This window comes from Streptomyces sp. NPDC005803 (genome assembly GCF_040630435.1).
Classification (GTDB): Bacteria; Actinomycetota; Actinomycetes; order Streptomycetales; family Streptomycetaceae; genus Streptomyces.
Genome location: NZ_JBEXXO010000014.1, coordinates 112,711 through 168,548, shown reverse-complemented (window position 1 = coordinate 168,548; position 55,838 = coordinate 112,711). Strand labels below are relative to the sequence as shown.

Here is a 55,838-nt window from a genome sequence, read left to right as displayed (position 1 = left end):
GAAGGTGAGGGTGTACGCGTTCACCGTCCATTCGAGCTCCTCCAGCTCACCGCCGAGGCTTTCGCGGATGGACGGCAGGGCGGTGGTGACGACGAGGTTGTCGAGGGCCGCCATGAAACCGGCGACGCTGGTGATGACGAGGGCCCAGAACGCTCTCGCGCGGCCTGTCGTGTGCTGGTTCACTTGCTCCCCCTGTGGGTTAGTAATCGATGACTAACTTTCTTGGGCAGAAAACCGGGCCGAGCCCGGCTGGCGTTCCTCACGCAGGCGGCCTGGCCGATTCGTAGAGCCCGTTCCAGAGCCGGTGACCGGCCGGGTAGCCGAGCGCGGTCAGGGTGTTGGCGAGCATGCCGTACGCGAGGAACGTGGTCGCCTCGACGGGGTCGGCCCCGAGCGTGAGGGTGATGTCGTCGAACAACCGCAACCAGGTTGCGCGCAGCGACTCACCGAACGCATGGTCTCCGGCCGCCTCCGCCGCCGCGACGGCCGCGTACGTCTGCATCTGCATCAGCAGCCGGTCGGGGTCGTGGAGGATCAGTCGCTGATAGGCCGCGGCCATGGCGTGCAACGCCTCATCGCCTTCGAGTCCCTCGGCGGCGTCCGCGAAGACCGCGCGCGTGTCACTCAGACACCGCTCCGCGGCGGCCAGGAACATGGCCTGCTTGTTCGAGAAGAGGCGGAAGAGGTACGGCTGGGAGACGCCCACCCGCCTGGCGATCGCCTCGGTGGACGTGGCGGCGTACCCACCGCGGGCGAATTCGGTGATCGCCGCACGGATGACGCTCTCGCGCCGCTCCTCTGCACTCATCCTTGGCATGCGAGCTAAGTTAGTACTCAATCACTAACTTAGTCAACGGGGAACGCTCCATGGAAACGCTCCGCCGTGGGGAGGCGCACGACCCAAGGACCGTGCCCTGCTCCATGCGTAAGGGGCACGGCCTCATAGGCCGTGCCCCTTACGCCACTCCTCGACGGCGTCAGCCGAGCTGCACCACGGCGCGGGACATGCCCAGCACCTTCTTGCCGGCGTTCATCGCCGTCAGGTCGACCCGCACGCGCTTGTCGTCCAGCAGGGCGGCCACCTTGCCGGTGACCTCGATCAGCGCGCCCTTGTCGTCGTTGGGCACGACGACCTGCCGGGTGAACCGGACCCCGTACTCGACGACCGAACCCGGATCGCCGGCCCAGTCGGTGACCACGCGGATCGCCTCGGCCATGGTGAACATGCCGTGGGCGATCACGTCGTCGAGCCCGACCTCGCGCGCGAACTTCTCGTTCCAGTGGATCGGGTTGAAGTCGCCCGAGGCGCCCGCGTACTGCACCAGCATCGCGCGGGTGACCGGGAAGGACTGCGGCGGCAGCTCCGTACCGACCTCGACCGAGTCGTAACTCACCTTCGCCGTCATCACGCCTCCTCGGCGGCGCGCGCCACCAGCTTCGTCCACGCGGTCACGACATGCTCACCGGACTCGTCGTGGACCTCGCCACGGACGTCCACGATGTCGTTGCCCGCCATGGACTTGACCGCCTCGATCGTCGAGGTGACCGTCAGCCGGTCCCCCGCGCGCACCGGACGCACATAGACGAACTTCTGGTCACCGTGCACCACCCGGCTGTAGTCCAGCCCCAGCTGGGGGTCCTGTACGACCTGCCCGGCGGCCTTGAAGGTGATCGAGAACACGAAGGTCGGCGGCGCGATCACGTCGCTGTGGCCGAGCGCCTTGGCCGCCTCGGGGTCGACGTACGCGGGATTGGCGTCGCCCACCGCCTCGGCGAACTCTCGGATCTTCTCCCGGCCGACCTCGTACGCCGGGGTGGGCGGATACGTCCGCCCCACGAAGGACTGGTCGAGCGCCATGAGCTCGCAACCTCCTGATGAAAGACGAAGGGGCCGAGATGCAGCCCAGTACAACGACACGAGGCCGCCCCCAGTGGGGACGGCCTCGTGTACGAGCCTGATTCAGCGCGTTTCGCGGTGCGCGGTGTGCGAGTTGCAGCGCGGGCAATGCTTCTTCATCTCAAGACGGTCCGGGTTGTTACGCCGGTTCTTCTTGGTGATGTAGTTCCGCTCCTTGCACTCCACGCAGGCCAGCGTGATCTTCGGGCGGACGTCGGTGGCAGCCACGTGAGTGCTCCTTGGACGGACGGTGGACGGATGAACGCAAAAAAAAGAGTAGCCGATCGGAGGACCGACCCGACAATCGGCTACTTTTAGTAGCGGTGACCGGACTTGAACCGGTGACACAGCGATTATGAGCCGCTTGCTCTACCGACTGAGCTACACCGCTTTGATGCCGAGTCCCCCCGCCGAAGCGGGGGTTCCCGATCACCAGAGCCCCAATGCGGAATCGAACCGCAGACCTTCTCCTTACCATGGAGACGCTCTACCGACTGAGCTATTGGGGCGAGCGATGAAGACATTACACGGTCGGTCGCCGATCGCCCAAATCCGTTTCGAAGCCCCATCCCGCGCCCTCGGTCAGGGCGGCCCCGCGCCCTTGACCGGCACCGCTCCAGGCCCTTGATCAGCACCGTTCCCCACCTCCGGCGAGCACCGGCCCGCGACCTTGGTCAGGCGTGCCCACGACCCTCGACCAGCACCGTTCCGTGCCCCTGACGGACACCGTTCCACGCGCTTGACGGGCAGCGCTCACGGCCCCTGAGCCGACCACTCGGCCACCTCTGGTCCCCCACGGAGCCAGGGCCCCCACGCACCACAGGACCGCGCCGGTACGACTATTGCGCTCCTCCTCGAACCGGACCGGGCACACCCCTAGGCTCGACTCACTCTGCGTGATCTTGCACCCTTCCAGGAGCCGCGATGCCCGACAGTCAGCCGCGGCAGCCGGACGACCACGCGGCCGACGTCACCGGCGGCCCGGAGCGCTCCGCGCTGACGCTCTGCGGCGCCCGTCTCACCGACGGCCGCATCGTGGACGTACGGCTGGGCGGCAGCCACATCGAGGCCGTCGGCACCGCCGGCAGCCTCGTCGCACCCGGCGCCCGGGTGGACCTGCGCGGCCACCTGCTGCTCCCCGCGCCCGCCGAACCGCACGCCCACAGCGATACCGCGCTCACCGCCGACGGCGCCGGGGCCGACACCCCCGGACCGGCTTCGCAGCACCCCGACGACGTCCAGCGGCGCGCCACCGAAGCCGCGTTGCTGCAACTCGGCCATGGCGCGACCGCCCTGCGCTCGCACGTGCGGATCGGTGACGTGCAGGGCCTCGGCGCCCTCGAAGCCGTCCTGCAGACCCGCCGCTCGCTGCGCGGGCTCACCGAACTGACCGCGGTCGCGGTCCCCCGGCTGCTCACCGGCATCGCGGGCGCCGGCAACCTGGCGATGCTCCGCGACGCGCTGAAGATGGGGGCCGGCGCGGTCGGCGGCTGCCCCGACCTCGATCCGGACCCGGCGGGGTACGCGGAGGCCGTCCTGGACGTCGCCGCCGAGCACGGCTGCCCCGTCGACCTGCACACGGACAGCGACGATCCGGGCCGGCTGGCCCGGTTCGCGGCGATGGCGGGCGGAATGCGGCACGGGGTCTCGATCGGTCCCTGCGCCGGCCTCTCCCGTCTCCCCCCGGACGCCGCCGCCCGCGCCGCCGACCAGCTCGCCGCAGCCGGCGTGACGGTGATCTGCCTGCCCCAGGGCGGCTGCTGCGGGGCCGAGCGCCGGGGCACCGCCCCGGTACGGCTGCTGCGCGCGGCCGGGGTGCGGGTCGCGGCGGGCAGCGGGGCGCTGCGTGACCTCGCCAACCCGGTCGGACGCGGCGACCCGCTGGAGGCCGCCTTCCTGCTGGCGTCACAGAGCGGCCTGCGGGCGGAGCACGCCTACGAGGCCGTCTCCGCGGAGGCCAGGCGCGCCATGGGGCTGCCCGAGGTACGCGTCGAGGCGGGCTTCCCCGCCGAACTGCTCGCCGTACGGGGGGAGCGGCTCGCGGGGGTGCTCTCGCTGGCCTACAGCCGCATCGTGGTGCACCGCGGCCGGGTGGTCGCCCGGACCAGCGCGGTGCGCGAGTACCGCGACTCCGAGGCGGGCGGGTCGCCCGGGCTGCCACGCCAGGGGAGACCGGATCCCGGGACGGGCGGCGGGCCTTGAGCGCGGCGGCGCTCCGCGGCGTACCGTCGACACCATGCGCATTGTCATCGCAGGTGGACATGGTCAGATCGCGCTGCGGCTGGAGCGGCTGCTCGCTGCGCGCGGGGACGAGGCGGCGGGCATCATCCGCAACCCGCAGCAGAGCGAGGACCTCCGGTCCGCGGGTGCCGAACCCGTGGTCCTGGACCTCGAGTCGGCCACCGTGGAGGAGGCGGCCGAGGTGCTGCGCGGCGCCGACGCGGCGGTCTTCGCGGCCGGTGCCGGCCCCAACAGCGGCACGGACCGCAAGGACACGGTGGACCGGGGCGCCGCGGTGCTCTTCGCGGACGCGGCGCAGCGGGCGGGGGTGCGGCGTTACCTCGTGGTCTCGTCCATGGGCGCCGACCCGGACCACCCGGGCGACGAGGTGTTCGACGTCTACCTGCGGGCCAAGGGGGCGGCGGACGCGTACGTGCGTTCCCGGACCGCTCTCGACTGGACGATCCTGCGCCCCGGGATGCTGACCAACGACGCGGGCACCGGACAGGTCCTGCTCGCCGCCTCGACCGGCCGCGGTCCGGTACCGCGCGACGACGTGGCGGCCACCCTCCTGGAGCTGCTGGACACCCCGGCGACGGCGGGGCTGACGCTGGAACTGATCTCGGGCAGCGTTCCGGTGTCGGTAGCGGTGAAGGACATCGCCGGCAACTGACGCCGACTCCGCGTCACCGTCCGCCCGGTCAGCCTCCGGTCGCGGGACGGACGGTGACGCCGAGCCGCTCCAGCAGCGCGCCGGTGCCCCCGTCGCCCTCGCACGGGCGCCGGTGAACGTACCGACATGAACCGCTCCGGGCCCACACGCAGGGCTGCGGGCTGCCGGCAGCGCCTCGGTGAAGCCCCCCGCGGCGTCGCGGCACAGAAGGCGAGGGCCCGTCGCCCGCCGAGGGCCGCGGCCATCTCCGCGGAGGCCTTGCCCCGTCCGTCGAAGCGGCACGGCACGCCTCAGGGCGGAACGAGGCCGCGAGTCGGTCGACGGCTGCGTTCACGAGCAGCGCCGGAGCCCTGACGGCGGCTGGAAGACGCGGGGACGTAACTCCGGGATCACCCGCTGCGCAGAACATCGACATGTGTCCCATTCTGTTTTACAGGCCTGAGTCGCCCCCACCCGGCACGCTGCCGGTTTGCGCCGGCCGACCGCGCGGGAGATAAAGGCGCACCCACTACCCGGACGAAGAAACGAGGTTTATCGTGTATTGCGCCGTGAATCTACAGTCATGGCCGTCGACGGCGGCTATGTTGTGCAGGCAATCGATTTCCTGAAAGCCCTCGATCTCATCGAAGCGCACCTTACGTTTGAAGCAGCCGAAATAAGGAACGGTCTCTACCGTTCCGAGGTCCACTATGTTTTGCGTCAGATCAGGATCGAATATCATCATTTGATTGAGGTGCCCTGTGCTCTCATCTCCGAAGTCGGAAACGGTGAGTCGCTTCGTGACGTTGTATGTGAGACTCTGGTCCGGCGCGATGCTTTGCACCCCACTTGGATGGATCGGCTGGCCACTGTCCCTCCGGTACAGGTTCTCGGACTGAAACACCTGCTCATCGTCCACGGCACGGACGGTACGAATATTTATGACGCCCGTCGGTGATACGTGAGAAGCGCCTGTGTTGGTTATGGCGGCCAACGTAACGTCAATTGTCTTCGTAGCCATGACGCTTCCTCCTCATGATCTCCGCATCGTGCGGGGAGAACTCAGCCGAGTGACTCGCGGGACCCTCGCCAGCAGCGACCACTCTTCCCACCCGTCAGCCGCTGGTGCCACCAGTCGACAGAGCGCTGCTTTCACCCAGGCTTTGCCAGGAAGCCGGCCAGGTGGCGGGGACGGACAGCGAGTTCCCATCCGCTTTCCTCTCCATGCTCTGCCTGGAGTTCTGCGCCTGCAACAGGGGATGCGCGTACAGGCTTGGGGGCCGACCGCTCCCGCCGTGCGCGCCGCTGGTTTTGGGCCGGAAAAGCGCGCCGGAGAAAAGGGCACACCCGTGGTAAGTAGAGACTTCGCTGTTTTTACCAACACGTCGCCACCCCCGGAGATTTGGGCACGCTGGAGTTCGCGCCGGAAGGAAAGCCTTCGGGGACGAGTACTACAGCCTCAGATCAGGTGACCGGTGATCGGTGGTGCCCGTTGTCCGGTCACGCTGATGAACGCGAGTACGGAGGACGTTGAGGGTGAGCGCAGTTACTGGTTGTCCTGACGGGCCGGTTGGGGCATACGTTTGCCCGGCCGGAGCCGCGGGAGGTGTTCGCCGAATTCGTCGAGGGGCCGTTGTCGGACCTGGGCCGAAAGAACGGCTGGACGCTGGCCACGAGGGCCGGGCACGCCACCCGCACCGGGGCCACGCGTTCCTGGGTGAGGGGTCCTGGGGTGCGGACGGGCTGCCGGCCGAGGTGCAGGCGTACGCGGCACGGGAGTTGGCCGGGCGCGGCGCTGGTGCTGGTGCTGGTGCTGGTGCTGGTGCTGGTGCTGGACGGCAACGCAGGTGATCAAGAAGGGTGACGAGTGCGTAGGGGTAGCCCACCAGCACTGCGTGACGACCGGTGAGGTCCGCGGCGTGGCTCCTCGCCCGCCGCCCGTATGACCTACGTCACGCGGGAGTCTCCTTCTGGCTCAGTTCCGGAGTGGACCCCATGGAGTGCGCGCGGCGGGCCGGCCACGCCATCGCCGTCCTCTTCCGCGTCTACGCGAAGGTGCTCGCCCAGACGCAGCAGCGGGCCAACGACCGGATCGATGCGGCCCTGCGGGAGTGGAACGAACCGGAGTGAGCCCCGTCCCCCGGGGGACGTCTGGGGGACACGCCCTGATCAGGGGTGGGATTCAGGTGAGACAACGTGGGATGCGGGGGCCGATCGGCGCTCTCCGCTGTCACACGTACACACATGCAGAAACCCCGCCTGACCTGTGGTTTAGCAGGTCAGGCGGGGTTTCCCGTCCAGTGGCGGCGCCAGGGTTCGAACCTGGGTAGGCGAAGCCGGCAGATTTACAGTCTGCGCGAAAACATCGCACCACCTGGTTCTTTGAGGGCCCGGGCAGCCTGAAGCCCCACGGATGCCCCACAGGCAGACACCCCCGGGATCAGTGGCTGTCGGCAGTCGGCTCCGGTGTGTTGTGGCTGCCGCTGTACTCCACGTGCAGCCACCTCCACGAAGCTGTGCCGTGACGAACCCCTGACACCGCGTCATCCCTCATTTAGTGTGAGACAGCTAGGCTTGGAGGGGGTCAGCTTGCTTCACACTCGTATGACACGCGCCCGACTGTACGTGCTCGTAGACTCATTTGAATCTGACGTACGCCAGATGATTTTGCGCTATGTCCTGGACCACATGAGCGAATCAGACGCTCTGGGGGACAGCTATGACAAGGCTGCCGAGCGCCGCCACGCTGATGCCAGCGATGATGAACTATCCATCGTCGAGTATCTCGATATGCGTGACGCCTACGACATTTTGAATCGCCATCGCGACGCTCTTCCGGTGGAGCTAGCCCGAGAATTGCGCAATGGCACCCCGAGGATGGACACCCTCGTCCCCGTCCGCAATCGAGTAATGCACGGGCGCCCCCTACAGTCGGGAGACGCCGAAAAGGCAGTAAGCGCCTGCCGTGAATTCAAAAGTCGTTTCTGGCCAACCCTCCGTGACACCTTGGACAGGTTGGGAGCCGATCCAGATTGGGAGCCCGCGTTCAACGGGGTGGACCGAAGATTTTCGGACCGAATCCTCCACAATCTACCGCCCTTCGATTACGACGACACAGGGCTTATTGGGAGGGCGCAGGCATGCAGCGCCATCGTTAAGCATCTCCTTCGACGCCGCGAGCCGATGATTACGATCACTGGCGAAGGAGGAATCGGCAAGACCGCCCTAGCTTCGGATATCGCGTACTCCCTGCTGGACAATCCGGACTCGCCGTATGAATGCATCCTGTGGACCTCGCTGAAAACTGAACGACTTACAGCAAACGGCGTCGTCGAAATCGCTGGAGCGGTCCGAGATATTACAGGCGCCACACAAGGGCTAGGGAAGGTCCTCACCGATGATTTCAAAGGGGGCGTAGCGGAGCTTTCTGAAGCACTAGAAGGAATCGAAACGCTACTCATCATCGACAACCTAGAGACGGTAAGCGGTAGCGAGATTGTAACGCTGTACGAATCCCTCCCTGACACCGTCACCTATCTCATGACCAGCCGAATCGGAGTCGGCCAGATCGAGCGTCGCATTCCCCTGCCGCCGCTCGAAAAGAAAGACGCTCAGACCCTATTCAGGTCCTTTGCCAGAGTGCGCGGAGGGAGAGCCGAGTTTCTGGCACGCCTTAAGCCTGAAACAGTTGACCAGATCGTCACGCGCCTACGCTTCAGCCCTCTCGCTATTCGCTGGTATGTGCTCTCCGTCGAATCCGGGAGGGAACCACATCCCACACTCACCAATCAGGATGAGTTGATCGACTTCTGCGTCAGGTCCGTATTTGATGCACTAAGCGAGACTCCAAAGTCGATACTGTCAGTCCTCTACGCCCTCGATCGCAGTTCAACGTTCGATGAGCTGGCAGTACTTACGGACTCACCGATTGATGACCTAAACCTGGCAGTAAAGGAGCTCAGTGCGGGCTCACTGGTAAGTCAGAAGCCTGATCCAGCGGATGAACTAATCTCGCGGGTGCAGATCACTGAAGCTGCGCAGCACTTCCTGCGCAGGGTAGCCCCACCTCAGCAGGCAGATATCAGCAGCACTCTGCTTCGAGAACAAGAATTTAGACGGTCAGAGGAAAGGCGTCGAGCAGACGAAAGTAAACGCCAACTCGCTCCGAATGTGGTGCGAGTGCGTTCGTCACACGACGAGCCCACCTCACACTTGCTTAGGCTAGCTCTAGCCCAGGCACACGCTGGGTCGATAGAGCGGGCCAGGAGCTACGTAACTCGGGCCCGATCTCTCAATGCGGAGTACTGGGAAGTGGATCGGGTCGAGGCATTCATTCTTTCCCGTAACGACCAGATTGACCAAGCCACGACTCTGTACAGATCCGCATTGCGTAAAACCACCGATGAAGCAAGCAATGCAGTGGTCTCCTACTACTTCGCAGGGCATCTAGCGGGTCGCGGGCATGATGTTGAGGCCGCGTTGCCGCTCGCGGTCGCGGCGCATGAACATTTCCAAACCGCCGACACTGCCCAATTGCTCGGCAAAATTCACCTGTGGGCCCGGAATTACGAGGAGTCCCAGATACTCCTGGAATGGGCTCTGGAAAATGTATCGGATCGAGGAAAGCTCCGCCTCATAGTCTTGACGACGCTCGTGGACTCCTGGCGGCGCTGGTCTGAGTCGCTAATTGAGGACGACAGACGCCCGGTAGAAGCGGCACACAAAGCGTCAGCTGGTTTCACGCAAGGCGTGAGGGAACTCGACTCTGGAGCTTGGGACAAGCGGCTCGCCGAGGTGCTGCTAGAAAGTGCGAGTGCTTTCCTGCGGGCGATTGGTGAGCTGGGCGTCTTCCCAGCGAATTTCGATAGAGATGCCGTCAGAATCCTCACGGGTGTCAAGCGTCACGCCGTTCTGTTCGAGCGTTGCGTCGCATGGCGCCATTTTCCGGGACGGATCGGTCGGTTGTACCGAATGCCGGAAGTCAGTGAAGAAGTTTCTTCCCTCTGCGAAGACCTGGTACAGGTGGCGCGACCAAAGCGCGACGACACGGCGGCTGAACCGCCCCGTGGAATCGTCAAGGCATGGTTGGGAACTTATGGGTTTATCTCACACCCTGACTACCCCAACGACATTTTCTTTCCTGGATCAGCAGTAGAAGAGAGCCCTGGCGCCGTGTGGAATACCCACGACCCTGTGGGCGCTCACGTGATTTTCGAAGTAGATGAGCATGGAAAGGGGGATCGGCCCCGAGCCAACTTCGTGTCTCCCGTCCCCGCTGATGCCTAGGCGACCCATGGCGTCAACGAATACATCAGTGCAAGATCTCAGGCTCGGCTCGGTGGCCGACCCGGTAAACTGGTGTGCACCACTTCAGAACGGAGAGTGCTCTGCGGATGGGACCGAAGACGACCAAGGTCTACGAGACGCTTCAGGGGCGGCTTGTCGCCGGCGCGTACTCCCCCGGTGAAAAGTTCCCTTCAGAACGCGCACTGGTCGAAGAACTCGGCATCGGACGAACGGCGCTGCGCCAGGTACTCGCCCGTCTCGTCACCGAGGGCGCCTTGGAGGTAAGGGGACGCAGTTCATACCGGGTGCCCGGCGCAGTGATCGTCCGGCGGCCCGAGGGTGTGGAGGCATGGCGCATCCACGGTGAGCGCGACCTGTACGACAACCGGTGGGTGAAGCTTCAGCTCTGGGAGGTGGAACCGCCCGGCATAGAGCCGTTCGAGCATCATGTGGTGAAGCTTCACCACGTGGCCGTCACCGCCGTCCTGGACGATCAGGACCGCGTCCTCATGATGTGGCGATACCGCTTCGTACCCCAGCAGTTCGGCTGGGAGCTCCCGGGCGGCATCGTCGATGCGGGCGAGGAAGCGGCGGACACGGCTCTACGCGAAGTGGTCGAAGAGACCGGGTGGCGCCCGAAGACTCTGGAACACGTCGTCAGCTATCAGCCCATGGTTGGCATGGTCGACTCGCCCCACGAGATCTTCGTCGGCCACGGGGCCGAGAGAGTCGGTGAACCGACGGACCTGGAGGAAGCCGGCCATATCGAGTGGGTTCCCCTCTCGGACATCCCGGGGCTCATGGCTCGTGGCGAGCTGATGGGGTCCGGCACCCTCGTTGCCCTGCTGCACATCCTGGCCACGCGACGGACTCAGGGCGTCACAGCCGTGAGCTGAGCATGTCGACGCGACGGCGCTGCCGGACCGAACCGGTCCGGCTCGCCAACAAGCGAGCCTGCCGTAGGTGTGCGCTGGCGTCGTCGTACTCGGCTCGGATGAGATGACCTTGTGCCAGGTCAGCATGCAAGCCGGCTTTGGCACGCACGAAACTCGGGTCCATCACCTCAAGCGCGCCGTAGAGGCTTGTGACCGCTGACTCCTCCCCGAGTAGTGCCAGCACGTTGCCCTGCCAACGGGCGAGGTGTGCGCCATTCAGGAAGATGCTCAGCATGTCCGGGTCTCGGTCCTCCGGGCCCGGGGGAATTGCGGCCATGGCCGCTTCCAGCGCCCGTCGGCAATCGTCCTGCATGCCGGCGTGCGCGCACATCTCCGCTTCAGCTGCGTACAGCCACGCCCTCAACCGAGCGGAGCCGGAACGGCCAACGGTGCGCTGCGCATCGCGCACCAGGTCGACCCCCAGCGCGGGCCTGCCGGCCTCGCAAAGCACGTACGCCTGTTCCGCCATGGCGTGAGCGAGGTACATCGGCTACGCCGTCGACGCCGGCCGCCTAACGGACAACCCCCTGCCGCAGATCCAGTGGAAGGCCCCGGAGCAGGTGGCCGAGGAACTGGACCCCGCATCGGTGCCCGATCCTCGCCAGGCACTTGCGCTGCTCAACGCAGTGCGTACGCAGAGCCCACGTGGACGGCGCCTGGTCGCTTTCTTCGGGTGCATGTACTACGCGGCGGCCCGGCCGGCGGAAGTCATCGGCCTACGCTTCCAGGACTGCGACCTGCCCCGCCGAGGGTGGGGAACCCTGCGGCTCCGGGAGACCCGTCCGCGATCGGGGTCGGCCTGGACCGACAGCGGGGAGGCGCACGACCGGCGAGGACTGAAGCACCGGCCCCGCAAGGCCGTCCGTACCGTCCCCATCCCGCCCGATCTCGTGAACCTGCTCCGGTGGCACGTCACCGCGTACGGCGTTGCCCCCGACGGGCGGCTCTTCCGGACGCAGCGCGGCGGACTCATCCAGGACACCGGATACGGCGAGGTATGGGCGGAGGCCCGGACGCGCGCTCTTACACCTGCTCAGTGCACGTCCCTCCTGGCAAAGCGACCATATGATCTACGTCACGCTGCGGTGTCTACGTGGCTCAGCTCCGGAGTGGAGCCGCAGGAGGTGGCCGCCCGCGCCGGCCACAGCGTGGCCGTGCTGTTCCGGGTGTACGCGAAGTGCCTGGACGGTGGCGCCGCCACGGCGAACGCCCGCATCGAGCAGGCGCTGAAGAACGGCAGCTAGGACGGCCGGACGCTGCCCCACGCCTGCCCCACACGGACTGATCAGCACCCGAATCAGGGTGAGACACACTGGGAAAAAGCGTCCAAAGCGATCAGGTCGGGCCTGTCAACGCCGAAAGGGTCTGCGATCAGCATTGATGCTGGTCACAGACCCTTACGATCTTGTGGCGGCGCCAGGGTTCGAACCTGGGTAGGCTGAGCCGGCAGATTTACAGTCTGCTCCCTTTGGCCACTCGGGCACACCGCCAAGGGATGCTGCCTTGATTCCCGCCTTGCGGCGGTGCTCTGTGGCAACGACGTAAACGATACCTGATGCCCAGGGGTGCTACGCCACTGGATTGACCAGCGGCCCCGACGGGCGCGGGTGGCTAGGCTTGGTCGGTGGTGCGGTGCCTGCGGGCGCCGCGACCGCCCTGTCAGTTCTTCCTTTCCAGCACCCCGATACAAGGAGCCACACGTCATGGCCGACTCCAGTTTCGACATCGTCTCGAAGGTCGAGCGGCAGGAGGTCGACAACGCCCTCAACCAGGCCGCCAAGGAGATCTCCCAGCGCTACGACTTCAAGGGCACCGGGGCGTCGATCTCTTGGTCCGGCGAGAAGATCCTGATGGAGGCGAACGGCGAGGAGCGGGTCAAGGCGATCCTCGACATCTTCCAGTCCAAGCTGATCAAGCGCGGCATCTCGCTGAAGTCGCTGGACGCGGGCGAGCCGCAGCTGTCCGGCAAGGAGTACAAGCTGTTCGCCACGATCGAGGAAGGCATCTCCCAGGAGAACGCCAAGAAGGTCGCGAAGATCATTCGTGACGAGGGCCCCAAGGGCGTCAAGGCGCAGGTCCAGGGCGACGAGCTGCGGGTCAGCTCGAAGAGCCGGGACGACCTGCAGGCCGTGCAGGCGCTGCTGAAGGGCCAGGACTTCGACTTCGACGTCCAGTTCGCGAACTACCGGTAGGACGCGGTGGTCCGGGCGCGGGGCGGAACTGTCGCGCCCCGCCCGGACTGCATGTCCGAATACCGCCGGTCGCGGTGGTCCGGGCGACGCAGACTGGTCCGTGGCAGCCGGTGGTCCGGCAGGCCGACGGACGAGAAGAGGGACGAGTCATGACCATGTACGCGACGGTCGACAGCCCGCTGGGCGAGCTGCTGCTGGTCGGCGAGGGAGCCGCGGGGGCCGTGGGCACCGCCGCGGCGGTCGCGCTGGTCTCGCTCTCCCTGCCGGGTCAGAAGGGCGCGGCGGTCGTCCAGGACGGCTGGGTGCGTGAGCCCTCGGCGTTCGAGGGGGTCGCCGCGCAGCTGCGGGAGTACTTCGAGGGACGGCGGACCCGGTTCGACCTCGTGTACGCCGGCGGCCGGGGCACGGAGTTCCAGCGCCGGGTCTGGGCCGCGCTGGACGGTGTTCCGTACGGGGAGACGGTGTCGTACGGGCAGATCGCCGAGCGGGTCGGTTCCCCGGGGGCGGGGGTACGGGCCGTGGGCACGGCGATCGGGCGCAATCCGCTGCTGGTCGTGCGGCCGTGTCACCGGGTGATCGGTGCGGACGGGGCGCTGCGGGGTTACGCGGGCGGCCTGGAGCGCAAGGAGCAGCTCCTGGGGCTTGAGGGCGCCCTGGCGGCGGGCTGATGACCGGGCTCTTCCCGCGGCCGCGGGTCGTGGTCGCGCCGGGCGCCGTGCACGTGCCCGAGTGGCTGTCGGCCGAACAGCAGCGGGAGTTGGTGGTGGCGTGCCGCGGGCGGGCGCGCGGGCCCGTTCCGCTGCGGCACACGGCGTTGCCCGGCGGCGGGGTGATGTCTGTGCGGACCGTGTGCCTGGGGTGGCACTGGCAGCCCTACCGGTACACGCGCACCGCGGACGACGTGAACGGTGCGCCGGTCGCCCCGTTCCCCAAGTGGCTCGCGGAGCTGGGGCGGGCGGCGGTGGCGGAGGCGTACGGGGACGGGGCGGAGGGCCCGGCAGGGACGTACGCGCCCGATGCCGCGCTGATCAACTTCTATGACGACGCGGCACGGATGGGCATGCACCAGGACAAGGAGGAACGGTCCGGCGCCCCCGTCGTGTCGCTCAGCATCGGTGACACCTGTGTCTTCCGCTTCGGCAACACGGAGAACCGTGGCCGCCCTTACACGGACGTGGAGTTGGCCTCCGGGGACCTGTTCGTGTTCGGCGGGCCGTCGCGTCACGCGTTCCACGGAGTGCCGAGGATCCGTCCCGGCACGGCGGTTCCCGGGACGGGGATGAGTGGTGGCCGGCTCAATCTGACGCTGCGCGAGACGGGGCTGGGAGCCTCGGAGGACGACGGGCGTCAGCGGCGTTCGCGGGAGTTCCCGAACAGCAGCCGGTAGGCGATCAGCAGGATCAGTGAGCCGCCGACGGCCGAGACCCAGGTCGCCGGGTCGAAGAAGTCCTCGTTGTCGATCGTGCGGTCCAGGAAGCGCGTCGCTATCCAGCCGCCCAGGAAGGCGCCGACGATCCCGATGAGGGTGGTGCCCACGAGGCCGCCGGGGTCCCGGCCGGGCAGAAGGATCTTGGCGATGACGCCTGCGACAAGTCCCAGAATGATCCAGCCAATGATGGTCATGCGCGCAAACCTACCCGTCACTCGGTCTTGGCATCCAAGACGTTCCTACGGGGCGGGCGGTTGCGGAGCACGGGGTGTGAACTGGCCGTACTCCGCGGACCGTCGGTTGCGCTACCAGCCGGCGAACTGCTCGTCGGTGCTGACGATCTCCTTGCCGAAGGGCATCAGCGAGACCGGGATCAGCTTGAAGTTCGCGATGCCCAGGGGGATGCCGATGATCGTGAGGCACAGGGCGATGCCCGTGGTGATGTGACCGAGCGCCAGCCACCAGCCGGCGAGGACCAGCCAGAGCACGTTGCCGACGCAGGAGGGGGCGCCCGCGTCCCGGCGGTCGACGACCCGGTGGCCGAAGGGCCACAGGGCGTAGAGGCCGATACGGAAGGCCGCCAGGCCGAACGGGATGCCGATGATCGTGATGCACAGCAGGAGTCCCGCGAGGAGGTATCCGAGGAACATCCAGAAGCCGCACAGGACCAGCCAAATGACGTTCAGAATTGTCTTCATGGGCGGTGACCTGCCATCTGCTCGAGTCGGGCGATGCGCTCCGCCATGGGCGGGTGGGTCGAGAACATCTTGGACATGCCCTGGCCGGGGCGGAACGGGTTCGCGATCATCATGTGGCTCGCGGTCTCGATCCGGGGCTCAGGGGGCAGCGGAAGCTGTTTGGTGCCGGCGTCCAGCTTGCGCAGGGCGCCGGCCAGGGCCAGGGGGTCGCCGGTCAGCTGGGCGCCCGAGGCGTCCGCCTCGTACTCCCGGGAGCGGCTGACGGCCAGTTGGATCACGGAGGCGGCGAGCGGGCCCAGGATCATGATCAGCAGCATGCCGAGGATGCCGGGGCCCTCGTCGTCGTCGGAGCGGCCGACCGGGATCAGCCAGGCGAAGTTGACCAGGAACATGACGACGGAGGCGAGCGCTCCGGCGACGGACGAGATCAGGATGTCGCGGTTGTAGACATGGCTGAGCTCGTGGCCGAGGACACCGCGCAGTTCCCGTTCGTCCAGGAGCTGGAGGATGCCGTCGGTGCAGCAGACCGCGGCGTTGCGCGGGTTGCGGCCGGTCGCGAAGGCGTTGGGCGCCTGGGTCGGGGAGATGTAGAGCCTCGGCATGGGCTGGCGGGCCGCGGTGGAGAGTTCCCGGACCATGCGGTAGAGCTGGGGCGCCTCGAACTCGCTCACCGGGCGGGCGCGCATGGCCCGCAGCGCCAGCTTGTCGCTGTTCCAGTAAGCGTAGGCGTTGGTGCCGACGGCGACGAGGAGCGCGACGATCAGGCCCGTACGGCCGAAGAAGCTGCCGATGACGATGATGAGTGCGGACAGGCCGCCGAGGAGTACGGCGGTTCTCAGCCCGTTGTGCCGGCGGTGCACGGTACGCCCTCCAAGTGGTGCAGCAGGGGAACCCTTGCTCGGTGGTGCTCCACTCCCCAGTGGAGCCTCCCGTACTGGTCAACGCCAGGCGAGGAGAGCTAGTTCCCTTGTGCTCGCGGCCACAGGGCCTGCCCGCCCCGGGTGTTCGCGCCGGAGCGGGCAGGTAGGCCGTACGGGTGGGGCGTGCGCGCCGGGTCAGCGCTGGGCGGGGAGCTTGGCGTGCGCCAGGGCCTCGGGGTCGGGCTCGACCTCGCTGGTGCAGTGGGCGCAGCGGGAGGCGATGGCCGGGATCTCGGAGTAGCAGCGGGGGCAGTCGCGCAGGGCGGCCTTGATGTCGGCCTTCTCCTCGTCCTTCTTCGCCGTGAAGCGCTTCTGGACGTTGGCCATGGGCACGACGACACAGAAGTAGAGGACCGCGGCGGTGATGAGGAAGGCGATGGCGGCGCTGACGAAGAGGCCGTACGGGAAGTCCACACCGTCGACGTTGAAGTGCGCCTTGCTGAAGTCGCCGGTCCCGCGGGTGATGATCCCGATCACCGGCACGATGAACGCGTTGCTGAACCCGGTGACGACCGCGGTGAACGCGGCTCCGACGGCGAGGCCGATCGCCATGGAGACCACGTTTCCGCGGAGGATGAAGTCCTTGAACCCGTTCAGCACTGCTTCCGGCTCCTCTGTCGTGATGGAAGGTTGTATGCGCCGTGCGCGGCCATGACCTTGCCCTGTGCGGGCCGCCGGGGGCAAACCGATCTTGGAGCCGTCAGAACAGATCGACGCCGGCGAACCTGAGCACGGTCTGCGGAGCGCCCGACAGGGCGACGCCGGCGACGGCGGTGAGGATGATCGCGACGGTGAGCGGTGCCGGCGTGCGGTGCCGGGTGGCGGGCTGCTCCGTGCCGTCCTCGGCGGGGGCGCGGAACAGGGCCGCGGTCCACTGGAGGTAGTAGTAGAGCGCGATCACGACGTTCACGGCCATGACGACGGCGAGCCAGCCGAGTCCGGCGTCGACGGCCGCGGAGAAGACCGTGACCTTGGCGAAGAGTCCGATGATGCCCGGCGGGAGTCCGGCCAGGCAGAGCAGGAAGAAGCCCATCGCGAGGGCGGCGAGCGGGCGGGTGGCGTACAGACCGCGGTAGTCCGCGAGGCGGTTGCCCGGGCGGGTACGGGCGACGAGGGCGGCGACCGCGAAGGCGCCCAGGTTCACGACGGCGTACATCAGCGCGTAGGCGACGGTGGAGCCGGTCTGCCGGCCTCCGGCGTACGCGGCCGCGGCGATCGGCACCAGGAGGTAGCCGGCCTGGGCGACGGACGACCAGGCGAGCAGTCGTACGGCGCTGCGGGCGCGGGTGGCGCTCTGGCGCAGGGCGGCGACGTTGCCGACGGTCATCGTCAGTGCGGCGAGGACGGCGAGGGCGGGGCCCCAGACCTCCGCGTACGACGGGAAGGCGACCACGGTGACGAGGATGAGGCCGGAGAAGCCGACCGCCTTGCCGACGACCGAGAGGTAGGCGGCGATCGGCAGGGGGGCGCCGACGTAGGTGTCGGGGACCCAGAAGTGGAAGGGTGCGGCGGCCGTCTTGAAGGCGAAGCCGACGAGGGTGAGGGCGACGCCCGCCTGGGCGAGGGTGGAGAGCTGCCCGGGGACGTCGTCGAGGCGGGTGGCGATCTCCGTGAGGTGGAGGGTGCCGGTCGTCGCGTACACGAAGCTGACGCCGAGGAGCATCACGGCGGTCGCGACGACGGAGGAGAGGAAGAACTTCAGTGCGGCCTCGGAGGAGCGCCGGTCGCCGCGCTTGATGCCGACGAGGGCGAAGGCGGGCAGCGAGGCGACTTCGAGGGCGACGACGAGGGTGGCGAGGTCGCGGGCCGCGGGCAGGAGGGCGGCTCCGGCGGCGGAGGACAGCAGCAGGAACCAGAACTCGCCGGCCGGCAGCTTGCGGGTGTCGCCGATGGAGAGCAGGGCGGTGAGCAGGGCGCCGCCGAGGACGAGGGCCTGGATGACCAGGGTGAAGTGGTCGGCGGTGTAGCTGCAGGCGCGGGTGCCGGTGGTGAGGCAGAAGGTGGAGCGGTCGCCCTCGTGCAGCGGGATGACGAGCGCGAGCGCGGCGACGAGTCCGGCGACGGCGCCGTAGCCGAGGAGCGGCTTGCGGGCCGCCGGGACGAAGAGGTCGGCGACCAGGACGGCGAGGGCGACGGCCGCGACGGCGACGGGCGGGGCGATCGCGAGCCAGTCGACGGACTGGACGAGGCCGGTGGTGCTCCCGGCCGCCGACCGGACGAGGTGCGTGGTGCTCCCGGGCGCTGACTGGGCGAGGCTGACGCTTACGGCCGCTGTGGTCACGACTTGCCTCCTGCGAGGAGCTTCTGCACGGCCGGGTCGGTCAGGCCGAGGAGGACGGCGGGCCACAGGCCGGCGAGGACGGTGAGGGCCGCGAGAGGGGTCCAGGCGGCGAATTCGTAGCTCTGGATGTCGGCGATCGGGTGCGGCTCCTCACGCTGGACGCCCATGCAGACGCGGCGGACCACGAGGAGCAGGTACGCGGCGGTGAGCAGGGTGCCGAACGCGGCGACCGACATGAAGGTGAGGAAGGCGGGGCGGCTGAGCCCCTCGGCGGGGTCGAAGGCACCGAACAGGGCGAGCATCTCGCCCCAGAACCCGGCGAGGCCGGGCAGGCCGAGGGAGGCGACCGCGGCGAACGCGAGAAGACCGCCGAGGCGGGGTGCGCGGCCGTAGAGCGCGGCGCCGGTGGCTCCGGCGAGGGTGTCGAGGTCGGCGGTTGCGTACCGGTCCTTGACCGCGCCGACCAGGAAGAAGAGCAGGCCGGTGATGAGGCCGTGGGCGATGTTGGCGAAGAGCGCCCCGTTGACGCCGGTGGGGGTCATGCTCGCGATGCCGAGCAGGACGAAGCCCATGTGGCCGACGGAGGAGTACGCGATCAGCCGCTTCAGGTCGCCCTTGGCGCCGGGCCGGGCGAGCGCGAGGCAGGCGAGCGATCCGTAGATGATGCCGGCGACCGCGAACGCCGCGAGGTAGGGCGCGAACGTGTGCATGCCCTCGGGGGCGACGGGGAGCAGGATCCGGACGAATCCGTACGTGCCCATCTTCAGCAGGACGCCCGCGAGGAGGACGGAGCCGACCGTCGGGGCGGCGGTGTGGGCGTCCGGGAGCCAGCTGTGCAGCGGCCACATCGGGGTCTTCACCGCCAGCCCGAGACCGATCGCGAGTACGGCGATGACCTGCACCGACGAGGTGAGGCCGCGGCCGTTGTCAGTGGCGAGTGCCACCATGTCGAAGGTGCCGCTCTTCAGTCCGATGAGGAGCAGGCCCAGCAGCATGACGACCGAGCCGAGCAGTGTGTAGAGGATGAACTTCCAGGCGGCCGCCTGCTTCCTCGCACCGCCCCAGCGGGCGATGAGGAAGTACATCGGGATGAGCACCATCTCGAACGCCAGGAAGAACAGCAGCAGGTCGAGGACGGCGAAGGTCGCGAGGGTGCCGGACTCCAGGACGAGGACCAGTGCGACGAAGGCCTTCGGGGAGGGGCCCTCAGGCATTTTGAAGTAGCTGTAGAGCGCGCAGAGGAAGGTCAGCAGCGCGGTCAGTACGAGGAGGGGGAGCGAGATGCCGTCGGTGCCGAGGTGGATGCGGACGTCGAGCGCCGGGATCCAGCTGATGTCGGTGGTGGCCTGCATCTTCGACGGGTGGTCGTGGTCGAAGCCCAGGGCCAGCACGATCGCCGCGAGGAGGATCACGCCGGTGACGGTCACGCCGTGGCGGAGCACGGCCTGGTCGGGGTTCCTGCCCTTCAGCCCGGGCGGGGCCGGGAGCAGAGCGGCCACCGCTCCGACGAGCGGGGCGACGACGATGAACGCCAGAAGGAACTGCATCACGGATGCGCTGATATCGATCACGGCTCACGACCCGGCGTTGACGTTGGCGAAGACGACGGCGGCGACCGCCAGGACCAGCGAACCGGCGAGCAGTGCGCTGAGGTAGGTCTGCACGTTGCCCGTCTGCGCGCGGCGGACGGCGGTGCCGAGCCAGCGTGCGCCGGTGGCGGAGCCGCGTACGTAGGTGTCGACGACCTCGCGGTCCAGGAAGCGGACGAGGCTCGCCGCGGCCTGGACGGGGCGGACGAACAGCGCCGCGTACAGGGCGTCCAGATGGAAGCCGGTGGCCGCGTGGTGGTGGAGCGGGCCGAGCAGCAGGCGTCCGGGGTCGGCGGGGTCGGGGGCGTCACCGGTGTCGCCGTAGGCGGCGGTGCGGGCCTCGATGGCCTCGATCTCGACGAGGGCGGGTTCCGCGTCGGGGTGGGCGACGACCGCGCCCATGGGGGTGCCTGCGGCGAGTGCCGTGGTGTGGCGCCAGGCCCCGTAGGTGACGAGGCCGCCGACGAGGCCGACACCGGTGGACAGGACGGCGGTGGTCAGCGACGGGGTGAGGCTGTGGCCGTCGAACCAGTCGGTGATCACGCCGACGGTCAGTCCGAAGGCCATGGTGGGGACGGCCAGTACCCACAGCACCGAGGTCATGGCGACGGGCTGCCTGCCGTGGTCGGGGGCCTCGGCGCCGCGGCCGCGGAAGGCGAGGAGCCAGAGGCGGGTGGCGTACGCGGCGGTGAGCACGGCTGCCAGGAGTCCGGCGACGAGGACGGTCCATCCGGCGGCGGCCGGGGCGACGTGCCGGTCGCCGAGGGCGGTGTGCTCGGCGGCGACGAGGACGGCTTCCTTGGAGAAGAAGCCGGCGAACGGCGGAATGGCGGCCAGCGCGAGGAGGGCGACCGTCATCGTCCAGTAGGCGTCGGGGATGCGCTTGGCCAGGCCTCCCATGCGGGACATGGCGGCCAGTGAGTTGGTGCCGGCGGCGTGGATGACGACGCCCGCGGCGAGGAAGAGGACGGCCTTGAACGCACCGTGCGAGATCAGGTGGAAGACGGCCGCGCCGCGGTCGCCGACGGCGAGGGCGCCGGACATGTAGCCGAGCTGGCCGATGGTCGAGTAGGCGAGGACGCGCTTGATGTCGTCCTGCGCGAGGGCGGCGAGTCCGGAGCCGATCATCGTGACGGCGGCCATCACGGCGAGGACGACGAGAGCGGCGCCGGATTCGGCGAAGACGGGAAGGAGCCGGGCCACGAAGTAGATGCCGGCGGCGACCATCGTCGCCGCGTGGATCAGCGCGGAGACGGGGGTGGGGCCGGCCATGGCGTCGGGCAGCCAGGTGTGCAGCGGGAACTGCGCGGATTTGCCCGCGACACCGGCGAGGAGGAGCAGGGCGATCAGGGTGGGGTGATCGAGGCCGCCGTGGGCGACGGAACCCAGGATGCCGGTGATGCGGAAGGTACCGGTGTCGGCGGCGAGGGCGAACAGGCCGATGAGGAAGGGGACATCGCCGAGCTTGGTGACCAGGAAGGCCTTGAGGGAGGCGGCGCGGGCTTCGGGCGTCTCCCAGTAGTGGCCGACCAGGAAGTACGAACAGATGCCCATGATCTCCCAGCCGACCAGGAGCACCATCAGGTCGCCGGAGTAGACGACGAGCAGCATCGCGGAGGTGAAGAGGGAGACCAGGGCCGCGTACGAGGGGTAGCGGGGGTCGTCGCGCAGGTAGGCGGTCGAGTAGATCTGCACACAGCTCGCGACGAGCGCGACCAGGACGGCGACGAGGACGGCGAAGCCGTCGAGGTGCAGCGCGAGGTCGATCGGGACCGAGCCGGTGGGGGTGAGCTGGGTCGATGCGTCGATGGCCCGGCCGCCACCCTGCCGTGCCGCGACGACGGCGGCGGCGACGAGGGAGACGAGGGCCGGCAGCACGGCGAGCGGCCGGACGAAGCCCGGTGCGGTGCGGCCGAGGAGCAGGCCGGCCGCCGCGCCCAGGAACGGGATGAGGGGGACGAGGACGGCGAGGGTCGTGGTGGTCACGCGGTGGCCTCTGCCTTCTTTGCCTTCCCTGCCGGAGCAGTGGCCTGGTCTTCGGTTCCGGGGGCGTCGCCGTCCGGGTCCTCGTCGCCGTCGCCGGCCGGGAGGTGCTCGGCGTCGTCGGTCTCGGCGGTGTCGCGGAGGCGGTCGACGTCGGAGCTGCCGCGGTTGCGGTACACGGCGAGGACGATCGCCAGGCCGATGCCGATCTCCGCCGCCGCGATGGCGATGGTGAACAGGGTGAGGGCCTGGCCGGAGTGCAGGGCGTCGCGGAGCCAGACGTCGAACGCGACGAGGTTGAGGTTGACGGCGTTGAGCATCAGCTCGACGGACATCAGGACGAGGATCGCGTTGCGCCGGGCGAGCACCCCGTACAGCCCGGTGCAGAAGAGGAGGGCGGCGAGCACGGCGGGATAGGCGAGGTGCATCAGCTCTTGGCCTCTCGGCTCGTGCTCTCCCGGCTCGCGGTCTGCCGGGTCGTGCTCTCCCGGCTCGCGGTCTGCCGGCCCTTGTCGTCCCCGTGAGCCGGGCCGTCGCCGTCCAGGCCCTGGCGGTCCGCGCCCTTGGTCTCCCGGCCCTTGCGGGACATGACGATCGCGCCGACGAGGGCGGCGAGCAGCAGGACGGAGAGCGCTTCGAAGGGCAGCACCCAGTGCCGGAAGAGGAAGGAGCCGGTGGCCTCCGTGGAGCCCTGGGCGGGTCCGTCCAGCTCGATCCAGGTGGTGCGGAAGGCGTCCACGACGACCCAGACGAGGGTGCCCGCCGCGGCGACGGCCACCGCGAGGGCGGCCCACCGGTTCTCCGAATCGGCGTCCGGGGAGCGGCCGATGGGGGCCCGGGTGAGCATCAGGCCGAACAGGAGGAGGACGACCACGGAACCGACGTAGATCAGTACCTGTACCCAGGCGATGAACTCCGCGGTGAGCAGGAGGTACTCGACGGCCAGGCCGCCGAGCGCCACGATCAGCCAGAGGGCGGCGTGCACCAGCTGCCGGGTCGTGACGGTGACGAGGGCCGCGCCGAGGGTGGCGATGCCGACGAGGACGAAGGCGATCTCGACCCCGGTCGGGGAGAGGAAGCCGGGGTGGCTCGCGGCGGCGAGGGCGGAGCCGGGGGCAGCTGCGAAGGCAGCGCCGGAAGTGGCTCCGACGGCAGCGCCGATGGCGGTGATCACGCCTGTCCCTCCTGGTCCGTGGGGGCGGGCGGGGCGGCGGTTTCCTCGTCGGCGGGGGCGGGCGGCGCCGCGGCCGCGGCTTCCTGCTCGCGCTGGGTGCGGAGCTTCTCCGCCGCCTTGCGTGCGGCGGCGATCTCCTTCGGCTCTTCGGCAGCCGGGTCGAGGGCAGGCGGTTCGGGAACCGTCCACATCCAGTCGCGCAGTTTGTCGCGCTCGTGGGTGAGTTCGAGGATGTCCGTCTCCGCGTACTCGAACTCCGGCGACCAGAACAGCGCGTCGAACGGGCACACCTCGATGCAGATGCCGCAGTACATGCAGAGCGAGAAGTCGATCGCGAAGCGGTCCAGCACGTTGCGGCTGCGCTCGCGGCCGCCCGGGGCCGCCGCGGGCACGGTCTCCTTGTGGGAGTCGATGTAGATGCACCAGTCCGGGCACTCGCGTGCGCAGAGCATGCAGACCGTGCAGTTCTCCTCGAACAGCGCGATGACGCCACGGGAGCGGGGCGGGAGTTCGGGCTGCACGTCGGGGTACTGGGCGGTGACGGTCTTCTTCGTCATCGTCCGCAGGGTGACGGCGAGTCCCTTGGCCAGGCCTGAGCCGGGGATCGGGGGCACTAGTTGATCGCCACCTTCACGATGCCGGTGAGCGCGATCTGCGCGAGAGCGAGCGGGATGAGTGTGGTCCAGGCGAGCTTCTGGAGCTGGTCCTCGCGCAGCCGCGGATAGCTCACGCGCAGCCAGATGACGACGAAGGCGAGGATGCCTGTCTTCAGGAGCGTCCAGACCCAGCCGAGTCCGTCGGCGCCCAGGGGACCGTGCCAGCCGCCGAGGAAGAGGACGGTGGTGAGTCCGCACAGCACGACGATGCCCGCGTATTCGGCGAGCAGGAAGAGTGCGAAGCGCAGGCCGGTGTACTCGGTGTACGCGCCGAAGATGATCTCTGAGTCGGCGACCGGCATGTCGAAGGGCGGGCGCTGGAGTTCGGCGAGCCCGGCCACGAAGAAGACCAGCGCACCGACGATCTGCCAGGGCAGCCACCACCACTCGAAGGCGTTGAGGATGCCGGGGAGGGAGACGGTGCCGGCCGCCATGGCCACGGAGGCGGCGGCGAGCAGCATGGGCAGCTCGTAGGCGAGCAGTTGCGCGGCGGTGCGGAGGCCGCCGAGCAGCGAGAACTTGTTGGCGGAGGCCCAGCCCGCCATGAGCGAGCCGAGCACGCCGACGCCCATCACGGCGAGGACGAAGAAGATGCCCGCGTCGACGACCTGGCCGACCGCGCCCTCACCGGGCCCGATCGGGATCGCGACGATGACGAGGAGATACGGAAGCAGCGCGACGGCGGGCGCGAGCTGGAAGACCCGGCGGTCGGCCTCGGCCGGGACGATGTCTTCCTTCTGCGCGAACTTCACGCCGTCCGCGACGAGCTGGGCCCAGCCGTGGAAGCCGCCGGCGTACATGGGGCCGAGGCGGCCCTGCATGTGGGCCATTACCTTGTGCTCGGCCTGCCCCACGACGAGGGGGACGACCATGAACACGGCGAAGACGATGACGAGGCGAAGGGCGACGTCCAGTACGTCGTTCACTCGGGATCGCCTCCGGCGGGGGTGTCGGGGGGCTCGGGGGCCTCGGGGGTGTTCCCGGACTTGCGGGTTCCGGGGGTGCCGGGAGTGCCGGGGGTTTCCCGGCTTTCGGGCGTATCAGGGGTTTCGGCAGCGTGGGAGGTGTCGGGGCCTTCGGGGGCCGTCTGCTCCGTGGGTGCGTCGGGGGCCTGCTGGGGGGTCGGTTCGGAGGCCGGTGCGCCGGGGGTGCCGGTGCGCGGGGCCTCTCCCCTGCCCGCCCCTTCCGGAACTGGGGGCTCCGCCCCCGGCCCCCCGCTCTTCGATCGCCGGAGGGTCTCGGGTTCCCCGGAGGGCTCGTCGAACGCGGGGCGGGCGTTACGCCACGGCGCGTCCGGCACCGGGGCCGCGGGGGCAGCGTCCGAGGCCGGGGCCGCGGGGGCAGCGTCCGAGGCCGGGGCCGCGGGGGCAGCGTCCGAGGCTGCGGCCGCCTCCCGAGTCGCGTCGCGACCCGACGCCTCACCCCGTGACGGAGCGGGCCCCGCCTCCGGAGCCGCGCTCGGCGCCGTGTCCCCGCCCGTGACCGCGGAGCCCTCCGGCGCCTGCTGGCTCGCCGAGCCCTGCGACGCGCTGCGGGTCCGGCGCGGAGGCGCCGTCCGGAGCGCCGGCTCCCCCGCCGGGGTGGCAGGTGAGGCAGAAGGTGTGGCCGGTGTGGCGTCGCTCGCACTGCGGGTGCGGCGGGCCGGGCGGTCGCCCGCGGGCCGGGCCGCGCGTGCCGGGCGGGCCGGGGCAGGCGGGAGCTGGCCCTTCAGCGGGCCCCATTCGTTCGGGTCGGGGACGCCGGGCGGCAGCATCGTGCGGCGCTTCGGGCCGCCGTGCTCCGACTCGCCGGGCTCCTTGGCGCCCGGCCAGGCCTTCGCCACGCGGGCCGCCAGGACGAAGTCCTTGCGCAGGGGGTGGCCCTCGAAGCCCTCGGGCAGCAGGAGGGGGACGAGGTGCGGGTGGCCGTCGAAGCCGATGCCGAACATCTCGTGGGTCTCGCGCTCGTGCCAGGCGGCGCCGGCGTACACACCGATCGCGGTGGGCAGCACGGCCGCCTCGTGCGGAACCGTCGTACGGACCAGCAGCCGCCGGACGGGCCCGCCCTCGGCCGGCAGCGCGACGACATGGGCGCAGACCCGGAAGCCGGTGCCCGGCTCGTCCACGGCGCTCAGCCAGTCGAAGTAGGTGCAGCCGAGCCGGTCGCGCGCCGTTTCCAGGGCGGCGATCCAGGAGGCGGGCGGCACGTCGACCGTCAGCAGGTCGTGGGCCTGCTCCGCCGTGGCCCCCTCGCCGAAGACATCGGTGACGTCGTCCGGCAGCCGGTCGTAGTTCGCGGCACTCTCGGCGGCGGCGCTCACCTCTGCTCCTCCCCCGACGTATCCGTCGCTCCAGACGCACCTGTCGCACCGGACGCACCGTCCGGATCCGTCGCTCCAGACGCACCCATCGCATCCGACGACGGAGAAGAACCCGCCGCGCCCGCCGCGTCCGAGGAGCTAGCCGCGTCCGAGGAGCCCGGCGCATCCGACGGGCCCGGCGTCGTGGGTGCGGCGACCAGGCCGCTGCGGAGCGCGGCGGGGGAAGGCCGGTGGCCGCCGCCCGTCGCGTAGCGCTCGCCCAGCGACTCGCGGGCGATCTTCTCCTGGAGCTTGAGGATGCCCTGGAGCAGCGCTTCCGGCCTGGGCGGGCAGCCCGGGACGTAGACGTCCACCGGGATGATCTGGTCGACGCCCTTGGTCACGGAGTACGAGTCCCAGTACGGGCCTCCGCAGTTGGAGCAGGCGCCGAAGGAGATGACGTACTTGGGCTCGGGCATCTGCTCGTACAGCCGCTTCACCGCGGGCGCCATCTTGTCCGTCACCGTGCCGGAGACGATCATGAGGTCGGCCTGGCGGGGGCCCGGGGCGAACGGGATCACGCCGAGCCGGATGAAGTCGTGGCGCGCCATGGAGGCGGCGATGAACTCGATGGCGCAGCAGGCGAGCCCGAAGTTGAAGACCCAGAGGCTGTAGCGGCGGCCCCAGTTGAGGACCACCTTCATCGGCTCGGGCGCCAGCCGGGACAGCACGCCCAGGCGCTTCGGTTCCGGGAGGAACGTGGGTACGGGGGCGGATTCGGCGCCCGGCTCGGAGGACGACGGGCTCGTCACGTCCATTCGAGGACGCCCTTCTTCCATGCGTAGAGCAGTCCCACGGCCAGGAAACCGAGGAAGATGAACATTTCCACCAGCGTCGTGGCGCCGTATCCGGGCGCGGCGAAGACGGTGGCCCACGGGAACAGGAAGATCGAGTCGACGGCGAAGATCACGTACAGGAAGGCGTAGACGTAGTAGCGGACCTGGGTGTGTGCCCAGCCCTCCCCCACGGGGTCCACGCCGCATTCGTACGTGAGGAGCTTCTCCGGCGTCGGCACCACGGGACGCAGCAGCCGGCCGGCTCCGAAGGCGACGGCGACGAACAGCACGCCGATCACCGCGAGCAGTCCGACCACCGAGTAACTGTGGAAGTAGCCCGACGCGAGAACGGCCGATCCCGGCAGGTCCGCCACGTCCGTCACGTCCGCCCCTCGCTCCCTCAGCCTGCAACCTGTTCGACGATCTGTACGCACGGGAGTCTAGGCCCTGTAAAGGGACGGTAAGCAGTTGCGTCGGGCAACTGGTAGGGATATCCCTACTTCGCCCCCACCCACGGGCCCCATGGCGTCCGCAGGCCGGGCCCGGCAGGCTGGTCGCATGACCATGAGCCCCCAGGTACCCGACCACGACGGGCCGCCTCCGGTCCGCTTCGCCTTCGACCGGTGGACGTGGAAGGAGATCGCGCACCTCCTCGCCAATCTCCCGATGGCGATCGCCGGATTCGTCTACACCGTGCTGATGATCGGCGTCGGTGTGGGACTGGCGGTCACGGTGATCGGTCTGCCCCTGCTGGCGTTCGGGCTCCAGGGGGCCCGGCTGCTCGGGCGGGCCGAGCGGGGCCGGGCGCGGGGGCTGCTCGGGCTGCGGATCGACGAGCCGAGCCCGATGTCCCGGGTCCGCCGGGAGGAGGGGTTCTTCGCCTGGCTGTGGTCGAGCCTGAAGGACCCGGTCGGCTGGCGCGCGGTGCTGTACTCGTTCATACGGCTGCCGTGGGGCGTGGTCACGTTCGTGGTGACGCTCGTGAGTCTCTTCGTCCTGTGGCCGGTGCTCCCCTATACGGCGCGGCTGATGACCAACGCCGACCGCGGGATGGTGCGCGGGCTGCTCTCCCCCTCCGACGAGCTGGAACGCCGGATCGCCGAGCTGGAGTCGGACCGCGGGGTGGTCGTGGACACGGCCGCAGCCGACCTGCGCCGCATCGAGCGCGACCTCCACGACGGGGCGCAGGCCCGGCTCGTCGCCCTGGCCATGGGGCTGGGGCTGGCCAAGGAGAAGCTGACGGACGACCCCGAGGCCGCCGCCAGGATGGTCGACGAGGCCCACGGCGAGGTGAAGGTCGCGTTGCAGGAACTGCGCGACCTGGCCCGCGGCATCCACCCCGCCGTCCTCACCGACCGCGGCCTGGACGCCGCGCTCTCCGCCATCGCCTCCCGCTGCACCGTCCCCGTCACGGTGGGGGTGGATCTGCCGGGACGGCCGGCGCAGGCCATCGAGGGCATCGCGTACTTCACCGTGTCCGAGCTGCTGCAGAACGTCAGCAAGCACGCCCGCGCCACCCGCGCCTCCGTCGACGTGTGGCGCTCGGCCGACCGGCTCATGCTCCAGGTCACCGACGACGGCCGGGGCGGGGCCTCCATGGACGGCGGGACCGGGATGTCGGGGCTCGCCGAGCGGCTGGACGCCGTCGACGGGCTGTTCGTCCTCGACTCCCCGGCAGGCGGTCCGACCACCGTCACCGCGGAATTGCCCTGGCGCGACCGGGAGAGCGAGAAGAGCGCGGCCGACGCCCGTACGGCCTGACCTCGACCACCGACGGGACCCACGGGCCCCGCCGCCGGACCCCTGGGGTGGGGAAAACCCCCGGTCGAAGAGGGAGACCGCCCTCATGGTGCGCGGGCGCACGGCCCAGCACTCTTGACGTAGGCACACGGCACACGGCAGCGGACCCGCAGGCGCGCACGCCTCCACGAACGCACGTACGCACGCAGACGTAGAAGCAGAAGCAGAAGAAACGGACGGAACCCCATGGCCACCGCATACGGACCGGACACACGGGACCCCCAGCGTTCGGGAAGCGGCCCGGGGGGCCGACTCGCGGCGAAACACGTCGTGCCGGCCGCGCTGCGCGCCCCCGTCGAGGGCAGGACCTGGCGCGAGTTCGGCTATCTGGTGCTGAGCCTGCCGATCAGCATCGTGCTGTTCACCTTCGCGATCACCATGGTCTCGCTCGGCGCCGGGCTGCTCATCACCTTCCTGGGGATCCCCGTGCTGGCCGCCGGGCTGGCCATGTGCCGCGGCTTCGGGGCGCTGGAGCGGGCACGGGCGCGGGGGCTGCTGAGGCTGGACGTGGCCGATCCCGCGCCGGTGCGGGGCAGGACCGGTGGATTGATGTCCTGGGTCGGAGCGGTCCTGAAGAGCGGGGTGTCCTGGCGGCACCTGCTCTACTCGCTGCTGCACCTCCCGTGGGCGGTCTTCGCGTTCACCGTCTCGGTGACCCTGTGGACGTGCGGCTGGACGGCGCTCACCTACCCGCTGTACTCGTGGGTCTTCCCCGCTTACGTGGGGATCGACGGGGTGCAGCTGTACGGCGACTCCGCCCACCGGGTGTACCTGGACTCCTCCGTCGAGCTGGCGCTGACCAGTGCCTTCGGGCTGGTGCTGGTCCTGGTCACGGCGTGGGTCATCCGCGGTCTGGCCACGGTGGACCGGCTGATGGTGGCCGGACTGCTGGGTCCGTCGCGGCTGGCGACGCGTGTCACGGAGCTGGAGTCGGACCGCGGGGTGGTCGTGGACACGGCCGCCGCCGACCTGCGCCGCATCGAGCGCGACCTCCACGACGGGGCCCAGGCCCGGCTCGTCGCCCTCGCCATGGACCTGGGGCTGGCGAAGGAGAAGCTGACGGACGACCCCGAGGCCGCCGCCAGGATGGTCGACGAGGCCCACGGCGAAGTGAAGGTCGCCCTCCAGGAACTGCGCGACCTCGCCCGCGGCATCCACCCCGCCGTCCTCACCGACCGCGGCCTGGACGCCGCGCTCTCCGCCATCGCCTCCCGCTGCACCGTCCCCGTCACGGTCGAGGTCGACCTGTCGTCCCGCCCCGCGCAGGCCATCGAGGGCATCGCGTACTTCACCGTGTCCGAACTGCTGCAGAACGTCAGCAAGCACGCCCACGCCACCCGCGCCTCCGTCGACGTGTGGCGCTCGGCCGACCGGCTCATGCTCCAGGTCACCGACAACGGGCGCGGCGGGGCCGGCCTGACGTCGGGCACCGGTCTGGCCGGTCTGACCGAGCGGCTGGACGCGGTGGACGGGATCCTCGTCGTCGCCTCCCCCGTGGGCGGCCCGACGAGGATCACGGCCGAGCTTCCGTGGCGCGGCTGATCCCCCTCCCGCGCCCGGGCGCCGGGCGGACCCGTACACCGGGCCCGCCCGGCCCCGGGGCGTTTGCGTGCCCATGGGTGGCCGGGCCCGTGGCGAGGCAACCCGGCGAAGGTTCGCGACGTCACTGCCGATACTGGGATGCTGGACGGCATACGGGTGGGAACAGCGGACAAGTGGGGGATTCAGCGTCGTGGTGGAGGACAGGGTGCGCGTAGTCATCGCCGAGGATTCGGTACTGCTCCGGGAGGGACTGACCCGGCTGCTGACCGATCTCGGGCATGACGTCGTGGCGGGGGTCGGTGACGCGGAGGCGTTGATCAAGACGGTGAGCGACCTCGCCGGGCAGGACGCACTGCCGGATGTGGTGGTCGCCGACGTGCGGATGCCCCCCACGCACACCGACGAAGGGGTGCGGGCGGCGGTACTGCTCCGTAAGGAGTATCCGGGAATCGGGGTGCTGGTCCTTTCGCAGTACGTCGAGGAGCAGTACGCCACCGAGTTGTTGGCCGGGTCCAGCCGGGGTGTCGGCTATCTGCTGAAGGACCGGGTCGCCGAGGTCCGCGAGTTCGTCGACGCGGTGGTCCGGGTGGCGCAGGGCGGGACGGCGCTGGACCCCGAGGTGGTGGCGCAGCTGCTGGGCCGGAGCCGTAAGCAGGACGTGCTGGCCGGGCTGACACCGCGCGAGCGCGAGGTGCTCGGCCTGATGGCGGAAGGGCGGACGAACTCCGCGGTGGCCAGGCAGCTCGTGGTGAGCGACGGCGCCGTGGAGAAGCACGTCAGCAATATCTTCCTGAAACTGGGGCTGTCCCCGAGCGACGGCGACCACCGGCGGGTCCTCGCGGTCCTGACCTATCTGAACTCCTGATGCCCGCTCCCAGGATCTGACAGGCTGTCAGAATGTAGGCCGACGGGCCCTACTCCTGGGTGTCTCCTTCGAGGGTCCGGCAGGAAACAGGGTGGCTGGTGAATCATGACGGAACAGCGCCGAAAATCGTCTCAAAACGCCGTCCACCATGCGATCAGCCAGAGGAAGGCGACCCTTACACACGTAGGGTGGGACCCGGGACCGCCGGCGGGCCGGACGGTTCCGAGCCGCCGCGCCGAGGGAGGTCCAGTAAGTGACCAGCCAGGTCAGTAGCCCAGCCGAACAGGCCGATGAGGCCAGTGAGGCACTCGTGGGGGGACAGCGTGCCCCCCAGTCCGCAACAGCAGGCACCGGCGAGAAAGAGATCCGCCGCCTGGACCGGGTGATCATCCGCTTCGCGGGTGACTCCGGAGACGGCATGCAGCTCACGGGTGACCGTTTCACCTCGGAGACCGCGTCCTTCGGGAACGACCTCTCCACGCTGCCGAACTTCCCCGCCGAGATCCGCGCCCCCGCAGGAACCCTGCCGGGCGTGTCCTCGTTCCAGCTCCACTTCGCCGACCACGACATCCTGACCCCGGGTGACGCCCCGGACGTCCTGGTGGCGATGAACCCGGCCGCGCTCAGGGCCAACATCGCCGATGTGCCGCGTGGCGCCGAAATCATCGTCAACACCGATGAGTTCACCAAGCGGCCGATGGCGAAGGTGGGGTACGGGACCAGCCCGCTGGAGGACGGCTCGCTGGAGGCGTACCACGTCCATCCGGTGCCACTGACCACGCTCACCATCGAGGCGCTGAAGGACTTCGGGCTCTCCCGCAAGGAGGCCGAGCGCTCCAAGAACATGTTCGCGCTGGGTCTGCTGTCGTGGATGTACCACCGGCCGACCGAGGGCACGGAGAAGTTCCTGCGGGCCAAGTTCGCCAAGAAGCCGCAGATCGCCGAGGCGAACGTGGCGGCGTTCCGGGCCGGCTGGAACTTCGGGGAGACCACCGAGGACTTCGCGGTCAGCTACGAGGTGGCCCCGGCGTCGCAGGCCTTCCCCACCGGCACGTACCGCAACATCTCGGGGAACCTGGCGCTGTCCTACGGTCTGATCGCCGCGGGCCGGCAGGCGGACCTGCCGCTGTACCTGGGCTCGTACCCGATCACGCCGGCCTCGGACATCCTGCACGAACTGTCCAAGCACAAGAACTTCGGCGTGCGCACCTTCCAGGCCGAGGACGAGATCGCCGGAATCGGCGCCGCGCTCGGCGCGGCCTTCGGCGGCAGCCTCGCGGTCACGACCACCTCCGGCCCGGGCGTGGCGCTCAAGTCCGAGACGATCGGCCTGGCCGTCTCCCTCGAACTCCCCCTGCTCATCATCGACATCCAGCGCGGCGGCCCCTCCACCGGACTGCCGACCAAGACCGAGCAGGCCGACCTCCTCCAGGCGATGTACGGGCGCAACGGCGAGGCCCCCGTGCCGATCGTCGCCCCGAAGACCCCGGCGGACTGCTTCGACGCGGCGCTCGACGCCGCCCGGATCGCCCTGGCCTACCGCACCCCGGTCTTCCTGCTCTCCGACGGCTACCTGGCCAACGGCTCCGAGCCCTGGCGCGTCCCCGAGGTGGACGAACTCCCGGACCTGCGCGTCCAGTTCGCCGGCGGCCCGAACCACGAGCTGGCCGACGGCACCGAGGTCTTCTGGCCCTACAAGCGCGACCCGCAGACCCTGGCCCGCCCGTGGGCCGTCCCGGGCACGCCCGGTCTCGAACACCGCATCGGCGGCATCGAGAAGCAGGACGGCACCGGCAACATCTCCTACGACCCCGCCAACCACGACTTCATGGTCCGCACCCGCCAGGCCAAGGTGGACGGCATCGAGGTGCCGGATGTGGAGGTCGACGACCCGGCGGGCGCGAAGACCCTGGTGCTCGGCTGGGGATCGACGTACGGACCCATCACCGCCGCCGTCCGACGGCTGCGCGCCGCCGGGCAGCCCATCGCGCAGGCCCATCTGCGCCACCTCAACCCGTTCCCGCGGAATCTCGGCGAGGTGCTGAAGCGTTACGACAAGGTGGTCGTCCCCGAGATGAACCTCGGGCAGCTGGCCACGCTCATCCGGGCCAAGTACCTGGTGGACGCGCACAGTTACAACCAGGTCAACGGCATGCCGTTCAAGGCCGAGCAGCTCGCCACGGCCCTCCAGGAGGCCATCGATGCCTGAGACCAACGAACTCCTCCAGCTGGTGCCGAAGACCGAGGCCAAGCAGTCCATGAAGGACTTCAAGTCCGACCAGGAAGTGCGCTGGTGCCCCGGCTGCGGCGACTACGCGGTCCTCGCCGCCGTGCAGGGCTTCATGCCCGAGCTCGGACTGGCGAAGGAGAACATCGTCTTCGTCTCCGGCATCGGCTGCTCCTCCCGGTTCCCGTACTACATGAACACCTACGGGATGCACTCGATCCACGGCCGCGCCCCGGCCATCGCCACCGGACTCGCCTCGTCCCGGCGGGACCTGAGCGTCTGGGTGGTCACGGGGGACGGTGACGCGCTGTCCATCGGCGGCAACCACCTCATCCACGCCCTGCGCCGCAACGTGAACCTGAAGATCCTGCTGTTCAACAACCGGATCTACGGGCTGACCAAGGGGCAGTACTCCCCCACCTCCGAGGTCGGCAAGATCACCAAGTCGACGCCGATGGGTTCGCTGGACGCCCCCTTCAACCCGGTGTCCCTCGCGATCGGCGCGGAGGCCTCGTTCGTCGCCCGTACCGTCGACTCCGACCGCAAGCACCTCACGAGCGTGCTGCGCGCGGCGGCGGACCACCCCGGTACGGCGCTGGTGGAGATCTACCAGAACTGCAACATCTTCAACGACGGCGCGTTCGAGGTCCTGAAGGACAAGGACCAGGCCCAGGAGGCGGTGATCCGGCTGGAGCACGGGCAGCCGATCCTGTTCGGCACGGACGACTCGAAGGGTGTCGTACGGGACTCGCTGACGGGCGATCTGAGAGTGGTGGCCGTCACCGAGGAGAACCGGTCGCAGATCCTCGTCCATGACGCGCACGCCGCGTCGCCGACCACCGCCTTCGCGCTCAGCAGGCTGGCCGACCCGGACACCCTGCACCACACGCCGATCGGCGTACTGCGCGACGTCGAACGGCCGGTCTACGACACGCTCATGGCCGACCAACTCGACACCGCCGTCGAGCAGCGCGGCAAGGGCGACCTGGGCGCCCTGCTCGCGGGCAACGACCACTGGACGGTCGCCGGCTAGGCCACCGGACCCCCCGGCCTCGAAGCGCCGGCCCTCCCGCGGACGCGGGGCGGCCGGCGCTTCGCCGTGCACCGCCGGCCGGCACCGCTCAGCCGGTACGGCCCTCCTTGCGGACGTCGTACGCCGCGCGTGCCGCGTCCACCGCGTCCAGGCTCCGTTCCGACCAGCGCGCCAGGGCCCACACCTGCTCGGCGGCCTCCCGGCCCAGCGCGGTGAGCGTGTAGTCGACCCGCGGGGGGATCACCGGCTTGGCGTCCCGGTCCACGAAGCCGTCACGCTCCAGGGTCTGGAGGGTCTGCGCCAGCATCTTCTCGCTGACGCCGCCGACCTCACGGCGCAGTTCGCTGAAGCGGTACGAGCGCTCCAGCAGGGCGGCGAGCACGAGGACGCCCCAGCGGCTGGTCACGTGTTCCAGGACCAGCCGGGAAGGGCACATCGGCTCCCGCACGTCGGGCCGTCGCTCCACACTGCTTACGCTCATACCAGTACCTTACTTCAAAGTGGGTACTTTCGTTTGGTTAGTGCACTCTCTAGGGTGAGTGTCAGAACGCATGAGCAGGCACATAAGCACCTGAAGAGGAGAAACACCCCATGAGCATCGTCGTCACCGGAGCCACCGGAGAACTCGGCCGCCTCGTCATCGAGCAGCTGCTGACCACGACACCCGCCGACGGGATCGCCGCCGTCGTCCGCGACAAGGAGAAGGCCGCCGGCCTGGCCGCCCGTGGCGTGGAGCTCCGGATCGCCGACTACGACCGCCCGGAGACGCTGGCCGGCGCCTTCCGGGCCGGCGACCGGGTGCTGCTCATCTCCGGCAGCGAGGTCGGCCGCCGCGTCGCGCAGCACGCCGCGGTCATCGACGCGGCCAAGGCGGCGGGCGTGGCGCAGCTCGCGTACACCGGCGTCCTGGGCGGACCCGCCGCCGACTTCCAGCTGGCCGCCGAGCACAAGGTGACCGAGCAGCTGATCCTCGACTCCGGCCTCCCGTACACGTTCCTGCGCAACGGCTGGTACACGGAGAACTACACCGCGAACCTGGCCCCCGTCCTGGCCCACGGGGCGGTCGTGGCCAACGCGGGCGAGGGACGTGTCGCCTCCGCCACCCGCGCCGACTACGCCGCCGCGGCGGCAGCCGTCCTGACCGGCGAGGGCCACCTGGGCAAGGCCTACGAGCTGAGCGGGGATGTCGCCTGGTCGTTCGCGGAGTACGCGGCGGAGGTCTCCCGGGCCACCGGCGAGGAGATCGTCCACAAGGACGTCCCGGCCGCCGTGCACCAGGAGATCCTGGTCGGCGCAGGCGTGCCCGAGGGTTTCGCGGCGATCCTCGTCGACGTGGACGAGGCCGTCCGGCGCGGCCTGCTGGCCCACACCGGCGGCGACCTGGCCCGGCTGATCGGCCGCCCGACGACGCCGCTCGCCGAGACGGTCGCCGCCGCGGTCGCCTCCCGGTAGGGAGCACGGCGAAAGGCGCACGGCGGGCCGGGAGCCCGGTGTCATGACCGTCTGACGATACGGCTATGACACCGGGCCGCGTCGGCGCTACCTTCATGAGGTCGGCGCAGCCGCCGGCGGAGATCTGCCAGGAGGGCCCGTGAAGGGGAAGAACGAACAACGGGCCGGACTGCTGTCCGGGTTCGCCGCCTACGGCCTGTGGGGTGCCGTCCCGCTCTTCTGGCCCCTGCTGAAACCGTCCGGGGCGGTCGAGATCCTCGCCCACCGCATGGTCTGGTCCCTCGGCGTCGTCGGCATCGCCCTGCTCGTCCTGCGCCGCTGGGCATGGATCGGCGAACTGCTCCGGCAGCCGCGGAAACTGGCGCTGATCACCGTCGCCGCCGCCGTGATCACCGTCAACTGGGGCCTGTACATCTGGTCCGTGAACAACGGACACGTCGTCGAGGCCTCCCTCGGCTACTTCATCAATCCGCTGGTCACCATCGCCATGGGCGTCCTGCTCCTCGGCGAACGGCTCCGCCCCACGCAGTGGGTGGCGGTCGGCACCGGTGTCGCGGCGGTGCTCGTCCTGGCGATCGGCTACGGGCAGCCGCCGTGGATCTCCCTGGTCCTGGCATTCTCCTTCGCGACGTACGGCCTGGTGAAGAAGAAGGTCGGCATGGGCGGCCTGGAGTCGCTCACCGCCGAGACCGCGGTGCTGTTCGTGCCCGCGCTCGGCTATCTGCTGTGGCTGGGCGCGCGGGGCGAGTCGACCTTCACCTCCGGGGGCGCCGGTCATGCGGCGCTGCTCGCGGCGACGGGCCTGGTGACGGCCGTGCCGCTGGTGCTGTTCGGGGCGGCCGCGATCCGCGTGCCCCTCTCCACCCTGGGCCTGTTGCAGTACCTGGCGCCGGTCTTCCAGTTCCTCCTCGGAATCGTGTACTTCCACGAGGCGATGCCCGCGGAGCGGTGGGCGGGCTTCGCGCTGGTCTGGCTGGCCCTCACGCTGCTGACCTGGGACGCGCTGCGGACCTCACGGCGCACGAGGGCGCGGGCGCAGGCCGCGCGGCTGGCCGCGGCGAAGCAGGCCGCCGCCCCGGCAGCGGCGGAGGCCTCCACACCTCCACATCGCGTTACCTAGTTGCCTTTTTAACTCGGTTGCGTTTCTATTGAGGTCCACGGACACGCACCCGAGGAGTACGCATGCCCTCATCCCCGACCACCGCGCTGATCGTCGGTTCCGGGCCGACCGGGCTGACCCTGGCCATCGATCTCGCCCGCCGGGACGTCGACGTCACGATCATCGACAAGGCCCCCCGCCACCCGCGCAGTTCCCGGGCCAAGGGCCCCAACCCGCGCTCCCTGGAGGTCCTGGAGGACCTCGGGGTCGTCGACGAGGTGCTGGCCGCCGGGTCCGCGCCCCTGCCGATGCGCAAGTACCGGGGCGGGGTGGCGATCGCCGACGCCACCCCCTTCGCCGATGCGCGCCCGACGCCGGACGCCCCCTACGACCGGCCCTGGATGATCGCCCAGTGGCGGCTGGAGGAGGCCCTGCGGGACCGGCTCGCCGAGTACGGCGTACGGGTCGGGCTCGGCCGCGAACTCACGGGGCTGGACCAGGGCGACGCGTCCGTGACCGCCACGCTCGCGGACGGCGGACGGATCGAGGCGCGGTACGTCGTCGGCTGCGACGGCGGCCACAGCGCGGTGCGCAAGCTGTTGGGCATCCCGTTCGAGGGCCGGACGGACGAGACGCAGATGATGGTGGGCGGCGACGTCGAGGTCCAGGGGCCGGACCGCGGATTCTGGCACCAGTGGTTCGACGAGGACGGCGCCGTGATGCTGTGCCCGATCCCCGGCACGCGATCGGGCTGGTGGTTCCAGGCCGGTCCCGAGACCGACGCCTCCGGCGCCCCGGTGCCCCCGTCACTGGAGAGCTTCCAGCGGCTGTTCGCCCGGCACACGGGATTGCCGGGCGGCCTGCTGACGCAGGCGACGCTGCTCTCCACCTACCGGGTCAACGAGCGCATGGTGGACCGCTACCGGGTGGGGCGGGTGTTCCTGGCGGGCGACGCCGCGCACGTGCACTCGATCGCGGGCGGACTGGGCATGAACACCGGCATCCAGGACGCGTACAACCTCGGCTGGAAGCTCGCCCGGGTCGCCTCCGGGCAGGCGGATCCGGCCCTGCTCGACACGTACGAGGAAGAGCGGCTGCCCGTCGCGGCCGAGGTCCTGGACGTCACCGCGGAGCGGCTGCGGGCCACGCTGGAAGCGATCAAGAAGCCGGGCGGCGGGCTCGACACGGCCGTCACCCCGCGCACCGGCGGCCTGGGCGACGGCTACCGCTGGAGCTCACTGGCCCGCCTCGGCGCCACGCCCCGGCTGCGGGCGGGCGACCGCGCCCCGGACGCGCCCTGCCGGGACATCGCGACCGGAGCCCCTCGCCGGCTGTTCGAGGCCTTCGCCGGACCGCACTTCACCCTGCTCGGGTTCGGCGCCGCCACGACGTCGGCGCTGCGGGAGGCGTCGGCGGCGCACAAGGGCGAACTGCGGGCGTACGGGGTGGACGCGGGCGACGCGCACGGCCTGGCCGACGACGACGGCCACGCCCGCTCGGCGTACGGCATCGGCCCCGGCGACGACGTCCTGGTCCTGATCCGTCCGGACAACCACGTCGGGGTGATCACCCCGGCCGGAGGCCGGCGGGCGATCGGGCAGTACCTGCGCGCTGCGGCATTGGAGGGAGCCTGAGTGCGCGTCACGGCGAGTATCGCACTCATGACACACAGTTTATATTTTCCTCACACTTATGACCCGATCCCCGCGCACCTCCGGGGCGTCACGCGCGCTCCTGCGCACCGCGACCGCCACCGCCGCCCTGTCCTCCCTGACGCTCCTCGCCTGCGCAAGCGCTCCCACCGCAGGCGCGGACGACACCGTGCGGACCGTCCACCCGTCGGGCCTCGGCCCGGCCGGCCCCTGGTTCCGGCTCCAGGAAACGACGCCCGACCGGGACCCCGGCATCCAAGAGGTCTCCCCGAAGCCCGACCCGGTCCACCTGAACGGCAGTCTGCACCTGGCCATCGGCCCCGGCGAACAGGCCCAGGCCGCCCACTACTTCAACGCGACCTGGACGCCCGAGCCCATGCAGCCGCTGCTGGACTCGGGGATCTCGTACTGGGCCTACACCTCGACCGAGGGCTCCAGCGTCACCAACATCGGCGCCAACCTGCAACTCCCGGCCTCCTGCGGCGGGTTCACCACCCTGTCCTTCGAGCCCGGCAGCAACACGGATGTGCAGGGCGACGCGCTGAAGCCTGACACCTGGCAGAAGTACCGCTTCACCGGCGACTCGGTGATGCGGACCTCGCGCGCGGTGGCCGGGGTCCCGGCGGGCGGGCACGCCCCGCTGTCCCACTTCGTCGCGGAGTGCGAGGGTGCGTACGGGGTGATCGCCAACATCGGCCGGCTCGGCGACCCGAAGGGCCGTCTCAACACGTTCGTCGACAACATCACCGCCAAGGGCACCATCTGGGACTTCGCCGTCACCGGCCGCGCGACGGCCGCGCTCACCGTCCCCGAGGAGATCGAGGCGGGGGACGGGCCCCGCCCGGCCGACGTCTCCTACACCGACCCGGCGGACGGGCCCGAGTACCCCGGCATCGGCACGCGCCTGACGCTCAAGGGCCCGGCGGGTCTGCGGGCGGACCAGCTGACCGTCATGTCCGAGGGCTCCGAGGTCGCCCTGACCGAGGAGACCGACGGGACGCTCACCGGCGCACTGCGCACCAACCTCCGGGCCGGCGGCACTCTGGAGCCCGGCGGAAAGGCGGGCGCCGCGTTCACCCTCGCCGCCGCCGAGGGGGCGCCCACGGGCCCGCTCGACGTGACCACCGAACTGACCGTCACCATCGCCGGTGTCGACGGACCGCAGCGCACCGGAGTCAGCGCGACGGACCGCACCCTGATCACCGCGAACGACGGAGGGCCCAGCCCGTCCCCCAGCCCCACGCGCCCCCACCACCCCAAGCCCACCCAGTCCGGCGGCCACGGCGGCGGGCACGGGGGCGGGCACGGTAACGGCAACGGACACTGGGGCAACGGCAACGGCGGTGGCCACGGCGGAGGACACGGCGGAGGACACGGCGGAGGACACGGCGGTGGCGGAGGGCACAGCCCCAGCCCCAGCACCAGCCCGAGCACCGGCGAAGGCCACGGACACGGCAATGGCGGAGGACACAGCCACGGCCCCGGCCACGGCCCGAGCACCAGCCCCAGCCCCAGTTCCAGCACCGGCGGAGGCCACGGACACGGACACGGGCCCAGCACCAGCCCGAGTCCCAGCACCAGCACCGGCGGAGGCCACGGACACGGGCCCAGCACCAGCCCCAGCCCTAGCACCAGCACCGGCGGAGGCCACGGACACGGCCACGGGCCCAGCACCAGCCCGAGTCCCAGCCCCAGCACCGGCGGAGGCCACGGACACGGCGACGGCCCCGGCACTGGCGGAGGCCACGGCGACGATAACGGTCCCAGCACCGGCGGAGGCCACGGCGACGGCAACGGCCCCAGCACCGGCGGAGGCGGAGGCCACGGCCCCCTGCCCGACGGCCCGGTCGACGCGGGCGACGGTTCCACCGCCGCGACCGGCATGACCGGCAACGAGTCGACCGGTCTCGCGGGACTCGGCCTGGCGGCCGGGCTGCTGGCAGCGGCGGGCGCCGCTCTCGGCGGGCTCCGCACCGTCCGGCGCCGGCGCGGTTGAGCGCCCGCACCTCGCGGGAACGGCCCTCACGGCGGCCGTTCCCGCGCCCGATCGCGGCGGCCGGGCTGATCCCGGCCGCCGCGGCGGCACTCGTCCTGCTCCTGGGCTCGCCCCTGACGGAGCCCGGCACGTCCGCCACGCCCCGGCCCGGGCCCGTGGCCACCGCGGCGGCGCCCGCCGCCCGCCCCGTCCGCGTCGACATCCCCGGACTCCAGGTCAGCGCGCCCCTGGTGGACCTGACCCTGGACAACCGGGGCAAGCTCGGCGTACCCGACCCGGCGGACCGCAATCTGGCCGGCTGGTACCGGGACGGGGTGACACCGGGCTCCCCCGGCAACGCGATCATGGTCGCGCACGTCGACACCCCCACCGGCCCGGCCGCCTTCGCCGGACTCGACACGCTGCGCCCCGGCGCGCGGGTGGACGTGCGCCGCACGGACCGGACGGTCGCGACCTTCCACATCTACGCGATCGAGGAGTTCGAGAAGAGCGACTTCCCGAGCAGCTACGTCTACGGTCCGACGAAGGACGCCCAGCTCCGCCTGCTCACCTGCGGCGGCGCCTACGACCCCGCGGCGGGCGGCTACCAGTCGAACGTCGTGGCCTTCGCCCGGCTGGTCTCGATCCAGCCCTCGGAACCAGGCATTCCGGGTCAGAATGGCCCGCATGACTCTTGACTGGAAAGTCGTCGTCGACGCCTCCGACCCGCACGCCCAGGCCGGCTTCTGGGCCGAGGCGCTCGGCTACGAGATCGAGGACAACAGCCCCCTGATCGAGCGCCTCCTGAGCCTCGGAGCCGTACCGGAGGCGATCACCACCACCGCGCACGGGCGGCGGGCCTGGCTCGACCTGGCCGCGGCCCGGCACCCGGACGACCCGTACGAGGAGGAGAGCGGGACGGGGCTGGGGCGGCGGCTGCTGTTCCAGCGCGTCCCGGAACCCAAGACGGTGAAGAACCGCCTGCACCTGGACCTCCACGCCGGACCGGACCGCCGCGAGGCGGAGGTGGCCCGGCTGGAGGGGCTGGGCGCGAAGGTCCTCCGCCAGGTCGCGGAGCCGGGCGGGACGTGGACGGTGCTCAGCGACCCGGAGGGCAACGAGTTCTGCGTCCAGTAGCCCGCTCGGCGCTTCCCGCCGCACCCTCACCCGCGGCGGGGAGGCGCGGCGCGCGCTACCCGCGGTCCTGACGGGCATCCACCGGGGGATGCCTGTCCCCGCTGTCCGCGCCCAGACCCGCGAGCAGGCGGAGCCCGTCCTCGGCGGGGCTGCCCGGGGCCGCCGACAGCACCAGCAGTTCCCTGCCGGCTTCGTCCGGCAGCGCGAAGTTCTCCTGGTGCAGCTCCAGCAGTCCGACCAACGGGTGCCGGAACGCCTTGCGGCCATGGGTGCGGGCGCGCACGTCCGCACGGGCCCAGAGGCGGCGGAAGCGCTCGCTGCCCATCGCCAACTCACCGATGAGCGAAGCCAGACGGGGATCCTCGGGGTACGTGCCGGCGGCCAGCCGAAGGTGCCCGACCACGTCGAGGGTGCACTGCTCCCAGTCCGCGTAGAGGCCGCGCTCGGCCTCTTCCAGGAAGATGTGCCGGGCGGTGTTCAGACCCGGCAGCGGCCGGCCGTAGAGGAGCCCGGCGAGGCGGTTCCCGGCGAGCACGTCCAGACGGTGGTCCATGATCAGCGCGGGAGCGTCCGGGACCAGGCCGAGGACCCGCAGCACTTCCGGCCGGACCCGCCCGCCCGGCGCCTTCGCGCGCCGACGGTGCTGCCGGGCGAGCCGGTGGAGGTGACCCCGTTCGGTCTCGTCGAGGCCGAGTACGCGGGCGAGCGCGTCGAGGACCTGCTCGGAGGGCTGGGTGGCGCGGCCCTGCTCCAGGCGTACGTAGTAGTCGACGCTGACCCCGGACAGGTGGGCGACCTCTTCGCGGCGCAGCCCCTCGACCCGGCGGCGGCTGTCGGTGGGGATACCGACGGCCGCCGGGTCGACCCGGGAACGCCGGATCTTCAGAAAGCCCGCGAGGTCGTCCACCCGTCCAGTATCACCGCGATGCCGCCCGTGAAGGTGGCCCTGCCGATACCAGGAAGTCCCGTCCGACGGTGCGGGCGCCCCTGAACGCCGCGGGCCCCGGCGTCTTGAATCGAAGGAGCCCAGCCCCCTCCCCGCCGAAGGAGTTCCCATGAAGACGCTGATCGTCCACGCCCACCCGGAGCCGCAGTCGCTCAACAGCACGCTGAAGGACCTGGCGGTGTCCACCCTGGAGTCCGCCGGCCACGAGGTGCGGGTGAGTGACCTGTACGCGATGAACTGGAAGGCGGTCGTGGACGGCTCGGACTACGGCCCCGAGGCCTCCCACCCGCTGCGCGTCGCCCGGGACTCGGGCCGCGCCTTCGACGCGGGGACGCTCACCCCGGACGTCCTCGCCGAGCAGGAGAAGCTGCTGTGGGCCGACACGATCATCTTCCAGTTCCCGCTGTGGTGGTACTCGATGCCCGCGATCCTGAAGGGCTGGGTGGACCGGGTGTTCACCTTCCACTTCGCGTACGGCGTCGGTGAGCACAGCGACACCAAGTACGGCGAGCGCTACGGAGAGGGGACGCTCGCCGGCAGGAGGGCCCTGCTGTCGGTGACGGTGGGCGGCCAGGAGTCGCACTACGCCCCCCGCGGGATCAACGGCCCCATCGACGACCTGTTGTTCCCGATCCACCACGGCATCCTCTACTACCCGGGCATCGAGGTGCTGCCGCCGTTCGTGCTGTACGGCACCGACCGGATGACCGACGCCGACTTCCCGGATGCCGCCAAGGCCTGGGAACAGCGCCTGCTCACCCTGGAGTCCACCGCACCGATCCCGTTCCGGCGGCAGAACTTCGGTGACTACGAGATCCCCTCGCTGCACCTGAAGGACGGACTGGAGGCCACGGGCCGCACGGGCTTCGGACTGCACGTGCGCGGCTGACGGCCGGCGCCGAGGGGCGCGCCACCCCGCCTGCCCTGGGACAAGGCGAAGGGTGCTCCGGCACGAGCCTCACGCTCGCACCTCGTGCCGGGGTGCGCTTTCTCCCGGTACGCCCCGCCCCTCGGCCGCCCCCTTCCACGTACCCGACCGTCGCCGCAGGTCAGAGCCGCACGACGGAAAGCGGATCTCCCTAGGCTTGGGCCATGCCCATCCCGCCCGCATATGCCCTCGTCGCCACGGACCTGGACGGCACCCTGCTGCGCCGCGACGACACCGTGAGCCCCCGCACCCGCTCCGCCCTCGGCCTGGCCGCTGCCGCCGGGGCCCGGCACCTGGTGGTCACCGGCCGCCCGGTGCCGGGCGTGCGGGAGTTGCTCACCGGGCTGGGGTACCAGGGCCTCGCCGTCTGCGGACAGGGCACGCAGGTGTACGACGCCGGGTCCGGGCGCCTGCTGCGCGCGGTCAGCCTGGACCGCGAGGCGGCCGCCGCCGCGCTGGGGAAGATCGAGGCGCAGGTGGGAGAGGTCTTCGCGGCCGTCGACCAGAGCGGGACGGACGGGCGCACGCTCATGGAGCCCGGCTATCTGCTGCCGCACGCCACCCTGCCCGCGCGGCGGACGCGGCACCGGGACGAGCTGTGGGCCGAGCCCGTGCTGAAGGTGCTCGTCCGCCACCCGGAGCTCGGCGACGACGCGCTGGCCGCCGAGGCCCGTGCCGTCGTCGGTGACCTCGCCACCGTGACGCTGTCCGGGCCCGGGACGGTCGAGCTGCAGCCGTACGGCGTGGACAAGGGCGTCGGCGTCGCGCTGGCCGCCGAGTACCTGGGACTGGACCCGGTGACCGCGATCGCCTTCGGGGACATGCCCAACGACCTGCCCATGTTCCGCAGATGCGGCTACGGGGTGGCCATGGCCAACGCCCACCCGCTCCTCCGCGCGGCCGCGGACGAGATAACGCGCTCCCACGAGGACGACGGGGTCGCGGTCGTCCTTGAGCGGGTGTTCGGCTGAGCGACGCCCGTCAGCCCCCGACCCTACGCGCGCAGGCCTCACCGGGCCGCCGTCGACCGGGCCGCCGTCAGCGCTCCGCCGCCCCCAGCGACCGCAGCACGTGCTCGACCAGGGCCGATACCGTCTCCGCGTCCTGCATCGGCTTGCGCAGGACATGGCGGTAGTAGACCGGGCCGTACAGCATCTCCACCGCGAGGCGCAGATCGGCGCCCGGCGGGATCTGGCCCTGCTCCTGGGCGGCGCGCAGTCGGCCGACCGCCGCCTCGAAGCGGGGTTCGATCAGTTGCGTGCGGACCGTTTCGGCCAGCGCGTCGTCGTGGTGGAGCTCGGAGAGTATTCCGGCGTACGCGGGTCCGAAGGGCGGTACGGAGAGCACTCTGACCGCGCCCGTCACATGGGTGCGCAGGTCCCTGGCGATGTCACCGGTGTCGGCGAACGGCGTGGCCATGACCAGCGCCTCCGTGAACGCCTCCAGGAGCACCGCACTCTTCGAAGGCCACCAGCGGTAGATCGTCTTCTTGCTGACGCCCGCCCGGGCGGCGATGGCCTCGACCGTGACGCGGCCGTACCCCTTCTCCGTGCACAGCTCGAGGGCGGCCTCCAGCGTCGCCCTGCGGGAGCTTTCGCTCCGGCGCAGCGAACTCGGCGATGTGGTCATTCGGTGAGCATAGGTCTGTTCGAGCCAATCCTTGTTGACAGCGCGTCGCCAAAAGTCGAACAATACTCAGGCGGGAAACGGAACGTACCGTGTCGGCTCGTTCCTTACCTTTCGCACCGTTCGTGCCGTTCGTGCCGCGACGAGCCGATCGGGGGACGGCTCGCCGGCCGACGGTACGGCCGCCGGAGCCGCTCCCGTCAGGCGGTGATGTCCTTCGCCGTGAACCGCGCCCAGGCCGCCGAGCCGAACACCGCGGCGTACAGGCCCTGCAGCTCCAGGTTCTTCAGCACCTCGTCCCAGTAGACGGGTTCGCGCAGCAGGTCCGAGAAGGACAGCCAGTAGTGCGGGAAGAGGTACGGGTGGATCCCGCTCAGCTGCGGGATGGTGTCCACGATCTGCACGGTGATCAGCACCCCGACCGTCGCCGCCATGGCAGCGATCCCGCTGTTGGTGAGGGTGGACACGAAGAGTCCCAGGGCCGCGAAGCCGATGAGTGACGCCGCGACCGCCACCGCGACGAGCCCCGCCCGCAGCAGTCCCTCGCCGAAGCTGATCCGGGTCCCGGAGATCGTCGTGACGTCGCCGACGGGGAACAGCAGTGCCCCCACGGCCAGCGCGGAGGCCGCCACGACGAGGGTGGCGACCAGACAGAAGGCGAGGGTGGAGGCGTACTTGGCGAGCAGCAGCCGGGTCCGGCCGGCCGGTGCGACCAGCAGGTAGCGCAGCGTTCCCGCGTTGGCCTCGCCCGCGACCGCGTCGCCCGCGATGACGCCCACCGCCATCGGGAGGAAGACGGGGAGGGTCGCGGCGAGGGAGGCGAACACCAGGAAGAGGCCGTTGTTGGTCACCTGGGAGAGGAACGCCGGCCCTCCCCCGCCCCCGCCGGGTCCGGCCGGCGAACCGTCGGCCGTCTCGATGCGGACCGCGATCCCGATCAGTACGGGCACGGCGGCCAGCACGCCGAGCAGCGCGAGGGTGCGCCACCGGCGCAGCGTGGTGGTCAGTTCGGAGCGCAGGATGCCGAGCGTCCACAGCGGATGGCGCCGGACCGCGGTGGTCCCGGCGGGTGCGAGTTCAGCCCGCGACATCGAATCCCTCCCCGGTGAGTGCGACGAACGCGTCCTCCAGCGAGGCCCGTTCCACGCCGAAGGAGCGGACCCGGACCCCGCCGTGGACCAGGGCGGCGTTCAGGTCCGCGAGCTCGACGGAGCCGGCCGGGGCGTCGGCCCGCACCCGGTCGCCGTCGAGGGTGATGCCGGTGACGCCGTGTTCCTTCAGGACGCGGGCGGCGTCGGCCGGGTCCGGCGTGGTGACGGCGAGCCGGCCCAGGGTGCCCGCCGCGAGATCGGCGACGGGCCCCTGGGTGATCAGCCGGCCCCGTGCCATGACCGCCGCGTGGGTGCAGACCTGCTCGATCTCGTCGAGCAGGTGGGAGGAGAGGAAGACCGTGGTGCCCTCGGCGGCCAGCTCCCGGACCAGGGCCCGGATCTCCCGCATGCCCTGCGGGTCCAGGCCGTTGGTCGGCTCGTCCAGGACGAGCAGCCGGCGGGGCCGGAGCAGGGCGGCGGCCAGACCGAGCCGCTGCTTCATGCCCAGCGAGTAGGCCCGGGCCTTCTTCCCGGCCGCGGAGGCCAGCCCGACCCGCTCCAGGGCGTGGCCCACGCGGGCGCTCCGGGTGCGCGGATCGGCGGTGGGGTCGGCGCGGTCGTAGCGCACGAGGTTGTCCCGGCCGCTCAGGAACCCGTACAGCGCCGGGCCTTCGATCAGCGCCCCGACGTGCGGGAGCACGGTGCGGGCCGCGCCCGGCATGGGGCGGCCCAGGACGCTCGCGGTGCCGGACGTCGGGTCGATCAGGCCCATCAGCATCCGGATCGTGGTGGTCTTGCCGGAGCCGTTGGGCCCGAGGAAGCCGAAGACGCTGCCGCCGGGGACCGTGAGGTCGAGCCCGTCGACGGCGAGCTGGCCGCCCCGGTACCGCTTGGTGAGCCCCTGCGTCTCGATCACGGGCACGGTGTCGGCCCCTGTCATGTCTACTCCCCAGATCGCGTCCGCCCCGCTCCGCCGTACGGAGGCTACGGCGGAGCGGGGCGGAGCCGGTGCGCGAGACGGCGTACGAAGCGGTGTCAGCCGGCGTTGTTCGCCGCGTCCACCAGCGCGTCCTTGGTGACCGCGCCGACGTACACCCGGCCGTCGTCCGTCATCAGCGCGTTGACCAGGCGGGTCTTGAAGACCGTGCCCGAGCCGAACTTCCCGGTGACCTTGTCGCCCAGGGCGTCCAGGAACTGCTGCGCCTCGGCCGGCACCTCGTCGCCGGATGCCTTCGACGGGAGGGCGGCCCCGCCGGGGGTCTTGAACTCGGCGATGCTGTTCCAGCCCTTGCCGATCACGTTCATGCCGTCCATGCCGTCCAGGCCCTCGAACGCGCCGAGGTCGCCCTTCGCCTTCTCGGCCTCGGCCTTCCCGTGGCCCTCGGCCTCGTCCGCCTCGGTCACCTCGGCGCCCTTGGGCGGGGTGAAGTCGAACGAGGACGCGTCGGGCTTCTCGAAGTCGACCGAGGTGAAGCCGGCGTCGATCGCCGCCTTGCCGCCGCTGCTCGGCTGCAGGGTGAACTTGAGCGGTACGCCGTTCTCCGCGTCCACGGCGACGGTGACCGAGCCGATCGTGGAGCCGCTCTGCTCGGGCTTGACGACGAGCCGGTACGCGTCGCGCCCGGCGACCTGCGCGGTGCCGTCGACCGTGACGGACGTCGTGCCGTCGGCGGCCTTCAGCACCTGTTCGGCCAGGGCCTTCGGGGTGGTGGGCACGCCGTCGGGGGCGGCCCGCTTCTCGCCCTTCCCGGCGTCGCCCTCGCCCCGGCCCTCGGCGTGGTAGACCGCGTTCGACTTGCTGTCGTACGCCCAGACCTGGTCCCCGTTGTGGATGAGGCTGTACTCGGACGCGTTGTCCAGGATGGACACCCGCTGCTTGTCGGGGCCGTCGGCGGCCACCCGGAGGGTGTGCGTGCCGGAGGCGAGCTCCGTCAGCTTGCTCTGCGGGTCGGCGCTCGCCGAGCCCTCGTCGCCCGCGCCGTCCGGGACGAAGGAGCCGGCCAGGCCGCCCATCGACGGGATGCCGAGGTCGGTGCTGATCTTCACCGTGCCGGAGAGCTGCTGCGTGTCCGAGGCGGCGATCTTCTCGATGAGTTCCTGCGCGGTGATCTTCGGCAGATCGGGGTCGCCCGAGCTCGCGAGCGCCGGGACCAGCCCGATCGTCGCGGCCGCCACCCCCGCCACCGCGACCGGGACGATGTAGCGCACCGCCTTCCGGCGGCCCGCGACGGCGCCCTTGGTGCCGGGCGCTGCCGTGCCGTTGGTGTCTGCGCTGTCGTTCGGTGCCATGTGTGCCCTACCTCCGTGGTCGGCGGCTTCCGTCCGGATGCACTCGTCCACTCCGTGCCGCCATTCTCACCCGTTTTGGTCAGGAGTGGTTGTTCTCCATCTGACCAAATCGGGCGGCTCCAGGCGTCAGCCCGCGGGAGCAACTCCGCGTACCTCTCCGGGATGACACCGGGGCGCGATCCCTCCGCCCTCCCGTAGGGGTTGCGTCGGGAAGCGCTCAGCCCGCGCGGTGCACCACCGCGTCGCACATCTCTTCCAGGGCGTCCTTGGCGTAGCACGAGGGCAGCGGCGTCAGGGTGGCCCGCGCCTCCTGGGCGTACCGGACCGTGTCGCGTCGGGCCTGGTCGAGCGCCGGGTGGGCGCGCAGCCGGCGGAGCGCCTCGTCGAGCTTGCCCGGTGCGTTCAGGTCGCCGTCCAGCAGTTCGACGAGCTCCAGGTCGTCCGGCTTGCCGTCGGCCGCCGCCTGCGCCCTCAGGTGGAGGACCGGCAGGGTCGGGATGCCTTCGAGGAGGTCGGTGCCAGGGGTCTTGCCGGACTCGTGGGAGTCGGAGGCGATGTCGAGGACGTCGTCGGCGAGCTGGAAGGCGACGCCGAGGCGTTCGCCGTACTGGGTGAGGATGTCGGTCGCCGTCTCGTCGGCGCCGGCCATCATCGCGCCGAACCGGCAGGCCACGGCGATCAGCGATCCGGTCTTGCCGCGCATCACGTCGAGGTAGTGCTCGACCGGGTCGCGCCCGTCACGCGGGCCCGCCGTCTCCAGGATCTGGCCGGTCACCAGGCGCTCGAACGCCTCGGCCTGGATGCGGACGGCCTCCGGGCCGAGGTCGGCCAGGATGTGCGACGCGCGCGCGAAGAGGAAGTCGCCGGTCAGTACGGCCACCGAGTTGCCCCAGCGGGAATTGGCGCTCTCGACTCCGCGCCGTACGTCCGCCTCGTCCATCACGTCGTCGTGGTAGAGCGTCGCGAGGTGCGTCAGCTCGACCACCACGGCGGCGGGCACCACGCCCGGGGCGTCGGCGTCGCCGAACTGGGCGGCCAGCATCGCCAGCAGGGGCCGGAACCGCTTGCCGCCCGCGCGCACCAGGTGCTGCGCGGCCTCCGTGATGAAGGGGACCTCACTCTTGGTGGCATCGAGCAGCCCCGACTCGACAGCAGCCAAACCGGCCTGGACACCGGCCTCAAGAGCCTGGTCCCGCACGCTCAGTCCGAACGGCCCGACGACGGTCACGAGGGGATCTCCTGTCTGCTGACGATCACACGGAATGTCGATGTGTCGTTGTCATCACTCAAGTCAGCGTATCCGGTCCCCTTTGGATCACCGTGGGCGGCTTCCCGCCACCGCCGGTATGTTCGGGATCAGCTCATACGATCAGGAGTTGTCCCTTTGTCCCACGCCGTCGCAGAGACCGAACCGGACCGGCCGCCCCCGGCTGACGACCACGCCTTCTTCGGCCAGCCACGGGGTCTGATGACCCTGTCCGGCCTGGAGGTCTGGGAGCGGTTCTCGTTCCTCGGCATGCAGGCGATCCTGGTCCTCTATTTCGCCGACACGGTCGCGCGCGGCGGCATGGGCATGGAGGCGGGCACCGCGGCCTCCGTCTCCGCCGCGTACGGCACCCTCGTCTACCTGGTCTCCGTGGCCGGCGGCTGGCTGGCCGACCGGATCCTCGGCTCGTACCGCGCCGTCCTGTACGGCGGCATCCTCATCGCCTGCGGGCACTACGCCATGGCGGTGCCCACCGACGTCATGACCTGGGTCGGCCTCGGGCTGATCAGCGCCGGGACGGGCCTGCTCAAGCCCAACGTGGCCACCATGGTCGGCAAGCTCTACCGCACCGACGACGAGCGCCGCGACGCCGGCTTCGCGCTCTACTACATGGGCATCAACATCGGCGCGTTCCTCGGCCCGCTCGTCACCGGCTGGCTCGGCGACCACGCGAGCTGGCACTGGGGCTTCTCGGCCGCCGCCTTCGGTATGACGCTCGGCCTGATCCAGTACGTGCTGGGCCGCCGTCACCTGGCCGGGCGAAAGAACGCCGCCGAGTTCGCCCTCGCCCCGGGGCCCATGCGCCGGGCCGTCCGGCTCATCGTCGTCGGCGTCGTGGTGGTCGCCGCCCTCGCCACCGCGCTGGCCCTGGCGGGCTGGCTGACCATGGACCGCTTCGTCGACCTGCTCACCCTCGTCTCCGTGATCGCACCGGTCGTGTACTTCGCGGTGATGTTCCGGAGTCCCCGGGTCACCGCGGAGGAGCGCGGCCGGCTGCGCCCGTACGTGGTGCTGTTCCTGGCCTCCGTCGTCTTCAACTTCATCCTCTTCCAGGCGTACTCGACGATGATCCTGCTCGCGTCGACCAACGCCCGCACCGAGATCTTCGGCTTCCACTTCCCGTCGAGCTGGTACGCCTCGGCGCTCGGCGCGTTCGAGGTGGCGCTCGCCCCGGTGGTCGCCGCCGTCTGGGCGAAAATGGGGCCGCGCCAGCCGCACGCGTCCAACAAGATCGCGATCGGGGTGATCCTCGGGGGGCTCTCCTTCCTGCTGATGGTCCTGCCCACCTCCGGGCACTCCGATGACACCTACAAGATGGCCGCCTGGTGGATCGTCGGCTCCTACCTGCTGCTCGGCCTCGGTGACGTGCTGCTGGAGACCTCCGGCATGTCCGCGACCACGAAGCTCGCCCCGAAGGCGTTCGCCAGCCAGACGATGGCGCTCTGGTTCCTCTCCCTGGCCCTCGCCAACGGCATCCAGGCACAGATCGTGAAGCTGTACGGCGAGGTGTCCAACCCCGCCTACTTCGGTGTCAATGGCGCCATCGCGGTGCTGGCCGGTCTGGCCGTCATCGCCGCCGCACCCTGGCTCAGGCGCACCATGCACCCCGTCCACTGAGGTACGCCCATGCACATCCAGACCGCGTTCCCGTACGAGACGACCCGCGAGGACCTCTACATCCCGCTGCCGGACGGCACGCAGCTGTACGCCCGGATCTGGCGGCCGGTCACGGACGAACCCGTCCCGGCGCTGCTGGAGTACCTGCCCTACCGGCTGAGCGACTGGACCGCGCCGCGCGACTGGCAGCGCCACCCCTGGTACGCGGGCCACGGCTACGCCTCGGTCCGGGTCGACGTGCGCGGGCACGGCAACAGCGAGGGGATGCCGGGCGACGAGTACGACGCGACGGAGCTCGCGGACGGGGTCGCCGTCATCCACTGGCTGGCGCGCCAGGAGTGGTGCTCGGGCCGGGTCGGGATGTTCGGCATCTCCTGGGGCGGCTTCAACTCGCTCCAGATCGCCGCGCTCGCCCCCGAGCCCCTGAAGGCGATCGTCACCGTGTGCTCGGCCGACGACCGCTACGACAACGACGTCCACTACATGGGCGGGTCCGTCCTCGCCGTGGACATGCACGCCTGGGCGGCCACCATGCTGGCGTTCGTCTGCCGGCCGCCCGACCCGGCCGACGTCGGGGACGACTGGCGGGAGATGTGGCTGAACCGCCTCGAAGCCGTGACCCCCTTCATCCACACCTGGCTGGCGCACCAGACGCGCGACGACTACTGGAAGCACGGCAGCGTCTGCGAGGACTACTCCGCGATCGACGCCAGTGTCCTCGCGGTCGGCGGCTGGCACGACCCGTACCGCGACACCGTGCTCCGGCTCGTGGAGCACCTGGACCCGGCGAAGGTACGCGGGCTGATCGGACCCTGGTCGCACCAGTACCCCGACCGGGGGCTGCCGCCCGGGCCCGGCATCGGGTTCCTCCAGGAGACGCTGCGCTGGTGGGACCAGCACCTGAAGGACGAGGACACCGGCGTGATGTCCGAGCCGCTGCTGCGGTCCTGGATCAGCGAGTCGCACCGGCCGGCCACGGTCTACGAGACGCTCCCCGGCCGCTGGGTCGGGGACACCAGCTGGCCCTCGGAGAACGTCGCGCCGGTCACGTACGCCCTCCAGGGCGGGCCGCAGACCGTCGACTCGCCCCAGCGGACCGGGCTGGACGCCGGGCGGTTCTTCCCGTTCGGCAACGACGCCGACCTGCCGCCCGACCAGCGGGACGAGGACGCCAAGTCGGTGTGCTTCGAGTTCCCCGTCACGGACGCCCCGGTCGAGATCCTGGGCCGCCCCCGGGTGAGGCTGCGCATCCGGATGGACGTGCCGCGTGGCCAGGCCGTCGCCCGGCTCTGCGACGTGGCCCCCGACGGCTCCTCCACCCTCGTCACCCGCGGCGTCCTCAACCTCGCCACCCGCAACGGCCGGGACCGGGCCGAGGACTGGCCGGCCGGCGCGACCGAGGACGTCACGTTCGAGCTGAACGGCATCGGGCACGCCTTCCCGCCCGGCCACCGGATCAGGCTCGCGGTCTCCTCCTCCTACTGGCCGTGGATCTGGCCGCAGGCCGGTTCGGCGGGCTTCACGCTGGACGCCGACGGCAGCTTCGTCGAACTCCCGGTGCGCCGGCACACCGAGGACCCCGCGATCCGCTTCGAGGAGCCCGAGCAGTCCGAGCCGCTCGGCGTCGTCTTCCCCGTGACGCTCGACGAGCAGCGCCCCGAGCGGCTGGTGGTCCGTGACGTCGCCAAGGGCGAGTGGCGGATGGAGGTGGACCCGCGGTACGGCGGCACGCGCGTCTACCCGGACGGCCTGGAGTTCACCGAGGACGCGGTGGAGACGTACACGATCCAGGAGAGCGACCCGCTCTCCGCCCGCACCCGTTCCGACTGGACGATCCGGCTGCACCGGCCGGAGATGTCCTGGGACGTGCTGGTCGAGACGCGCTCCGAGATCTCCGCGGACGCGGACGACTTCGTCACCTCCGACGAGGTGGTCTGCAAGGAGGGCGGGGAGGTCGTCTTCCACCGCACCTGGGAGAAGCGCATCCCGCGCACGGCGGGCTGAACGGGCAGCGGCCCTCGCCTGCCCCTCCGCGCCCGGGGATACGGCGGAACCTTCCCGGCAATGGGGGCGGTTGGGGACGGTTGGGGCACTGCCGCCGGGGGATGTCCCCCACGTAACGTGTCCCCCACAGCGACCTGGAAAGCGAGGCAGCAACAGATGCCCGAGCAGAGCAGCCCGCTCGACGTGGCCGAGGGCGATCCCTTCGGTCCGCACCACCTTCCGTACGGTGTCTTCTCCACCCCCGACCGGCCCGGCGAGCGGCGGGTGGGCGTCCGCATCGGCCGTCATGTGCTGGACGCCGGGGCGGCCGCCCACGCACTGGGCTCGCCCTACGCCCAACTGCTGGCCCAGCCCGACCTGATGGCCCTGTTCGCGGCCGGCCGCACCGCGTGGAGCGACGTGCGCCGCGCCCTGACCGCCTGGGTCACGGTGCCGGGCCACCGCGCGGACATCGAGCCGCTGCTGCACCCGGTCGACACCGTGACGCTCCATCTGCCCTACCGGGTCGCGGACTACGTGGACTTCTACGCCAGCGAGCACCACGCCACCAACGTGGGCCGGATCTTCCGCCCGGACGGCGACGCGCTCACCCCCAACTGGAAGCACCTGCCGATCGGTTACCACGGCAGGGCGGGCACGGTCGTTGTCTCCGGTACGGACGTGGTGCGCCCCTCGGGACAGCGCAAGGCCCCCGCCGACCCGGCTCCCGTCTTCGGCCCGTCCGTCAAGCTGGACATCGAGGCCGAGGTCGGGTTCGTCGTCGGCGTCGGATCGGAGCAGGGCCGGCCGGTGCCGCTCACCGACTTCCGCGAGCACGTCTTCGGTCTTTCGCTGCTCAACGACTGGTCGGCGCGGGACATCCAGGCCTGGGAGTACGTGCCGCTGGGCCCCTTCCTCGGCAAGTCCTTCGCCACGTCCGTCTCGGCGTGGGTGACCCCGCTGGAGGCCCTGGACGCCGCCCGGACCGCGCCGCCGGCCCGCGACTTCCCGCTGCTTCCCTACCTCGACGACGCGGACGAGGAGGAGCCCGGCGGCTTCGACCTGCGGCTCGCCGTCGCGATCAACGGCCAGGTCGTCTCGGAGCCGCCGTTCTCCACCATGTACTGGACGGCGGCCCAGCAACTGGCGCAGATGACGGTCAACGGCGCCTCGCTGCGCAGTGGTGACCTGTACGGCTCCGGCACCATCAGCGGCGCCGAACCGGCCCAGCGCGGCTCCCTGCTCGAACTCACCTGGAACGGCCGCGACCCGCTCGAACTCCCGGAGGGCAAGCGGACGTTCCTGGAGGACGGTGACACGGTGACGCTGACGGCCTGGGCCCCCGGCCCGCACGGCACCCGCGTCGGCCTCGGTGAGGTCACCGGACGGATCGTGCCCGCGCCATGACCCGGCCGCAGCCCGGACCGACGCTGCCCGAGGAACTGCTGCTGCTCGCGCTGGACCCGCAGCGCGGCCGGCCGTACTGCCGCACCCGTTTCCTGGAGTACGCGATGGCCGGGGCGGCCCTGGCGGAGCTGGAGCTCCAGGGGCGGGTCACCGGAGAGCGCGGGTACGTGCGGGTGGCCAACCCGCTGGATCCGCCCGATCCGCTGCTGGCCGCGCTGATGCGGAGCCTGCCGCCGCCCGGCAAGGACCGGCTGCGTTCGGGGGTGACGGCCCGGAGCTGGGTCCGGCGCGCCGGGCGGACGGCGCAGGAGATGTATCTGGCGGACCTGGTGCGGCGCGGCGTCCTGCTCCGGGAGACCCGCCGCTTCCTCGGCCTGCTGCCCTACCACCGCCACCCGGCGGGGCCGCAGAGCTACGCGGGGGCGGTCCGGGAGCGGTTCGCGGCGGCCGAGCGGGCCGGTTTCCCGGACCACCGCAGCCGCGCCCTGGCCGCGCTCGTCTCGGCGGCCGGCCTCGACCCGCACGTGAGCGGGGGCGGCCGGTCGTCCCGCTCGGCCATGCGGTCACTGGTCCGCGAACAGTGGCCGGCCGACGCGGTGCGCCGCAACGTCGTTCAGGACAAGTCGGACGCGACCGGGGGGAGCCGGCGGAACTTCACGACGGGCTCCGGTGGGGAGTGACCAGGGGCGAGTGACGGTTCGGGGGAGGGTCAATAACGCTGACCCGTTCACACGTTTGGGCAGGCCTGAGCCGGTTCCTTGCGGATACGCTGGACGGACCCGCCAGACTCCGGCCCATGGGAGCACTGATGAGCGTCGAACCCGAGGCCCCCGAGCCGCGGTGGGCGGTCCCGCCCGTGGGCGGCTGGACCGCCGA

53 protein-coding genes, 4 tRNA genes and 3 pseudogenes (2 of these 60 only partly in view) are annotated in these 55,838 nt (G+C 70.6%); 28 read left to right on the top strand and 32 right to left on the bottom strand.

Annotation, left to right across the window (positions count from 1 at the left end; all coding sequences use genetic code 11):
- The 7 genes from ABZ454_RS21265 to ABZ454_RS21235 all read right to left on the bottom strand — a co-directional run.
- Positions 1–183, bottom strand: the start of a protein-coding gene (locus tag ABZ454_RS21265) for a DHA2 family efflux MFS transporter permease subunit (protein ID WP_359539927.1). It extends 1,248 nt beyond the left edge of the window; the window shows 183 of its 1,431 coding nt (coding positions 1–183); its start codon is at positions 181–183; the stop codon falls past the left edge of the window.
- Between the two features lie 76 nt (positions 184–259).
- On the bottom strand, positions 260–808 hold the full coding sequence (locus ABZ454_RS21260; RefSeq protein ID WP_356322395.1) for a helix-turn-helix domain-containing protein: 549 nt from the start codon (positions 806–808) through the stop codon (positions 260–262).
- 169 nt (positions 809–977) lie between these two features.
- Positions 978–1,406 (bottom strand): MaoC family dehydratase, encoded by a 429-nt coding sequence (locus ABZ454_RS21255; protein ID WP_359539924.1) that lies wholly within the window; start codon positions 1,404–1,406, stop codon positions 978–980.
- The gene (locus tag ABZ454_RS21250) at positions 1,406–1,858 is read right to left on the bottom strand and encodes a MaoC family dehydratase N-terminal domain-containing protein (RefSeq protein WP_356322397.1); all 453 of its coding nucleotides are present in this window, start codon (positions 1,856–1,858) and stop codon (positions 1,406–1,408) included. The genes ABZ454_RS21255 and ABZ454_RS21250 overlap by 1 nt, the downstream gene beginning before the upstream one ends.
- 102 nt (positions 1,859–1,960) lie before the next feature.
- Complete coding sequence (gene rpmG / locus ABZ454_RS21245; RefSeq protein ID WP_003956487.1) at positions 1,961–2,125, bottom strand: 50S ribosomal protein L33; 165 nt, start codon at positions 2,123–2,125, stop codon at positions 1,961–1,963.
- Between the two features lie 90 nt (positions 2,126–2,215).
- Positions 2,216–2,288: transfer RNA gene (locus ABZ454_RS21240), tRNA-Met, on the bottom strand.
- A 45-nt stretch (positions 2,289–2,333) separates the two neighbouring features.
- Positions 2,334–2,406: transfer RNA gene (locus ABZ454_RS21235), tRNA-Thr, on the bottom strand.
- 415 nt (positions 2,407–2,821) lie between these two features.
- Between ABZ454_RS21235 and ABZ454_RS21230 the strand changes: the two genes are divergently transcribed.
- Both ABZ454_RS21230 and ABZ454_RS21225 read left to right on the top strand, forming a co-directional pair.
- The gene (locus ABZ454_RS21230; protein WP_359539920.1) at positions 2,822–4,099 is read left to right on the top strand and encodes an amidohydrolase family protein; all 1,278 of its coding nucleotides are present in this window, start codon (positions 2,822–2,824) and stop codon (positions 4,097–4,099) included.
- Between the two features lie 34 nt (positions 4,100–4,133).
- Positions 4,134–4,790, top strand: a complete 657-nt coding sequence (locus ABZ454_RS21225; RefSeq protein ID WP_359539917.1) for an SDR family oxidoreductase — start codon at positions 4,134–4,136, stop codon at positions 4,788–4,790.
- Positions 4,791–5,298: 508 nt separating this feature from the next.
- On the opposite strand, the gene ABZ454_RS21220 is transcribed toward ABZ454_RS21225, so the two are convergent.
- Positions 5,299–5,790: a hypothetical protein gene (locus tag ABZ454_RS21220; protein ID WP_359539914.1), complete on the bottom strand. Its 492-nt coding sequence runs from the start codon at positions 5,788–5,790 to the stop codon at positions 5,299–5,301.
- Positions 5,791–6,375: 585 nt separating this feature from the next.
- Here ABZ454_RS21220 and ABZ454_RS21215 point away from each other — a divergent pair.
- Entirely contained in the window at positions 6,376–6,633 is a 258-nt protein-coding gene (locus ABZ454_RS21215; RefSeq protein ID WP_359539911.1) for a hypothetical protein, read from the top strand.
- 59 nt (positions 6,634–6,692) lie between these two features.
- Positions 6,693–6,899, top strand: a pseudogene (locus ABZ454_RS21210) (site-specific integrase); the annotation flags it as partial.
- Positions 6,900–7,070: 171 nt separating this feature from the next.
- Here ABZ454_RS21210 and ABZ454_RS21205 read toward each other — a convergent pair.
- Positions 7,071–7,205 (bottom strand) — tRNA-OTHER (locus ABZ454_RS21205).
- A gap of 252 nt (positions 7,206–7,457) precedes the next feature.
- On the opposite strand from ABZ454_RS21205, the gene ABZ454_RS21200 reads away from it, so the two are divergent.
- Complete coding sequence (locus ABZ454_RS21200; RefSeq protein WP_359539908.1) at positions 7,458–10,055, top strand: NB-ARC domain-containing protein; 2,598 nt, start codon at positions 7,458–7,460, stop codon at positions 10,053–10,055.
- Positions 10,056–10,162: 107 nt separating this feature from the next.
- Positions 10,163–10,951 (top strand): NUDIX domain-containing protein, encoded by a 789-nt coding sequence (locus ABZ454_RS21195; RefSeq protein ID WP_359539905.1) that lies wholly within the window; start codon positions 10,163–10,165, stop codon positions 10,949–10,951.
- On the opposite strand, the pseudogene ABZ454_RS21190 reads toward ABZ454_RS21195, so the two are convergent.
- Positions 10,935–11,480: pseudogene (locus ABZ454_RS21190) on the bottom strand (XRE family transcriptional regulator); the annotation flags it as partial. The gene ABZ454_RS21195 and the pseudogene ABZ454_RS21190 overlap by 17 nt on opposite strands.
- Between ABZ454_RS21190 and ABZ454_RS21185 the strand changes: the two are divergent.
- Positions 11,476–12,234: pseudogene (locus ABZ454_RS21185) on the top strand (site-specific integrase); the annotation flags it as partial. The pseudogenes ABZ454_RS21190 and ABZ454_RS21185 sit on opposite strands and share 5 nt — an antisense overlap.
- 164 nt (positions 12,235–12,398) lie before the next feature.
- Here ABZ454_RS21185 and ABZ454_RS21180 read toward each other — a convergent pair.
- Positions 12,399–12,480 (bottom strand) — tRNA-Tyr (locus ABZ454_RS21180).
- Positions 12,481–12,693: 213 nt separating this feature from the next.
- On the opposite strand from ABZ454_RS21180, the gene ABZ454_RS21175 reads away from it, so the two are divergent.
- From ABZ454_RS21175 to ABZ454_RS21165, 3 genes are all read left to right on the top strand, one after another.
- On the top strand, positions 12,694–13,182 hold the full coding sequence (locus ABZ454_RS21175) for a YajQ family cyclic di-GMP-binding protein (protein WP_356325055.1): 489 nt from the start codon (positions 12,694–12,696) through the stop codon (positions 13,180–13,182).
- A 149-nt stretch (positions 13,183–13,331) separates the two neighbouring features.
- Positions 13,332–13,850, top strand: coding sequence for a methylated-DNA--[protein]-cysteine S-methyltransferase (locus tag ABZ454_RS21170; protein WP_359539901.1), 519 nt, complete (start codon positions 13,332–13,334; stop codon positions 13,848–13,850).
- Positions 13,850–14,569, top strand: coding sequence for an alpha-ketoglutarate-dependent dioxygenase AlkB (locus ABZ454_RS21165; RefSeq protein WP_359539899.1), 720 nt, complete (start codon positions 13,850–13,852; stop codon positions 14,567–14,569). Before ABZ454_RS21170 ends, ABZ454_RS21165 begins: the two co-directional genes overlap by 1 nt.
- On the opposite strand, the gene ABZ454_RS21160 is transcribed toward ABZ454_RS21165, so the two are convergent.
- From ABZ454_RS21160 to ABZ454_RS21095, 14 genes are all read right to left on the bottom strand, one after another.
- On the bottom strand, positions 14,530–14,805 hold the full coding sequence (locus ABZ454_RS21160) for a GlsB/YeaQ/YmgE family stress response membrane protein (protein ID WP_356325048.1): 276 nt from the start codon (positions 14,803–14,805) through the stop codon (positions 14,530–14,532). The genes ABZ454_RS21165 and ABZ454_RS21160 overlap by 40 nt on opposite strands.
- 111 nt (positions 14,806–14,916) lie before the next feature.
- A complete protein-coding gene (locus ABZ454_RS21155; RefSeq protein ID WP_356325046.1) occupies positions 14,917–15,309 on the bottom strand; it encodes a YccF domain-containing protein in 393 nt (130 codons plus the stop codon).
- A complete protein-coding gene (htpX, locus tag ABZ454_RS21150; RefSeq protein ID WP_356325044.1) occupies positions 15,306–16,169 on the bottom strand; it encodes a zinc metalloprotease HtpX in 864 nt (287 codons plus the stop codon). The genes ABZ454_RS21155 and htpX overlap by 4 nt, the downstream gene beginning before the upstream one ends.
- Positions 16,170–16,364: 195 nt before the next feature.
- Complete coding sequence (gene mscL / locus ABZ454_RS21145) at positions 16,365–16,829, bottom strand: large conductance mechanosensitive channel protein MscL (protein ID WP_356325042.1); 465 nt, start codon at positions 16,827–16,829, stop codon at positions 16,365–16,367.
- Between the two features lie 100 nt (positions 16,830–16,929).
- Positions 16,930–18,390 (bottom strand): NADH-quinone oxidoreductase subunit N, encoded by a 1,461-nt coding sequence (locus ABZ454_RS21140; RefSeq protein ID WP_359539986.1) that lies wholly within the window; start codon positions 18,388–18,390, stop codon positions 16,930–16,932.
- A 116-nt stretch (positions 18,391–18,506) separates the two neighbouring features.
- Complete coding sequence (locus ABZ454_RS21135) at positions 18,507–20,057, bottom strand: NADH-quinone oxidoreductase subunit M (RefSeq protein ID WP_359539984.1); 1,551 nt, start codon at positions 20,055–20,057, stop codon at positions 18,507–18,509.
- A gap of 27 nt (positions 20,058–20,084) precedes the next feature.
- Entirely contained in the window at positions 20,085–22,085 is a 2,001-nt protein-coding gene (locus ABZ454_RS21130; RefSeq protein ID WP_359539895.1) for an NADH-quinone oxidoreductase subunit L, read from the bottom strand.
- Positions 22,082–22,510 (bottom strand): NADH-quinone oxidoreductase subunit NuoK, encoded by a 429-nt coding sequence (gene nuoK / locus ABZ454_RS21125; RefSeq protein WP_359539892.1) that lies wholly within the window; start codon positions 22,508–22,510, stop codon positions 22,082–22,084. The genes ABZ454_RS21130 and nuoK overlap by 4 nt, the downstream gene beginning before the upstream one ends.
- Positions 22,510–23,136, bottom strand: a complete 627-nt coding sequence (locus tag ABZ454_RS21120) for an NADH-quinone oxidoreductase subunit J (protein WP_359539983.1) — start codon at positions 23,134–23,136, stop codon at positions 22,510–22,512. The genes nuoK and ABZ454_RS21120 overlap by 1 nt, the downstream gene beginning before the upstream one ends.
- A gap of 116 nt (positions 23,137–23,252) precedes the next feature.
- Complete coding sequence (locus ABZ454_RS21115) at positions 23,253–23,870, bottom strand: NADH-quinone oxidoreductase subunit I (RefSeq protein WP_356325036.1); 618 nt, start codon at positions 23,868–23,870, stop codon at positions 23,253–23,255.
- Entirely contained in the window at positions 23,870–24,838 is a 969-nt protein-coding gene (locus ABZ454_RS21110) for a complex I subunit 1 family protein (protein ID WP_359539888.1), read from the bottom strand. The genes ABZ454_RS21115 and ABZ454_RS21110 overlap by 1 nt, the downstream gene beginning before the upstream one ends.
- Positions 24,835–26,211 (bottom strand): NADH-quinone oxidoreductase subunit C, encoded by a 1,377-nt coding sequence (locus ABZ454_RS21105; protein ID WP_359539886.1) that lies wholly within the window; start codon positions 26,209–26,211, stop codon positions 24,835–24,837. Before ABZ454_RS21105 ends, ABZ454_RS21110 begins: the two co-directional genes overlap by 4 nt.
- The gene (locus ABZ454_RS21100; protein WP_359539884.1) at positions 26,208–27,008 is read right to left on the bottom strand and encodes an NADH-quinone oxidoreductase subunit B family protein; all 801 of its coding nucleotides are present in this window, start codon (positions 27,006–27,008) and stop codon (positions 26,208–26,210) included. The genes ABZ454_RS21105 and ABZ454_RS21100 overlap by 4 nt, the downstream gene beginning before the upstream one ends.
- On the bottom strand, positions 26,999–27,400 hold the full coding sequence (locus ABZ454_RS21095) for an NADH-quinone oxidoreductase subunit A (RefSeq protein ID WP_359539982.1): 402 nt from the start codon (positions 27,398–27,400) through the stop codon (positions 26,999–27,001). Before ABZ454_RS21095 ends, ABZ454_RS21100 begins: the two co-directional genes overlap by 10 nt.
- A gap of 184 nt (positions 27,401–27,584) precedes the next feature.
- On the opposite strand from ABZ454_RS21095, the gene ABZ454_RS21090 reads away from it, so the two are divergent.
- From ABZ454_RS21090 to ABZ454_RS21070, 5 genes are all read left to right on the top strand, one after another.
- On the top strand, positions 27,585–28,787 hold the full coding sequence (locus ABZ454_RS21090; protein WP_356325028.1) for a sensor domain-containing protein: 1,203 nt from the start codon (positions 27,585–27,587) through the stop codon (positions 28,785–28,787).
- A gap of 225 nt (positions 28,788–29,012) precedes the next feature.
- The gene (locus ABZ454_RS21085) at positions 29,013–30,368 is read left to right on the top strand and encodes a sensor domain-containing protein (RefSeq protein ID WP_359539881.1); all 1,356 of its coding nucleotides are present in this window, start codon (positions 29,013–29,015) and stop codon (positions 30,366–30,368) included.
- A gap of 205 nt (positions 30,369–30,573) precedes the next feature.
- Positions 30,574–31,233, top strand: a complete 660-nt coding sequence (locus tag ABZ454_RS21080; RefSeq protein WP_356325024.1) for a response regulator transcription factor — start codon at positions 30,574–30,576, stop codon at positions 31,231–31,233.
- 253 nt (positions 31,234–31,486) lie between these two features.
- Entirely contained in the window at positions 31,487–33,442 is a 1,956-nt protein-coding gene (locus tag ABZ454_RS21075) for a 2-oxoacid:acceptor oxidoreductase subunit alpha (protein ID WP_359539877.1), read from the top strand.
- Complete coding sequence (locus ABZ454_RS21070) at positions 33,435–34,493, top strand: 2-oxoacid:ferredoxin oxidoreductase subunit beta (RefSeq protein WP_359539875.1); 1,059 nt, start codon at positions 33,435–33,437, stop codon at positions 34,491–34,493. Before ABZ454_RS21075 ends, ABZ454_RS21070 begins: the two co-directional genes overlap by 8 nt.
- 88 nt (positions 34,494–34,581) lie before the next feature.
- Here the strand turns inward: ABZ454_RS21070 and ABZ454_RS21065 are convergent, their stop codons facing one another.
- Entirely contained in the window at positions 34,582–34,974 is a 393-nt protein-coding gene (locus ABZ454_RS21065; RefSeq protein ID WP_359539872.1) for a helix-turn-helix domain-containing protein, read from the bottom strand.
- 110 nt (positions 34,975–35,084) lie between these two features.
- Here ABZ454_RS21065 and ABZ454_RS21060 point away from each other — a divergent pair, with 110 nt between their 5' ends.
- The 6 genes from ABZ454_RS21060 to ABZ454_RS21035 all read left to right on the top strand — a co-directional run bounded on the left by ABZ454_RS21060 (position 35,085) and on the right by ABZ454_RS21035 (position 41,808).
- Complete coding sequence (locus ABZ454_RS21060) at positions 35,085–35,945, top strand: SDR family oxidoreductase (RefSeq protein WP_356321825.1); 861 nt, start codon at positions 35,085–35,087, stop codon at positions 35,943–35,945.
- 139 nt (positions 35,946–36,084) lie between these two features.
- Positions 36,085–37,065 (top strand): EamA family transporter RarD, encoded by a 981-nt coding sequence (gene rarD / locus ABZ454_RS21055; RefSeq protein WP_359539868.1) that lies wholly within the window; start codon positions 36,085–36,087, stop codon positions 37,063–37,065.
- A 62-nt stretch (positions 37,066–37,127) separates the two neighbouring features.
- Positions 37,128–38,678, top strand: coding sequence for an FAD-dependent monooxygenase (locus tag ABZ454_RS21050; RefSeq protein ID WP_359539866.1), 1,551 nt, complete (start codon positions 37,128–37,130; stop codon positions 38,676–38,678).
- 58 nt (positions 38,679–38,736) lie between these two features.
- A complete protein-coding gene (locus ABZ454_RS21045) occupies positions 38,737–40,692 on the top strand; it encodes a hypothetical protein (protein WP_359539864.1) in 1,956 nt (651 codons plus the stop codon).
- A complete protein-coding gene (locus ABZ454_RS21040) occupies positions 40,689–41,369 on the top strand; it encodes a class F sortase (RefSeq protein ID WP_359539862.1) in 681 nt (226 codons plus the stop codon). Before ABZ454_RS21045 ends, ABZ454_RS21040 begins: the two co-directional genes overlap by 4 nt.
- On the top strand, positions 41,350–41,808 hold the full coding sequence (locus ABZ454_RS21035) for a VOC family protein (RefSeq protein WP_356321820.1): 459 nt from the start codon (positions 41,350–41,352) through the stop codon (positions 41,806–41,808). The genes ABZ454_RS21040 and ABZ454_RS21035 overlap by 20 nt, the downstream gene beginning before the upstream one ends.
- 55 nt (positions 41,809–41,863) lie before the next feature.
- Here ABZ454_RS21035 and ABZ454_RS21030 read toward each other — a convergent pair whose 3' ends face one another.
- Positions 41,864–42,715 carry a helix-turn-helix transcriptional regulator gene (locus ABZ454_RS21030; RefSeq protein ID WP_359539859.1) on the bottom strand — a complete coding sequence of 284 codons (852 nt, stop codon included), beginning with the start codon at positions 42,713–42,715 and terminating at the stop codon, positions 41,864–41,866.
- A gap of 148 nt (positions 42,716–42,863) precedes the next feature.
- Here ABZ454_RS21030 and ABZ454_RS21025 point away from each other — a divergent pair, with 148 nt between their 5' ends.
- Entirely contained in the window at positions 42,864–43,643 is a 780-nt protein-coding gene (locus ABZ454_RS21025; RefSeq protein ID WP_359539856.1) for an NAD(P)H-dependent oxidoreductase, read from the top strand.
- A 203-nt stretch (positions 43,644–43,846) separates the two neighbouring features.
- Positions 43,847–44,653, top strand: a complete 807-nt coding sequence (locus ABZ454_RS21020) for an HAD family hydrolase (protein WP_359539853.1) — start codon at positions 43,847–43,849, stop codon at positions 44,651–44,653.
- Positions 44,654–44,720: 67 nt separating this feature from the next.
- Here the strand turns inward: ABZ454_RS21020 and ABZ454_RS21015 are convergent, their stop codons facing one another.
- The 5 genes from ABZ454_RS21015 to ABZ454_RS20995 all read right to left on the bottom strand — a co-directional run bounded on the left by ABZ454_RS21015 (position 44,721) and on the right by ABZ454_RS20995 (position 49,916).
- Positions 44,721–45,311 (bottom strand): TetR/AcrR family transcriptional regulator, encoded by a 591-nt coding sequence (locus ABZ454_RS21015; RefSeq protein WP_359539850.1) that lies wholly within the window; start codon positions 45,309–45,311, stop codon positions 44,721–44,723.
- Between the two features lie 197 nt (positions 45,312–45,508).
- Positions 45,509–46,399, bottom strand: coding sequence for an ABC transporter permease (locus ABZ454_RS21010; RefSeq protein ID WP_356321814.1), 891 nt, complete (start codon positions 46,397–46,399; stop codon positions 45,509–45,511).
- Positions 46,386–47,339: an ABC transporter ATP-binding protein gene (locus tag ABZ454_RS21005; protein WP_359539846.1), complete on the bottom strand. Its 954-nt coding sequence runs from the start codon at positions 47,337–47,339 to the stop codon at positions 46,386–46,388. The genes ABZ454_RS21010 and ABZ454_RS21005 overlap by 14 nt, the downstream gene beginning before the upstream one ends.
- A gap of 95 nt (positions 47,340–47,434) precedes the next feature.
- Positions 47,435–48,688, bottom strand: a complete 1,254-nt coding sequence (locus tag ABZ454_RS21000; RefSeq protein ID WP_359539844.1) for a DUF2092 domain-containing protein — start codon at positions 48,686–48,688, stop codon at positions 47,435–47,437.
- 217 nt (positions 48,689–48,905) lie between these two features.
- A complete protein-coding gene (locus ABZ454_RS20995) occupies positions 48,906–49,916 on the bottom strand; it encodes a polyprenyl synthetase family protein (protein WP_359539841.1) in 1,011 nt (336 codons plus the stop codon).
- Between the two features lie 156 nt (positions 49,917–50,072).
- On the opposite strand from ABZ454_RS20995, the gene ABZ454_RS20990 reads away from it, so the two are divergent.
- The 5 genes from ABZ454_RS20990 to ABZ454_RS20970 all read left to right on the top strand — a co-directional run.
- Positions 50,073–51,572, top strand: a complete 1,500-nt coding sequence (locus ABZ454_RS20990) for a peptide MFS transporter (protein WP_356321810.1) — start codon at positions 50,073–50,075, stop codon at positions 51,570–51,572.
- A 9-nt stretch (positions 51,573–51,581) separates the two neighbouring features.
- Entirely contained in the window at positions 51,582–53,576 is a 1,995-nt protein-coding gene (locus ABZ454_RS20985; RefSeq protein WP_359539837.1) for a CocE/NonD family hydrolase, read from the top strand.
- Positions 53,577–53,732: 156 nt separating this feature from the next.
- Positions 53,733–54,962, top strand: a complete 1,230-nt coding sequence (gene fahA / locus ABZ454_RS20980) for a fumarylacetoacetase (RefSeq protein WP_359539835.1) — start codon at positions 53,733–53,735, stop codon at positions 54,960–54,962.
- A complete protein-coding gene (locus ABZ454_RS20975) occupies positions 54,959–55,642 on the top strand; it encodes a GPP34 family phosphoprotein (protein WP_359539833.1) in 684 nt (227 codons plus the stop codon). Before fahA ends, ABZ454_RS20975 begins: the two co-directional genes overlap by 4 nt.
- Before the next feature lie 128 nt (positions 55,643–55,770).
- Positions 55,771–55,838: the beginning of a Uma2 family endonuclease gene (locus ABZ454_RS20970; protein ID WP_359539980.1), read on the top strand. The gene runs 541 nt beyond the window's last position; the window shows 68 of its 609 coding nt (coding positions 1–68); the start codon lies at positions 55,771–55,773; its stop codon lies off the right edge, out of view.

What these genes read in the sequence shown, in the direction of transcription:
- ABZ454_RS21070 (WP_359539875.1), top strand. Translation starts at nt 33,435, where the DNA reads ATGCCTGAGACCAACGAACTCCTCCAGCTGGTGCCGAAGACCGAGGCC.
- ABZ454_RS21250 (WP_356322397.1), bottom strand. Translation starts at nt 1,858, where the DNA reads ATGGCGCTCGACCAGTCCTTCGTGGGGCGGACGTATCCGCCCACCCCG.
- ABZ454_RS21195 (WP_359539905.1), top strand. Translation starts at nt 10,163, where the DNA reads ATGGGACCGAAGACGACCAAGGTCTACGAGACGCTTCAGGGGCGGCTT.
- ABZ454_RS21035 (WP_356321820.1), top strand. Translation starts at nt 41,350, where the DNA reads ATGGCCCGCATGACTCTTGACTGGAAAGTCGTCGTCGACGCCTCCGAC.
- ABZ454_RS21255 (WP_359539924.1), bottom strand. Translation starts at nt 1,406, where the DNA reads ATGACGGCGAAGGTGAGTTACGACTCGGTCGAGGTCGGTACGGAGCTG.
- ABZ454_RS21135 (WP_359539984.1), bottom strand. Translation starts at nt 20,057, where the DNA reads ATGCAGTTCCTTCTGGCGTTCATCGTCGTCGCCCCGCTCGTCGGAGCG.
- ABZ454_RS21160 (WP_356325048.1), bottom strand. Translation starts at nt 14,805, where the DNA reads ATGACCATCATTGGCTGGATCATTCTGGGACTTGTCGCAGGCGTCATC.
- ABZ454_RS21175 (WP_356325055.1), top strand. Translation starts at nt 12,694, where the DNA reads ATGGCCGACTCCAGTTTCGACATCGTCTCGAAGGTCGAGCGGCAGGAG.
- ABZ454_RS21165 (WP_359539899.1), top strand. Translation starts at nt 13,850, where the DNA reads ATGACCGGGCTCTTCCCGCGGCCGCGGGTCGTGGTCGCGCCGGGCGCC.
- ABZ454_RS21020 (WP_359539853.1), top strand. Translation starts at nt 43,847, where the DNA reads ATGCCCATCCCGCCCGCATATGCCCTCGTCGCCACGGACCTGGACGGC.
- ABZ454_RS21170 (WP_359539901.1), top strand. Translation starts at nt 13,332, where the DNA reads ATGACCATGTACGCGACGGTCGACAGCCCGCTGGGCGAGCTGCTGCTG.
- ABZ454_RS21100 (WP_359539884.1), bottom strand. Translation starts at nt 27,008, where the DNA reads ATGGACGTGACGAGCCCGTCGTCCTCCGAGCCGGGCGCCGAATCCGCC.
- ABZ454_RS21015 (WP_359539850.1), bottom strand. Translation starts at nt 45,311, where the DNA reads ATGACCACATCGCCGAGTTCGCTGCGCCGGAGCGAAAGCTCCCGCAGG.
- nuoK (WP_359539892.1), bottom strand. Translation starts at nt 22,510, where the DNA reads ATGCACCTCGCCTATCCCGCCGTGCTCGCCGCCCTCCTCTTCTGCACC.
- ABZ454_RS21025 (WP_359539856.1), top strand. Translation starts at nt 42,864, where the DNA reads ATGAAGACGCTGATCGTCCACGCCCACCCGGAGCCGCAGTCGCTCAAC.
- ABZ454_RS21050 (WP_359539866.1), top strand. Translation starts at nt 37,128, where the DNA reads ATGCCCTCATCCCCGACCACCGCGCTGATCGTCGGTTCCGGGCCGACC.
- ABZ454_RS20975 (WP_359539833.1), top strand. Translation starts at nt 54,959, where the DNA reads ATGACCCGGCCGCAGCCCGGACCGACGCTGCCCGAGGAACTGCTGCTG.
- ABZ454_RS21225 (WP_359539917.1), top strand. Translation starts at nt 4,134, where the DNA reads ATGCGCATTGTCATCGCAGGTGGACATGGTCAGATCGCGCTGCGGCTG.
- ABZ454_RS21010 (WP_356321814.1), bottom strand. Translation starts at nt 46,399, where the DNA reads ATGTCGCGGGCTGAACTCGCACCCGCCGGGACCACCGCGGTCCGGCGC.
- fahA (WP_359539835.1), top strand. Translation starts at nt 53,733, where the DNA reads ATGCCCGAGCAGAGCAGCCCGCTCGACGTGGCCGAGGGCGATCCCTTC.
- ABZ454_RS21085 (WP_359539881.1), top strand. Translation starts at nt 29,013, where the DNA reads ATGGCCACCGCATACGGACCGGACACACGGGACCCCCAGCGTTCGGGA.
- ABZ454_RS20985 (WP_359539837.1), top strand. Translation starts at nt 51,582, where the DNA reads ATGCACATCCAGACCGCGTTCCCGTACGAGACGACCCGCGAGGACCTC.
- ABZ454_RS21230 (WP_359539920.1), top strand. Translation starts at nt 2,822, where the DNA reads ATGCCCGACAGTCAGCCGCGGCAGCCGGACGACCACGCGGCCGACGTC.
- ABZ454_RS21065 (WP_359539872.1), bottom strand. Translation starts at nt 34,974, where the DNA reads ATGAGCGTAAGCAGTGTGGAGCGACGGCCCGACGTGCGGGAGCCGATG.
- ABZ454_RS21005 (WP_359539846.1), bottom strand. Translation starts at nt 47,339, where the DNA reads ATGACAGGGGCCGACACCGTGCCCGTGATCGAGACGCAGGGGCTCACC.
- ABZ454_RS21155 (WP_356325046.1), bottom strand. Translation starts at nt 15,309, where the DNA reads ATGAAGACAATTCTGAACGTCATTTGGCTGGTCCTGTGCGGCTTCTGG.
- ABZ454_RS21260 (WP_356322395.1), bottom strand. Translation starts at nt 808, where the DNA reads ATGAGTGCAGAGGAGCGGCGCGAGAGCGTCATCCGTGCGGCGATCACC.
- ABZ454_RS21045 (WP_359539864.1), top strand. Translation starts at nt 38,737, where the DNA reads ATGACCCGATCCCCGCGCACCTCCGGGGCGTCACGCGCGCTCCTGCGC.
- ABZ454_RS21060 (WP_356321825.1), top strand. Translation starts at nt 35,085, where the DNA reads ATGAGCATCGTCGTCACCGGAGCCACCGGAGAACTCGGCCGCCTCGTC.
- ABZ454_RS21200 (WP_359539908.1), top strand. Translation starts at nt 7,458, where the DNA reads ATGAGCGAATCAGACGCTCTGGGGGACAGCTATGACAAGGCTGCCGAG.
- ABZ454_RS21000 (WP_359539844.1), bottom strand. Translation starts at nt 48,688, where the DNA reads ATGGCACCGAACGACAGCGCAGACACCAACGGCACGGCAGCGCCCGGC.
- ABZ454_RS21090 (WP_356325028.1), top strand. Translation starts at nt 27,585, where the DNA reads ATGACCATGAGCCCCCAGGTACCCGACCACGACGGGCCGCCTCCGGTC.
- ABZ454_RS21220 (WP_359539914.1), bottom strand. Translation starts at nt 5,790, where the DNA reads ATGGCTACGAAGACAATTGACGTTACGTTGGCCGCCATAACCAACACA.